This window comes from Pseudoxanthomonas sp. PXM01 (genome assembly GCF_014851815.1).
Lineage (GTDB): Bacteria > Pseudomonadota > Gammaproteobacteria > Xanthomonadales > Xanthomonadaceae > Pseudoxanthomonas_A.
Window position 1 is genome coordinate 850,567 of record NZ_JACVAJ010000001.1, and the last position, 57,671, is coordinate 908,237.

At 67.7% G+C, this 57,671-nt stretch carries 46 protein-coding genes and 1 pseudogene (1 of these 47 running past the window's edge); 25 read left to right on the forward strand and 22 right to left on the reverse strand.

Going from position 1 to position 57,671, the window contains the following annotated elements:
* Positions 1-15 precede the first annotated feature (15 nt).
* The 4 genes from IB230_RS03890 (at position 16) to IB230_RS03905 (ending at position 5,572) form a co-directional block, all read left to right on the forward strand.
* Complete coding sequence (locus IB230_RS03890) at positions 16-2,085, forward strand: TonB-dependent receptor (RefSeq protein ID WP_192268913.1); 2,070 nt, start codon at positions 16-18, stop codon at positions 2,083-2,085.
* An 8-nt stretch (positions 2,086-2,093) separates the two neighbouring features.
* Positions 2,094-3,209 (forward strand): PepSY-associated TM helix domain-containing protein, encoded by a 1,116-nt coding sequence (locus IB230_RS03895; protein WP_343227250.1) that lies wholly within the window; start codon positions 2,094-2,096, stop codon positions 3,207-3,209.
* Positions 3,210-3,341: 132 nt separating this feature from the next.
* On the forward strand, positions 3,342-4,229 hold the full coding sequence (locus IB230_RS03900; RefSeq protein WP_192268915.1) for a TonB-dependent receptor plug domain-containing protein: 888 nt from the start codon (positions 3,342-3,344) through the stop codon (positions 4,227-4,229).
* A 17-nt stretch (positions 4,230-4,246) separates the two neighbouring features.
* On the forward strand, positions 4,247-5,572 hold the full coding sequence (locus IB230_RS03905) for a TonB-dependent receptor (protein WP_343227284.1): 1,326 nt from the start codon (positions 4,247-4,249) through the stop codon (positions 5,570-5,572).
* A gap of 57 nt (positions 5,573-5,629) precedes the next feature.
* Here IB230_RS03905 and IB230_RS03910 read toward each other — a convergent pair whose 3' ends face one another.
* The 3 genes from IB230_RS03910 to IB230_RS03920 form a co-directional block, all read right to left on the reverse strand.
* Positions 5,630-6,823, reverse strand: a complete 1,194-nt coding sequence (locus IB230_RS03910; protein ID WP_192268917.1) for an OsmC family protein — start codon at positions 6,821-6,823, stop codon at positions 5,630-5,632.
* 280 nt (positions 6,824-7,103) lie between these two features.
* Positions 7,104-9,971: a TonB-dependent receptor gene (locus IB230_RS03915; RefSeq protein WP_192268919.1), complete on the reverse strand. Its 2,868-nt coding sequence runs from the start codon at positions 9,969-9,971 to the stop codon at positions 7,104-7,106.
* A 388-nt stretch (positions 9,972-10,359) separates the two neighbouring features.
* On the reverse strand, positions 10,360-10,590 hold the full coding sequence (locus IB230_RS03920) for a hypothetical protein (protein WP_192268921.1): 231 nt from the start codon (positions 10,588-10,590) through the stop codon (positions 10,360-10,362).
* A 173-nt stretch (positions 10,591-10,763) separates the two neighbouring features.
* Between IB230_RS03920 and IB230_RS03925 the strand changes: the two genes are divergently transcribed.
* The 8 genes from IB230_RS03925 to IB230_RS03960 all read left to right on the forward strand — a co-directional run bounded on the left by IB230_RS03925 (position 10,764) and on the right by IB230_RS03960 (position 17,960).
* Positions 10,764-11,798: a nitronate monooxygenase gene (locus IB230_RS03925; protein ID WP_192268923.1), complete on the forward strand. Its 1,035-nt coding sequence runs from the start codon at positions 10,764-10,766 to the stop codon at positions 11,796-11,798.
* Between the two features lie 245 nt (positions 11,799-12,043).
* Complete coding sequence (locus IB230_RS03930) at positions 12,044-12,724, forward strand: methylamine utilization protein (protein ID WP_192268925.1); 681 nt, start codon at positions 12,044-12,046, stop codon at positions 12,722-12,724.
* A gap of 35 nt (positions 12,725-12,759) precedes the next feature.
* Positions 12,760-15,075, forward strand: a complete 2,316-nt coding sequence (locus IB230_RS03935; RefSeq protein ID WP_192271263.1) for an EAL domain-containing protein — start codon at positions 12,760-12,762, stop codon at positions 15,073-15,075.
* A complete protein-coding gene (locus IB230_RS03940; protein WP_192268927.1) occupies positions 15,072-15,944 on the forward strand; it encodes a DUF3034 family protein in 873 nt (290 codons plus the stop codon). The genes IB230_RS03935 and IB230_RS03940 overlap by 4 nt, the downstream gene beginning before the upstream one ends.
* A gap of 10 nt (positions 15,945-15,954) precedes the next feature.
* Complete coding sequence (locus tag IB230_RS03945) at positions 15,955-16,422, forward strand: group 1 truncated hemoglobin (RefSeq protein ID WP_192268929.1); 468 nt, start codon at positions 15,955-15,957, stop codon at positions 16,420-16,422.
* Positions 16,423-16,554: 132 nt separating this feature from the next.
* Positions 16,555-16,779: a hypothetical protein gene (locus IB230_RS03950; protein ID WP_192268931.1), complete on the forward strand. Its 225-nt coding sequence runs from the start codon at positions 16,555-16,557 to the stop codon at positions 16,777-16,779.
* Positions 16,776-17,291: a nuclear transport factor 2 family protein gene (locus IB230_RS03955; protein ID WP_192268933.1), complete on the forward strand. Its 516-nt coding sequence runs from the start codon at positions 16,776-16,778 to the stop codon at positions 17,289-17,291. The genes IB230_RS03950 and IB230_RS03955 overlap by 4 nt, the downstream gene beginning before the upstream one ends.
* A 102-nt stretch (positions 17,292-17,393) precedes the next feature.
* On the forward strand, positions 17,394-17,960 hold the full coding sequence (locus IB230_RS03960) for a hypothetical protein (RefSeq protein WP_192268935.1): 567 nt from the start codon (positions 17,394-17,396) through the stop codon (positions 17,958-17,960).
* Here the strand turns inward: IB230_RS03960 and IB230_RS03965 are convergent, their stop codons facing one another.
* From IB230_RS03965 to IB230_RS03975, 3 genes are all read right to left on the reverse strand, one after another.
* A complete protein-coding gene (locus IB230_RS03965; protein WP_192268937.1) occupies positions 17,961-18,392 on the reverse strand; it encodes a nuclear transport factor 2 family protein in 432 nt (143 codons plus the stop codon). It lies immediately after the preceding gene.
* 128 nt (positions 18,393-18,520) lie between these two features.
* Positions 18,521-18,946 carry a GFA family protein gene (locus tag IB230_RS03970; RefSeq protein ID WP_192268938.1) on the reverse strand — a complete coding sequence of 142 codons (426 nt, stop codon included), beginning with the start codon at positions 18,944-18,946 and terminating at the stop codon, positions 18,521-18,523.
* Between the two features lie 71 nt (positions 18,947-19,017).
* Positions 19,018-20,259, reverse strand: a complete 1,242-nt coding sequence (locus tag IB230_RS03975) for an HD-GYP domain-containing protein (RefSeq protein WP_192268940.1) — start codon at positions 20,257-20,259, stop codon at positions 19,018-19,020.
* 104 nt (positions 20,260-20,363) lie between these two features.
* Between IB230_RS03975 and IB230_RS03980 the strand changes: the two genes are divergently transcribed.
* The 4 genes and pseudogenes from IB230_RS03980 to IB230_RS03995 all read left to right on the forward strand — a co-directional run.
* A complete protein-coding gene (locus IB230_RS03980) occupies positions 20,364-20,768 on the forward strand; it encodes a GFA family protein (RefSeq protein ID WP_192268942.1) in 405 nt (134 codons plus the stop codon).
* 99 nt (positions 20,769-20,867) lie between these two features.
* Positions 20,868-21,560 carry a TetR/AcrR family transcriptional regulator gene (locus IB230_RS03985; protein ID WP_343227251.1) on the forward strand — a complete coding sequence of 231 codons (693 nt, stop codon included), beginning with the start codon at positions 20,868-20,870 and terminating at the stop codon, positions 21,558-21,560.
* 69 nt (positions 21,561-21,629) lie between these two features.
* A complete protein-coding gene (locus IB230_RS03990) occupies positions 21,630-22,844 on the forward strand; it encodes an FAD-dependent oxidoreductase (protein WP_192268946.1) in 1,215 nt (404 codons plus the stop codon).
* A 70-nt stretch (positions 22,845-22,914) separates the two neighbouring features.
* A pseudogene (locus IB230_RS03995) lies at positions 22,915-23,232 on the forward strand (HupB); the annotation flags it as partial.
* A 172-nt stretch (positions 23,233-23,404) separates the two neighbouring features.
* Here IB230_RS03995 and IB230_RS04000 read toward each other — a convergent pair.
* The 7 genes from IB230_RS04000 to IB230_RS04030 all read right to left on the reverse strand — a co-directional run bounded on the left by IB230_RS04000 (position 23,405) and on the right by IB230_RS04030 (position 29,671).
* On the reverse strand, positions 23,405-23,845 hold the full coding sequence (locus IB230_RS04000) for a hypothetical protein (RefSeq protein WP_192268950.1): 441 nt from the start codon (positions 23,843-23,845) through the stop codon (positions 23,405-23,407).
* Positions 23,846-23,848: 3 nt separating this feature from the next.
* The gene (locus IB230_RS04005; protein WP_192268951.1) at positions 23,849-24,055 is read right to left on the reverse strand and encodes a PspC domain-containing protein; all 207 of its coding nucleotides are present in this window, start codon (positions 24,053-24,055) and stop codon (positions 23,849-23,851) included.
* 42 nt (positions 24,056-24,097) lie between these two features.
* Positions 24,098-24,475, reverse strand: a complete 378-nt coding sequence (locus IB230_RS04010; protein WP_192268953.1) for a DUF5329 domain-containing protein — start codon at positions 24,473-24,475, stop codon at positions 24,098-24,100.
* Positions 24,475-25,545 carry a class III poly(R)-hydroxyalkanoic acid synthase subunit PhaC gene (locus tag IB230_RS04015; RefSeq protein WP_192268955.1) on the reverse strand — a complete coding sequence of 357 codons (1,071 nt, stop codon included), beginning with the start codon at positions 25,543-25,545 and terminating at the stop codon, positions 24,475-24,477. Before IB230_RS04015 ends, IB230_RS04010 begins: the two co-directional genes overlap by 1 nt.
* A complete protein-coding gene (phaE, locus tag IB230_RS04020; RefSeq protein WP_192268957.1) occupies positions 25,542-26,933 on the reverse strand; it encodes a class III poly(R)-hydroxyalkanoic acid synthase subunit PhaE in 1,392 nt (463 codons plus the stop codon). Before phaE ends, IB230_RS04015 begins: the two co-directional genes overlap by 4 nt.
* Before the next feature lie 70 nt (positions 26,934-27,003).
* A complete protein-coding gene (gene pssA / locus IB230_RS04025) occupies positions 27,004-27,618 on the reverse strand; it encodes a CDP-diacylglycerol--serine O-phosphatidyltransferase (protein WP_192268959.1) in 615 nt (204 codons plus the stop codon).
* A gap of 217 nt (positions 27,619-27,835) precedes the next feature.
* A complete protein-coding gene (locus IB230_RS04030; protein WP_192268961.1) occupies positions 27,836-29,671 on the reverse strand; it encodes a 3-hydroxybutyrate oligomer hydrolase family protein in 1,836 nt (611 codons plus the stop codon).
* A gap of 133 nt (positions 29,672-29,804) precedes the next feature.
* On the opposite strand from IB230_RS04030, the gene IB230_RS04035 reads away from it, so the two are divergent.
* On the forward strand, positions 29,805-30,572 hold the full coding sequence (locus tag IB230_RS04035) for a 3-hydroxybutyrate dehydrogenase (RefSeq protein ID WP_192268963.1): 768 nt from the start codon (positions 29,805-29,807) through the stop codon (positions 30,570-30,572).
* A gap of 10 nt (positions 30,573-30,582) precedes the next feature.
* Positions 30,583-31,248 (forward strand): response regulator transcription factor, encoded by a 666-nt coding sequence (locus IB230_RS04040; protein ID WP_192268965.1) that lies wholly within the window; start codon positions 30,583-30,585, stop codon positions 31,246-31,248.
* Between the two features lie 500 nt (positions 31,249-31,748).
* Here IB230_RS04040 and IB230_RS04045 read toward each other — a convergent pair whose 3' ends face one another.
* Positions 31,749-32,237 (reverse strand): 8-oxo-dGTP diphosphatase, encoded by a 489-nt coding sequence (locus IB230_RS04045; protein WP_192268966.1) that lies wholly within the window; start codon positions 32,235-32,237, stop codon positions 31,749-31,751.
* A gap of 95 nt (positions 32,238-32,332) precedes the next feature.
* The gene (locus tag IB230_RS04050) at positions 32,333-35,674 is read right to left on the reverse strand and encodes a PAS-domain containing protein (RefSeq protein ID WP_192268968.1); all 3,342 of its coding nucleotides are present in this window, start codon (positions 35,672-35,674) and stop codon (positions 32,333-32,335) included.
* A 208-nt stretch (positions 35,675-35,882) separates the two neighbouring features.
* Here IB230_RS04050 and IB230_RS04055 point away from each other — a divergent pair, with 208 nt between their 5' ends.
* Entirely contained in the window at positions 35,883-36,224 is a 342-nt protein-coding gene (locus IB230_RS04055) for a hypothetical protein (protein ID WP_192268970.1), read from the forward strand.
* 63 nt (positions 36,225-36,287) lie between these two features.
* Here IB230_RS04055 and IB230_RS04060 read toward each other — a convergent pair whose 3' ends face one another.
* Positions 36,288-38,507, reverse strand: a complete 2,220-nt coding sequence (locus tag IB230_RS04060; RefSeq protein ID WP_192268973.1) for a TonB-dependent receptor — start codon at positions 38,505-38,507, stop codon at positions 36,288-36,290.
* 171 nt (positions 38,508-38,678) lie between these two features.
* On the opposite strand from IB230_RS04060, the gene IB230_RS04065 reads away from it, so the two are divergent.
* From IB230_RS04065 to IB230_RS04080, 4 genes are all read left to right on the forward strand, one after another.
* The gene (locus IB230_RS04065; protein ID WP_192268975.1) at positions 38,679-40,082 is read left to right on the forward strand and encodes a GntP family permease; all 1,404 of its coding nucleotides are present in this window, start codon (positions 38,679-38,681) and stop codon (positions 40,080-40,082) included.
* A 98-nt stretch (positions 40,083-40,180) separates the two neighbouring features.
* On the forward strand, positions 40,181-42,055 hold the full coding sequence (locus IB230_RS04070; protein WP_192268977.1) for a DUF1800 domain-containing protein: 1,875 nt from the start codon (positions 40,181-40,183) through the stop codon (positions 42,053-42,055).
* Positions 42,056-42,062: 7 nt separating this feature from the next.
* Positions 42,063-43,547, forward strand: coding sequence for a DUF1501 domain-containing protein (locus IB230_RS04075; RefSeq protein WP_192268979.1), 1,485 nt, complete (start codon positions 42,063-42,065; stop codon positions 43,545-43,547).
* A gap of 75 nt (positions 43,548-43,622) precedes the next feature.
* Positions 43,623-44,642, forward strand: a complete 1,020-nt coding sequence (locus IB230_RS04080) for a hypothetical protein (protein WP_192268981.1) — start codon at positions 43,623-43,625, stop codon at positions 44,640-44,642.
* Between the two features lie 13 nt (positions 44,643-44,655).
* Here the strand turns inward: IB230_RS04080 and IB230_RS04085 are convergent, their stop codons facing one another.
* Entirely contained in the window at positions 44,656-45,798 is a 1,143-nt protein-coding gene (locus tag IB230_RS04085; RefSeq protein WP_192268983.1) for an epimerase, read from the reverse strand.
* A 287-nt stretch (positions 45,799-46,085) separates the two neighbouring features.
* Between IB230_RS04085 and IB230_RS04090 the strand changes: the two genes are divergently transcribed.
* A complete protein-coding gene (locus tag IB230_RS04090) occupies positions 46,086-46,433 on the forward strand; it encodes a hypothetical protein (protein WP_192268985.1) in 348 nt (115 codons plus the stop codon).
* Positions 46,434-46,468: 35 nt separating this feature from the next.
* A complete protein-coding gene (locus IB230_RS04095) occupies positions 46,469-47,362 on the forward strand; it encodes an SGNH/GDSL hydrolase family protein (protein ID WP_192268987.1) in 894 nt (297 codons plus the stop codon).
* A gap of 58 nt (positions 47,363-47,420) precedes the next feature.
* On the opposite strand, the gene IB230_RS04100 is transcribed toward IB230_RS04095, so the two are convergent.
* From IB230_RS04100 to IB230_RS04120, 5 genes are all read right to left on the reverse strand, one after another.
* Positions 47,421-48,683: an MFS transporter gene (locus tag IB230_RS04100; protein WP_192268989.1), complete on the reverse strand. Its 1,263-nt coding sequence runs from the start codon at positions 48,681-48,683 to the stop codon at positions 47,421-47,423.
* Positions 48,684-48,832: 149 nt separating this feature from the next.
* Positions 48,833-49,384 (reverse strand): hypothetical protein, encoded by a 552-nt coding sequence (locus IB230_RS04105; protein WP_192268991.1) that lies wholly within the window; start codon positions 49,382-49,384, stop codon positions 48,833-48,835.
* Positions 49,381-50,391, reverse strand: coding sequence for a hypothetical protein (locus IB230_RS04110; protein ID WP_192268993.1), 1,011 nt, complete (start codon positions 50,389-50,391; stop codon positions 49,381-49,383). Before IB230_RS04110 ends, IB230_RS04105 begins: the two co-directional genes overlap by 4 nt.
* Positions 50,392-50,589: 198 nt before the next feature.
* On the reverse strand, positions 50,590-54,285 hold the full coding sequence (locus IB230_RS04115; RefSeq protein WP_225589171.1) for a hypothetical protein: 3,696 nt from the start codon (positions 54,283-54,285) through the stop codon (positions 50,590-50,592).
* A 23-nt stretch (positions 54,286-54,308) separates the two neighbouring features.
* Positions 54,309-57,671 carry the final stretch of an OmpA family protein gene (locus IB230_RS04120; RefSeq protein WP_192268995.1) on the reverse strand. 6,132 nt of this gene lie beyond the right edge of the window, so 3,363 of the gene's 9,495 nt are visible here — the last part of the coding sequence; its start codon lies off the right edge, out of view; its stop codon occupies positions 54,309-54,311.

A 57,671-nucleotide genomic window follows, 5' to 3' on the forward strand; every position in this document is an offset into this window, starting at 1 on the left:
CGAGGACTCACCCCCATGGCCCGTGCGCCACGCCTTGCCCCAGCCCGTCGTACCTCCCTGGCGATCCATGTGTCGCTGCTGCTCGCCGCACCGGCAGCATGGGCGCAGACCCAGGACGTCAACGCCGCGACCGAACTGGACAAGGTGGTCGTGGTCGGCGCGATGACGGACATGGAGCTGGATCGCCAGGCCATCGAACGCACCCAGGCTGCGACGCTGGCCGACCTGTTCCGCGCGGTGCCGTCGGTGCAGGTGGGCGGCGGCGTGGGCATCGCGCAGAAGATCTACGTGCGCGGCCTCGAAGACTCCATGCTCAACGTCACCGTCGACGGCGCCCCGCAGCGCGGCACGCTGTTCCACCACGTCGGCCGCGTGTCGATCGAACCCGAACTGCTGGAGAGTGTCGACGTGCAGGCCGGCGCCGGTGAAGCGACCTCCGGCTTCGGCGCCATCGGTGGCGCGATCCGTTTCCGCACGCGCGATGCGACCGATCTGCTGCAGGACGGCGAGAATGCCGGCGGCATCATCAAGGCCGGCTGGGCCAGCAACGATGGCTACCGTGTCAGCACCACCGGCTTCGGTCGCCTGCACGGCGATATCGGCGTACTCGCCTCGTTCGTGCACGTGGACAGCGACGACTACCAGGATGGGGACGGCCGCACGCTGCGCGGCACCGGCGCTCGCCAGCGCCTGGGCTTCGTGAAGGTCGGTGGCGACATCAACGAGACGCAACGCTTCACCGCGAGTTATGAAGTGCGCCGCGAGGACGGCGAGTTCGGCCAGCGTCCGAACTGGCCGGTGCGGGACGGCGACCGCCTCTTCCCGGTGGAAGGCGAGCGCCGCACCGGCGTACTGAACTACGGCCACGCCGTGTCCGACGCGCTGGACCTGGAGGCGACGGCGTACTCGACCAAGACCGAATTCACCCAGGACCGCTACGACCGCTGGGGCCTGTATGGCGCCGACATCGACACCTGGGGCTTCGACCTGCGCGGTACGTGGCGCAGCGAGGCGCATCGACTGGTGTTCGGTGTGGAACATCGCGACGACCAGGTCGCCAGCCGTTACCTCGCCCCTGCCGCACAGTGGCAGCCATGGGCATGGGACCCGGCGATCGGCCGCTTCGTGGAGTCCGGCCAGGTGTGGGGCGTCTACGTGCAGGACCAGTGGCAGGCCACCGATGCGCTGCTGCTCAGCGCCGGTGCGCGCTACGACGCCTACGACGTGGACCTGGACACCTACGGCGGCGGCACCGACAGCGACCACGTCAGCTTCAACGCCGGCGGCAGCTACCGCATCAGCGATGCGTGGACCTTCAACCTCTCCTACGCGGAAGCGTTCCGCGGCAAGGAGATCGGCGATGCGTTCACGCTGGAGCAGCGCCCCGGCCGCCTGACGCTGGCACCCGGCCTGCAGCCGGAGACGGTGGACAACGCCGAGATCGGCCTGCAGTACGACAACGGCGGCTTCAGTGCGTCGGCCGTCTACTACCGCATGACCATCGACGACGTGATCCTCGACCAGCTGGGCAGTGGCCCGGCGCCGCAGGGCGCGACCTACTACGAGAACGTCGGCCGCTTCCGCTCCGACGGCGTGGAGCTGCGCGCCGGCTACCGCAGCGGCGCGTTCGGCATCGACGGCTACTACAACCGCTACGACTCCAAGCTCAACGGCCACCGCATCGAAGGCTACGAGCACATCGCGCTGGGCAACTCGATGGGCGACAACTGGAACCTGACCCTGCGCTACGACCCCAGCACGCGCTTCGGCGTGCAGGCCAGCGTGACCCGCGTGGAAGACTTGGACAACATCGAGGTGCTGTTCCGCGAAGCCGAGCTGGGCTGGATCGACGGCACGCGCCGCGTCGACAAGCCGGGCTACACGGTAGTGGACGTGTTCGCGCACTGGCAGCCGTTCGCCTCACAGCGGTTCGACCTGTCGTTCGGCGTCTACAACCTGTTCGACCGCACCTACCGTTCGCACGCCAGCGTGGCCGACTACATCGGCATTCCGGACTACGAGATCGTGTCCGGCCTCAACGAGCCGGGCCGCAACGTGCGCCTCAGCGCGTCGTACCGCTTCTGAGCACCACCGTGCCGCGCTTGCCGGAGGCCCGCGCGCAGCGCTGGCGTCCGGCGCTGCGCGTGTGGCACCGCTGGTTCGGGCTGGGCGCGACGGTGTGGCTGATGTTGCTGTCGCTCAGCGGCTGCGTCATCGCGTACTACGACGAACTGGATACCTGGCTCAATCCGGACCTGCGGCGCATCGAGGCGACCCACGCGATACCGGCGCGCGACATCCCGCTGGCGCACGCACTGGAACAGGCCCGTCTCGCCCTGCCCGGCTTCGAACCGCGGCAGGTGCATCTGCCCGAGGCGGGCGGCACGCTCTGGATGCTCGGCCGTGCCGATGGGGTATCGATGCAGCTGTTCGCCGATCCGCGCGACGGCCGCGTGCTGGGCTGGCGCGAGAGCGGCAAGCTGGCGCTGGACCGTCGCCACGTGATGGACGTGTTCTATGGCCTGCACGTTGACCTGCTGCTGGGCGAGTGGATGACGACGCTGCTCGGCTTCGTGTCGCTGCTGTGGCTGATCGACCATGTGTTCTCGGTGGTGCTGGCCGTGCCGCGCCTGGCGCGCTGGCGCGAAGCCTTCCTGCTCGGTGGCGTGCCCTGCAGCGGGCGGCGCCGCTTCGACTGGCATCGCGCACCGGCGATGTGGGCACTCCCGCTCACGCTGGTGCTGGCGTTGACAGGCGTGACGCTGGCGTGGCCGGATGCCAGCCGCGATGCGGTGCGGTGGCTGGGTCCGGTAAGCGAACGGCTGGACGACGACCTGCCGGACCGCGAGCCAGCGAGCTCCACCATCAGCGTGGACCATGCCATCACGCTCGCCGCCGGCGGCTCCCCTGTGCACAGCGTGCGCCTGCTGCCGCACAAGCAGGCCTTCGCCGTGCGCACCTACGACGACCGCGATGTCGACGACCAGGGCCGCCTGTGGACGTACGTGTCGATGGAAGACGGCCGCCTGCTCGGCCAGCGCCACGATGTCGGCGACAGTGCCGGCGATACCTTCTTCGCGTGGCAGTACGCACTGCATTCCGGGAAGGCGTTCGGCATCGCGGGGCAGACGCTGGTCTTCATCGGCGGCGTGGTGACGATCGCCTCGTGCACCACCGGCTTCGTGCTGTGGCGACGCCGCCGCCGATAGCGCATCGCATCCATTGATGCTGACGCGCAATATGCGACTGCATCGCATCGAAGATGACAGCCGTGTAACATACGCGCCGCCAGCGAGCGTGAGCCAGCGAAGCCTCACCCTCAGCTCACTGGAGATCCCTTGATGAAATGCACTGCACTCGCTGCAGCGATTGCGCTCGCCCTGAGTTTTTCCGCCCCTGCCCGCGCGCAGGCCGATGACACCTTGTGTGCCGATGCACTGGCGAAGGCGCGCGAGGCGTGTCGCGCCGACGACGATGCCGCGTGCATCACGCAGCGCGTGCCCGCCGGCTGCCCATCCCCGTCCGCCTTCGCCACGAACGCGCCCAGCGAACTCGAGCGCATCACCGTGGTCGGCACGCGCTTCGGCATCGACGTGCAGAAGTATCCCGGCTCGGCCTCGGTGCTGGTGCCGGAAGACTTGGACGACCATGTCGACATCATCCAGGCGCTGGCCAAGGTGCCTGGCGTGGATACCGGCAACGACAACGGCCGCGCGATCGGCCAGGGCTTCTCGATCCGCGGCTTCGGCCATGGCTCGGAGAGCCGCGTGATCCTGATGCAGGACGGCGTGCGCCGCTCGGCGAACCTGTTCGCCAACCAGGTGGCGGGCTTCAGCATGGACAGCGACCTGCTCAAGCAGGTCGACGTGGTGCGCGGCTCGTCCGGCATCACCTATGGCGGCGGCGCGATCGGTGGCGTGGTCGGCAGCACCACCAAGGATGCGACCGACTTCATCCTGCCGGGCCGCGACTGGGGCGTGGCGGCGAACTACCGCTTCGACTCCAACAACCAGTACCAGGCACATGCCGCGTTCGCCGCCGCGCCGCAGAACGGACGCTTCGAGCTGCTCGCGTTCGCCAAGTACGCCGAGCGCGGCGACCTGGAGCAGGTCGGTCGCATCACCGATGCCACCGGCACGCGCGACAACGTGGCCGACAACCACGAGGAGATCGACACCGTCTTTGTGAAGCTGGGCTGGAACATCGGCGATGGTCACAGCTGGCGCTGAGCCACTTCGATTACCGTATCGACGCGCGCACCGGCTGGAACAGCCTGTACCACGCCACCACCAGCCCGACCAACGGCGACGTGCTGGGCGAGCGCATCCAGAAGGACACGGTGCTGGCCTACACGCTGAACCCGGCGGGCAATCCGTGGCTGGACCTGACCGCGCGCGCCTACCGCACCGAAGGCTTCTACGAGCGAGGCTACGAGCGCGGCGTGGACCTGTACTACAAGAACCTGGACGAGCGCTGGGGCCTGAGCCTGCAGAACCTGATGCGGTTCGACACCGGCGCGGTGGGCCATCGCCTGCTGGTCGGCGCGGACTTCGAGAACCGCGAGGAGGACGGCATCTACCTCCTCAACGGCGTGCAGACCAGCTTCAACTCGATGTCGAACCGCTACCGCGACCTGGGCATCTTCCTGCAGCACGAGTCGCGCTGGTTCGACGATCGCCTGGCAGTGCAGCTCGGTGGCCGCTATGACCGCTTCGATCGCGAAGTGCAGAACGTGTCCGAGGACTACGACAACAACCGCTTCTCGCCGCGTGTCGGCGTGAGCTATGCGGTGACGGACGGCTTCACCCTGCTGGCGAACTATTCGGAGGCGTTCCGCGCGCCGACGCCGCACGAAACCTCCTCCGAAGGCCCGTTGAACATCTACTACTGGTATCAGCCGAATCCGGACCTGAAGTCGGAGACGTCGTCGGAGTACGAAGCGGGCTTCTCGTGGAGCCGGCGCGGCCTGCTGGCCGACAACGATCGCTTCGATACCAAGCTGATGTACTTCAATGGCCGCATCGACGACATGATCCGGCTGGTGGTCGACTACGGTTCGGTGTCGCCAGCCGACAGCGAGTACGTGCGCTACGAGAACGTCGATGGCGTGGACCGCGAGGGCTTCGAGCTGGAGATGTCGTACGACCGCGACCGTTGGGGCGGCTACTTCAGCTATGAATCGCTGGACATGACCGACGTGGCCACCGGTCGCAAGAGTCCGTCCGCCTTCGCCGACCGCGCCCGACTGGGCCTGCGCTGGCGGCCGTTGAACGACGACTTGACTGTGTCGGCCGACGTGACGCACTGGTTCAAGCCCGACCAGGATCCGGAGACACTGGTCTCCGGCGGTACGACGTACTGGTACGTGCGCGAGTCGTTCACCCAGACCAACGTGCAGATGCGCTGGCGGCCGACGACCTCGCATGTGCCGTTCCTGGACGGCAGCACGCAGTTCCTGGTCGGTATCAACAATGTGTTCAACCAGGAGCGCCTGACGGCTTCCAGCGTGGAAACCAGCACGCGCACCGGGTTGGGGCGCAATATCTACCTCAGCATCAGCAAGCAGTTCTGACGGCGTCGCCGGTTGTCGAAGCGGGTCCGCGGGCGATGCCTGCGGACCCGCGTTACCTCAGGCATCCTTGCCCGGATACGGACCGCGTACGACCTTGCCCTGCACGGTCTGCTCATCCTTCACCAGGTTGTACAACGGGCAGGTCGCCTCCACCGCCTGGCGAAGTCCGTCGATCTCGGATTCCGATGCCGGCGACTCGACGTCCACGTCATAAGTGATCTTCTGGTAACGCGACGGTGTGGTCACGCCTTTTCCGAAGCGCGGCGTGAGTTCGGCCGTGACGCGTAGCTCGATCTTGTCCAGCAGCACATTGCGGGTAGCCGCCTGCACTTCGAAGATATGCGTCAGGCACGTTCCGGTGACACCGATCAGATGCTCCTCCACTGTCGGCGCGATGCCGTAGCCGAGTAGGCCGGTGGCGCTGTCATGCAGTTGCGTGTGGTAGCCATCCTTGCCCAGGCGGGTATAGCGCAGGCCGGTATGCGGTTCTACGCGTGTATGCGCGATCAGCGTCTGTGGTGCCGGCGCCGACGCACCTGCGGCACGCGGCTGGGAACGCGCTTTCACGGCGGGTATTTTTTCCTCGGTGATGAAGTCGCGCAGGCCGGGCGGCAGTGCCGGATCGCGGGTGGCCGCACTGTGCGTGTAGTGCACGGTGGCATGGGTAACGTCCTGCGCCTTGGTGACCAGATTGATCGCCGAGGAACTGGCATGCACCGCGGCCCGGAGCTCTTCCAGCTTGGCGTCCGACGCGGGCGACTGGATATAGGCGGTGTAGCCGAGATTGTTCGGATAAGCCAACGTTTCCGTCTTGCGCTGGGGAACGCTGGTGAACACGACATCGAGCGAATCCAGCGGAATATCCTTCAGCGCGGCCTGCACCAGGTACTCGTCCGCCACGGCGCTGGACAGGGTACCTACCAGGGAATCCCACGAGCCTGCGCCCAGGTTGTAACCGGCGTAGCCGCGATCGCTATCGCTGATCCATTGGAACTGTCCGGTTTCGCCGATGCGCAGGCGACGAACGCCGGACCGGCTCTCGGCAGTGACTTTTCCATACAACGTCGTCGGTGCCACCTCCTGGCTCGACAGCGCGACGATGGCTGCCTTCTTTGCTGCCAGGTGCGAACGCAAGGCAGAGGCATCTGCGGCATCGGCGTAGGCGATCGCAACGAACGGCGCGGCGGCGACGAGCGATGCCAGCAGGATGCCTCGCTTGAGTGAAAGATAGAGTTGATTCGTCGCGGACATGTGGTGCGATTCCAGGCAGGTGGGAGGAGTGTCCATTCTTGCCCGCTGCAGGCGTATCGCGTCATGGCGAACAGGAATGGACTCATGCGCCACCGTCGACAGCGATATGCGTACAACCAGTTACACCACACGACAAACGTGACGCTGCATTTTCGTCTAGCCACCCATACAAAGATCCCGGCGAGGGTTCACCTCGCCGGGATCCGGGATACGCACAGGGTGCCGTCATCCACTCGTCAGGCTGACCCCCAGCGATCACATACGGGACATCTTGTCGAGATCAATGCAGGGAACCGCTGAAGGTCACGCCGATCCAGCGGGGAATGCCCGGCTTGTAGGAATTCCAGGTGAGCGGGATGCCGGTGTCCTGGTCGAAGACGTTCTTGGCGACCAGGCTGACGTCGAAGCGGCCATCCTGGCGACCCAGGCCGATGGAGAAGTCGGCTACGCCGAATCCGTCGGCACGGGCGTAGCGCGACAGCCGCGTGTCGGCGTAGTAGCTGCTCTGGAAGTTGTAGTTGAGGTTGGTGTGGAAGACCCAGTCGTTGCGCAGCGGGTACGAGAAATCAGCGAACAGGTTGCCGCTCACCCGCGGCGCGCCCGGCAACTGCTTGCCGCTGGCGTCGAAGTACGGTCCTGCCGGATTGCTGCCGCCCAGTTCGGCCGGCACCGGCGCCCGCGGGAACTCGACGTACTCCGCATCGGTGTAGGCGCCCGAGAAACGCAGCGTGGTGTACGGGATGCCGAAGTAGCCGACATCCAGTTCCAGGCCTTGCGTGCGCACCTTCGGCACGTTGCCGAGCGCCGCCAGGTAGGCCGGCTGGCCGTTGTTGTTCAACTGGGTCTGCACTTCGTCGTAGACGAAGGTGTTCTGCAGGTAGTCGTCGATGTCCTGCCGGAACAGCGTGCCGGCGATGGACAAGGTGTTGTCCAGCAGCAGCGACTTGAAGCCCAGCTCGAACGCTTGCGTGGTCTCGGCCTCCGCCGGCACCGACTTGCCGCCCAGGGCGGTGGCGCCGACGATCTGCGCGATGCCCGGCTTCTCGCCGTACTTGTAGGAGGCATAGACGGTCAGCGCATCGTTGACGCGGTAGCTGGTGCCCAGCGTGCCGTTGTAGAGGGTTTCGCCATAGTCCTCCGCGTCGGCCTGCTGGTAGAGCCCGCCGATGCGGGCGGCACGGATCGCCTTGGCGTCCGCCACCTGCTGCCGCTGCGCGGCGGTCAGGCCGGTGTAGGTCGCAACGCCGAAGTACTTCTGCGCGACGAAGTCGGCCAACGCAAGCTGCTGTGCGCTGTTCGTCGCGAGCAGCGCGCCTTGCGCGTTGTTGGCGAAGCCGTTGAGGGTGACGTTGTTGACCGACGCCGGGTTGAGCTCGGCCGCGTAGCCATCGGACAGGATGCCGTTGCTCGCCGCGGTTTCGCGCGTCTCGCGCCCGACACGCAGGCCCGCATTGAGGCTCCAGGCTTCGGTGGCCGCCCAGGTGAGATTGGAGAACAGCGCGGATGACTCGTTGAAGTAGCGCTCCCGGCGCTGGGTGACCAGCCCGTGCACGGAATTCAACAGCAGCAGTCGGCCGGCAGGATCGACCAAGTCGGGCTGACCGGCGGTGACGGGATCCAGCCGCCGGTACTGCGCATCGGTGGCGTAGTACGCACCGCCATCGGAGCCGTAGCGCTCGGTCTGCGTGTAGTACGGGAACTTGCCACGGAAGTAGTACAGGCCGGCCTGCAGGTCCACTTCATCGCTCACCTCCGCATCCAGGCGCAGCTCCTGACTGAGCTGTTCGTACTTGGTCTGGGTGCCGCGCGGTTCGCGCAGCCACTCGAAGCCTGTATGCGAGCCGGCGCCCTGCGAGAACTGGTAGTCGCGGTACCCGGTGATCGAGGTCAGTGACGTCCGATCGTCGAAGCGGTAGACCACATTGGCGGTGGCGCCGCGGGTTTCGTAGGTGTTGGGGTACTCGCCGATGGTGTTGACGCGCGGTGCGTAGTAATCGTCCAGGGTGTAGTCCGGCTTCTGCGCGAACCAGCGGCGTTGCAGCTTGCCGAACACGTCTTCAGCGTAGTTGACCGCACCCGGCAGGCCGGTAACGGGGTTGATCCAGTCGTAGGTGGCCGGAGTCTTCGAATTGAACCAGAAGCAGTTCTCGCAGATCTCGCGGCCTTCTGGCGTCAGGTCCAGCGACACGTTCGCTTCCAGCCTGTCGCTGGGCGTGAACAGGAACTGCGCGCGGACGCTGGTGCGATCGGTATTGCGCCATGTGAAGGTGCTGTCGTTGGCATTCTTGTAGGGGCCGTCGGCAGTCTCGCGGTTGACGGTAAGGCGATAGGCCAGGGTGTCGTCGATGATGCCCCCGCCGATGGCCGCCGTGGCGATGACGGTGTTGAGCTGGCCCAGCGTCAGCGTGGCACGGGCTTCGGGCGAGAAGCCCGGTTTGCGGGTGTTGATGGTGACGCGCCCGACATTCGACGCCTTGCCGCCGTCGACGCCGGCGGGACCGCGCGTCACTTCCACGTCTTCGATATCGAGGTAGTTGCTGAGCGCGGAAATGGAACTGATGCCGTGGCTGACGCCATCGACGGTGACGCCGACGCTGGGATCGAGCACGCCGGCGCCGGCGGCCCAGCCGACGCCGCGGATGAAGATCGAGGCGGTGTTCGGGTTCTGCCACGACGTGCGCACGTTGCCGACGCGGTTGACGATGTCGCGGAAGTTGTTGACGTGGAACTTCTCCAGTTCCTCGCCGGTGACCGCGGAGATCGAGTCCGGCACGTCCTTGATCTGGTCGCTCTTGACGATCACCGCATCGAGCAGTTGCGCATCGCCGACCTGCGCACCGACGGACTGCGACGGCGCCGTGGTCGGCGATGCGGCCGGCGCGGGCGCTGCTGTCGTGGTGGCCGATGCCGGTGCATCGGCAACGCCGAGCGCCTGCTTCAGGCGGGCGACTTCTTCCTTCAGCCGGAGGTTCTCGGCCTGCAACGCTTCCTGCGATTGCGCCCCGGCATGCGGTGCAGCGAGCAGTGCAGGCCCTGCGAGCGCGGCGGTGACGACGCGTGCGAGCAAGGTCTTGCGGAAGTGCGTGGGAGTGCGATGCACCGGACCGGCCTGGGCACGGGCGGCGCGCGGTATGCGGACGATCGACATCAAGTGCGCTCACTGTGTGACGTGGGACGCACATCGTAGGAAGCGTAAACCCGGCGTGAACAATCATCTCCGCGCATGTGGAGATAACCTGTTACCCGCATATCGAGATAACCGCTGCATATTCCATTAGGCAAGGAACCATGTTCCGGGCAGCTGCGACACGGACTCATGCTGGCGGCGCATGTGGTCATGACGCTTCGCCACTTCATGCGATCAGGCCACGGCGCTACATCTGGCATGCCCGCTCCAGCCGGCGCAATGCATCCTTGACCGGGAACGGGACCCGGTCGATGCGTCGTCCACGACGAAGCCTCTTACCCTTTCGATGCTTCGAGGACGACGCCAGGACGCCGCCGCTGGAGCGGGCGGTTCTCTTACGAAGCGCGCGTCAGGGAGGCGCGGGCGCCGGCTGGTGCGCCCTGAACACCGCATGCAGGCGCTCATAGACGTACTCGTGGTCTTCGGGCGCCGCCAGCTTGAGCGCCGCGCCCGCAAGATTGGACCAGACTTCCGCGCGCGAGGCCGCTGCCGAGGCCTGGTACAGCACGTCCAGTTGCCGGTCGATCTGGTCGACCATCGCATCGAGTTCCTGGCGCGATCTGAAGGCGGCGTTCGGCATGGCGGCGGGCTCCGTTCGAGGCCATCGCAACGTGCCAAACGCATCGTTACCCACGGGTTAAAACATCCGCGTCCACTGCATGCCTCTGGTTATCGCGACATGCCGCGTGGTCATCACGCGTGCGCGCATCGGATCGTGACCCGTGCACGTGCGGGCAGGCGTAAGCTGGCGGCATGGAATCCCTCGCGTCTCTGCTCGGCACGTCCCTTCCCCTCATCCAGGCGCCGATGGCCGGCGTGCAGGACGAAACGCTCGCCATCGCGGTCGCCCATGCCGGCGGCGTCGGCTCCCTCCCCTGCGCGATGCTGGACCCGGCGCAACTCGAGTCCGCACTGCGCGCCTTCGCGACTTTGCCGCGGCCGATCAACCTCAACTTCTTCTGCCACGCGATGGCCGAGCCGGATGCTGCCGATGGGCGACGCTGGCGCGATGCATTGATGCCGTACTACGCCGAGTACGGGGTCGAACCGCCCGCACCCTCGACAGCCGGCGCACGTCGTCCGCTCGATGCGGCGACCGTCGATTTGCTGGAGGCATTCCGGCCGCGGATCGTGAGCTTCCACTTCGGATTACCGGACGCGCCCCTGTTGGCGCGCATCAAGGGCTGGGGTGCCACCGTGCTGTCGTCGGCGACCACCGTGGAAGAAGGACGATGGCTGCAACGCCAAGGTGCGGACGCGGTGATCGCGCAGGGCATCGAGGCCGGCGGCCACCGCGGACATTTCCTCTCCGACGACCTGACCATCCAGCCCGGCACGCACGAACTGGTGGCCGCACTGTCGAAAGCGCTGGCCGTGCCGGTGATCGCGGCCGGCGGCGTCGGCGACCGCGCCGACGTGCGCGCCTTGCTGGCGGCTGGCGCCAGTGCGGTACAGGCCGGCACCGCCTATCTGCTGTGCCCGGAAGCCACGACCTCGGCCGTGCATCGGGCAGCCTTGCAGGAACCGGGGCGCGACGCCGCGGTGACCAACCTCTTCAGCGGTCGCCCGGCACGCGGCCTGGTGAACCGGCTGATGCGTGAGCTTGGTGCGCTGTCGGAGCTGCCGCCCACGTTTCCGTGGGCTTCGCAAGCCCTGGCACCGCTGCGGGCGGCGGCGGAAGCGCGCGGACGCGATGATTTCTCGCCGCTGTGGTCCGGCGCGCGTCCCGGTACGCAGGCGGGACGGGATGCCGCGCGGGTCACTCGGCAGCTGATGGGCGCCGGCTGACTCGCGGAGCCGCGGGCCCCTGCACCGTTTCCGCTTCCGTCGGGCGGCACGGCATCAGCGCCGACAACCACGTCTGCTGGGCCGGGACCGCCCCTGCATCCGATCGCCGCGATGACGCGTAACGTCAGTTTCAGGCGCTGGATGGGCACGACGTCGCGGCCATTCGGCGCGCACGCGCCCGACGGCGGGTCCGGCAGGTGGCATGGGACTTGCTTGAAAGGCCGGGATCAGACAAGGGGACATCGATGGGATCGCAACACCGCGGATGGCCGGCATGGACCGGACTGCTGGCGCTGGCGTTCACCCTGCTTCCCCGCGCGCAGGCCGCCGAGGTGCGCTTCGACGTGACCGGCGCCGGTGTGCCCGTTGCCGACGCTGTCATCAGCCTGCAGGACGGCACGTCCTCCTCGAGCCGCAACGCCACCGCGCGCATGGATCAGCAGCATTCCGCCTTCGTCCCTGCGGTGTTGCCGGTGCAGGCGGGCACGGTGGTGTCCTTTCCCAACCGCGACAACATCCAGCACCACGTCTATTCATTCTCGCAGCCGCGCCAGTTCCAGATTCCGCTGTACTCCGGCAACAAGGCCGCCCCGATCCGTTTCGAGAAGCCCGGCGTGGTGGTGGTTGGCTGCAACATCCATGACTGGATGATCGGCCACATCGTCGTGCTCGACACTCCCTACTTCGGCAAGACCGGCGCCGACGGCCGCCTGCGACTGGACGTGCCGCCCGGCCGCTACACCGTGCGCGTCTGGCATGTACGCGGTGCGGGCGCGCCGCTGCAGCGCACGCTGGTGGTACCAGCCGCGGGCACCTCGTCGTCGCTGCAGGTGTCGCTGGTGGCGGCCAAGGAGGAGGCGCGCGGCAGCGACAGGCTGCGCTCGCTGCAGGAGAAGTTCCGCCAGCTGAAGAGCACGACGCCTTGAAGCCACGCCGCTTCCAGACACGCGTCATCGCGGTGATGATCGCGGTGGTCGCAGCGGCGCAGCTGGCCACGTTCGCGGTGGTGACGTTGTCCACGCAGCGCGCGGTGTCGTCACGGCTGCAGCAGGAACTGGAGGTGGGCCAGCGCGTCTGGGAGCAGTTCCAGGAGAGCCGCTCCGAGCAGTTGCTCGCGTCGGCCTCGGTGCTGGCGGACGACTATGGCTTCCGCGCGGCGGTCGCCAGCGGCGACATCCCCACGCTTCGCTCCGCGCTGGACAATCATGGCACCCGCATCGGCGCGGACCTGGCCTGGCAGTTCTCGCCGGAGGGACGCTGGCAGGCCAGTGCCAACGACATGGCGCAGCCTTCGTCGGAGGTGGTGACCCGGCTCATGGCGCAGGCACGCGAGGACGGTATCGCCCTGCAGACCGTGGTCGCACGCGATGCGCTCTACCTGGTCGTGATGCTGCCGGTGATGGCGCCGGAACCGGTCGGCTGGCTCGCGGTGGGCCGCCGCTACGATGACGCCTTGGCGCGGCAGTTCCACCGCCTGACCGGCCTGGAGGCGGCCTTCGTCACCAACGGTGCGGCTACGACGCAAGTCCATGCGTCGACACTGCCGGTTGACGAGCGTGCCGCACTCAGCGCCGCCGCGACCGTCGGCGATGCCGCGCTGCGCGAGATCAACGTGGGCCAGTCCCACTATCTGTCGACCTCGCACCCGCTGGCGGGTGACGGCGATGCGCGCGTGGTGCTGCTCGATTCCTACGATCGCGCGTTCGCGCCCTACCGCACCTTGCGCTCACGCATCCTGATGCTCTCGGGCCTGGCCACCTTGCTGGCGGTCGTGATGGCGGTGGCACTGGGCCGCGGCATCAGCCGGCCGGTGTCGCGACTGGCGCAGGCCGCGCGCCGCATCCAGGCCGGCGACTACACCCAGGCCGCGGTCCCGGGTGGCAGTCGCGAGATGGAAGAACTCGCGGGCGCCTTCGACCGCATGCAGTCGGACATCGCCGCACGCGAGGAACGCATCCTCCATCAGGCCCACCACGACGGACTGACGGGTCTGCCCAATCGCAGCCATGCCTACAACCGGCTGCAGGCGGCGATCCAAGAGGGCGGCGACGTCGCGGTGCTGGTGATGGACATCAACCGCTTCAAGGAGATCAACGACACGCTGGGCCACGACTTCGGCGATCAGGTGCTGCGCGAAGTCGCGCGCCGCCTGCGCTCCATGCTGGATCCGGCGCACCTGGTCGCACGGCTGGGCGGCGATGAGTTCATGGTGTTGCTGGACGGTCTGTCCGGCGACGCCGCCTTGCGCCAGGCACAGGCGCTGTGGGAAGGGCTCAAGCAGCCACTGGATCTGCCGAGCACGCGGGTCAGTGTGGAGGGCAGCGTGGGCCTGGCCTGCCATCCCCGCCACGGCCACGATCCGGACACGTTGCTGCGGCGTGCCGATATAGCGCTGTACGACGCCAAGGCTGCGCACGGTGGCGTGGCGGTCTATGAGCCCGGTCGCGACGAACTGCACCTGCGGCAACTGCAATTGATGACCGACCTGCGCCAGGCCATCCGCGGCGGACAGTTGGAACTGAAGTTCCAGCCCAAGCTAGACGCAGCGAGTGCACGCGTGCAACACGTCGAGGCTCTGGTGCGTTGGCGGCATCCGACGCTGGGAATGGTGGCACCCGACGAATTCATCCCGCTGGCCGAGCGCTCAGGTTTCATCCATGAACTCACCCGCTTCGTGCTGGACCAGGCGCTGTCTTGCAACGCCGCCTGGCGATCCGACGGAATGGACTTGGGGCTGGCGGTGAACCTGTCGGCGATGGATCTGCTGGACGCCGATCTGCCCGACTACATCGAACAACGGCTGGCCCTGCATGGGGTGCCGGCCGCGCGTGTGATCCTGGAAGTCACCGAAAGCGCGCTGATGCAGGACATCGAATACGCGCTGCGCATGCTGCACCGGCTGAAGGGCTGCGGCGTGCGCCTGGCGATCGACGACTTCGGTACCGGCTATTCCTCGCTGGCGCAGCTCAAGCGCATGCCGGTTGACGAACTGAAGATCGACAAGAGCTTCGTCATGCAGTTGGAAGAAGGCAGCGACGATGCGGTGATCGTGCGCTCCACCATCGAACTGGGACACAACATGGGCTTGTCGGTGATCGCCGAGGGCGTGGAGAACGACCACGCGCTCGCGCTGCTGCGTCGTTACCGCTGCGACATGGTGCAGGGCTATCTGTTCAGTGCGCCGCTGGGCAGCGCCGACCTGATCGACTGGTGCCGCCGCCGCGCCCCGGCCACCGCCACCGCCACCGACGCGCTTTCGCTGGAATCCGACGCATGAACCTGCTTCGCCCTTGCCTCCTCCTCCTCACCGGTGCTGCGTCGTGGCTGTCCGCCGCGCCGGCCTCCGCCGGACAAGGCCGCTTGCTGGCGACCGGCGGCGCCACCCAGATCGAAGGTGCGGCCGGCGGCGGCATCGTGCCGTGGGCCGTGCTGTCCGGGTACGGCACCGACGAGCAGCATGGCGGCGCCGCCTTCTACACACGCGTCGACACCGGCGACTACGCCCTCGACGCCTACGGTGCGTCGTACACCTTCGGCAACCGGCTGGAAGTGTCGTTCGCCCGCCAGTCCTTCGACCTGGGTGAACTGCAGCGGCGCCTGTCGCTGCCATGGGACTCGCTGGACCAGGACGTGTACGGCGCCAAGCTGCGCATGACCGGCGACCTGGTCTACGGCCGGTCCCCGCAGATCAGCGTGGGCATGCAGCACAAGCGCCTGCGCGACGGCACGCTGCCGTTGGCAATCGGCGCGCGCGACGACAGCGGTACCGATGCCTACGTCAGCGCCAGCAAATTGTTCCTCGACGCCGCTGGCGGTTACCAGTTGCTGCTCAACGCGACCTTGCGTTCGAGCAACGCCAACCAAGCGGGACTGCTTGGCTTCGGCGGCGACCGGCGCGCGGACCGCACATGGCTATGGGAGGGATCGGCGGCCGTGCTGCTCGATCCTCGCTTCGCCGTGGGCGTGGAATACCGGCAGAAGCCCGACAACCTCGGCTTCGCCCGCGAAGACGATTGGCGCGACCTCTTCATCGCCTGGTTCCCGACCAAGCACGTCGCCGTCGTCGGTGCGTGGGCGGACCTGGGCAGCATCGCCACGCTGGACGACCAGCGCGGCGCCTATGTTTCCGTGCAATTGAGCTTCTGAGGTGACGGGCATGCGCATCGCGACCACCCTGCTGCTGGCCTGCCTGCTGTCGATCGCCGGCTGCGCGTCCACTCCTCCGGCGAAGGACGCGCTGTACGAGGGATTGGGCGGGCGCAGCGGCATCGAGGCACTGGTCGAGACCTTGCTGTTCCGCGTGTCGGACGATCCCCGCATTGCGCACCACTTCAAGGACGTCAACATCATCAACCTCAATGACAGGTTGGTGGAGTTCCTGTGCGTGCAAGCGGGCGGCCCATGCTCGTATGTCGGCAAGGAGATGGCCGAGGCACACAAGCACGTCAAGGTCGCCGAGGCCGACTTCAACGCGCTGGTCGAAGACCTGATGTGGGCCATGGACGAACAGGGTCTGCCGCGCACTACCCAGAACCAGCTGCTGCGGCGCCTGGCGGCACTCCAGCGCGAGGTGGTGCGTCGTGGACCCCCACCCGTGGAAGCCCCGCTGCAACCTCCGCACTGAAGACACACCCGCGTTTCATCCCCGTCAGGCCCGCTTTGGTCATGGCGACCGGCCTTTCGTCGCACCCCGCTGGTGGATGGTGCACGGGGTCGTCACCCTGTCCCTGACCACTGCCGTCCATGGGACCTGCTGATGAAAACCCTGTTCGCCCTGCTCGCCTGGTGCGTGCTGCTCGTCCTGTGCTGGCCACTTGCCCTGCTGGCGCTGGTCGCCTGGCCGTTCGTCTGGCTGCTGTCGCTGCCGTTCCGCCTGGTCGGCATCACCTTCTCGGCGCTGTTCGCCTTCCTGCACGCCGTGCTGATGCTGCCGGCGCGTCTGCTGGGCGGCCGCCCGCGGGCACCGCTGGTGTCGGCATGACCACCGCGCGTTGGCGCAGGGCGAGAACCGCCTTCTGCGGTCTGCTGGGTACCGCGCTGCTGTGCGGCGCGGTCGAGGCGACGGCGGCCGCCGAGCGCACGCCCGAGCAGCTGACCGAGGCCATCGCTGCGCTGGACACGGCCGTGTTCGACACGTTCAACACCTGCGCAGATCCGGCGCAGCTGACAAAGCACGCCGCCTACTTCGACGAGGCGGTGGAGTTCTACCACGACAACGGCGGCGTCACCTGGACGCGCGACGACATGATCGCCCGCACGCGCGAGTACGTCTGCGGCCGCTATCGACGCGAGCTGGTCCCCGGCACGCTGGAGGTCTTCCCAATCAAGGGTTTCGGCGCGATCTCGCAAGGAACGCACCGCTTCTGTGCGCTGCCGGAAAAGGACTGCGCGGGCGAAGCCGATTTCGTGATGGTCTGGCGCGAACGCGACAGCCAGTGGCAGGTGACCCGCGTGCTGAGCTACGCCCACCGGCCGGCGGCCCACGCGCCCTGAGCCCGACAGGACTTCGCACCCGCTTCACACACGCCCCGCCCTCGCTGCACGACGGTCGCCGATCCTCTGCCCTGCACCTCCCGCAGACACGGAACCATGGCGATGACCAGCGATACCTACTCCAACGCCATCGCGTGGATCCGCGTACTGCGCCCCTTCGCATGGGGCGGCGCCATGCTGTTGCTGCCCGCGCCCTGGGTGGCGATGCAGTTCACCCACGAGGTGGCCTGGACCGGCAGCGATTTCATCGTCTTCGGCGCGATGCTGCTGACCGCCTGCGTGGCCTTCGAGATGGCGACGCGTGTGGCGCGCGTGCCCAGCTACCTGCTGGCCAGCCTGATCGCGATCGGCGCGGCCTTCCTGCTGCTGTGGGCGAACCTGGCCGTCGGCATCGTCGACGAGCCCGAACATGCCGCCAACCTGCTCTTCCTCGGCGTACTGGCCGTCGGCGCCATCGGCAGCGGACTGGTCCGTCTGCAGGCACGCGGCATGGCCTGCGTGCTGGCGGCGATGGCGGTCGTCCAGATGGTGGCAGGCGGCATCGCCATGCGGATGGACACGCAGGAATCGCCTGCCTTCGTGCTGGCCTTCACCGGCCTGTACGTCGTGGCGTGGCTCTCGTCCGCCCTGCTGTTCCACAAGGCGGCGAAATCATGCCTCGCGGAGTGATCACCGCGGCTTCATGTGCCACAACGCATTGACGATGATCCAGCGGTCGCCGTAACGGCCCATGTGGAAATGGTCGACGAACCACGGCGTCTCGAGGCGCACGACGGCGGTCTCGGCGGTGACGTCGAGGATGCGGCAGCTGCGGTTCCACTGGTCCTTCGGCGTCTTCAGCGCGCCCTGCCGGGTCAGCGAAACCAGTTCGTCCTTCGACATGCGGCGCAGGCCGAGGCGTTCGTCCGGCGTATCGCCGATGACCGAGCGCTTGGCCAGGTCCGGGTGCAGCGCGCGCGCCACGCGGGCGGGGTCGCCTTCCAGCTGGCCGTCGACGTAGTCGAAGCAGGTCGCCTCGATCGCGGCCAGGGTGGTGGCGTCGGCCATGGGCACGGGTGCCGTGGCGGCGGTGGCCGCCATGACCAGGGACAGCAGGGACATCGGGATCTCCTTCGCGTGGAATGGCCTGGGGCACATCGCCCGTTCCCTGACACGGGAACGGGTGCACCGACGGGCCATGCTCTCCGCAGGCCGACGCACAGACACGTGCCGGAAGTCCGGCTGTCGCCTCACAGATGCCGCAGATAGGCCGGCGCGTGGTCCCAAACGTCGTGGCGGCCGTCTTCGTACTGCACGGGAACCGCAGCCAACTGCGCATCGTCCAGGCCGTCCAGGGTGGCGACGTTGACCGCATGGAACCAGCCGTTGAATGGTGCCATCGCCAGGTATCCCTTGCTGAAACCGCGCACGCCGCAGTGGCGGCAGAAGTAGTGGTGCACGTGGCCTTCGGGCCATCCGGAATCACGGGCGCGGTAATCCGACAGTGCCTCGGCGCCCTGCAGCAGGCGGAAACTGCCCTCCCCCAGCACGAAGGCCTTCCACATGCGGGTCTTCAGGCAGAAGCTGCAGTTGCAGCGTCGCGTGCCGGCGGTCAGGTCCAGGTCGCACTCGTAGCGCACGGCGCCGCAATGGCAGCTGCCGGTATGGGTCTGCATGGCACGCTCCTTTCATCCAGTCAGGGTCTGTCAGGACGACGAACCGGAGCGACGTGAATCGACACGCCCCGTCAGGGCAGCCAGACCTTCTCCAGGTCGCGGAAGCCCCACTTCTCCGGCGACTCCACGCCGACGATGCGTTCATGCTCGCCCGCGGTCGCTAGGTCGAGGTCGGTCATCAACACATGCTTGCGCAACCTGACCGAGTAGAACACGCGCACCCGCGGTGCCAGCAGCGTGGCGGGATTCTGTTCCACCACCACCGCAAGCCGCTCGCTGGAGAGTCGCACGAGCGCACCGATCGGGTAGATGCCGACGCTGCGCACGAACGATTTCATCAGCGTCTCGTCGAAATGGCCCTGCCAGCTGGCCATGCGTCGCAGCGATTCGGCCGGGTCCCAGCCCGTCTTGTAGGGCCGGTTGGAGGTGATGGCGTCGTAGACGTCGCAGATGGCGCTCATGCGGGTCAGCAGCGGCAGTTCGGCACCGGACAGACGCTGCGGATAGCCGGCGCCGTTGACCTTCTCGTGGTGGTGGCGGGCGATGTGCAGGATCGCCTCCTGGGTGATGCCGCCGTCGCGCAGCAGGCGTTCGCCATGCACGGGATGCTGACGGACGATGGCGAACTCGTTATCGGTCAGCTTGCCGGGCTTGTTGAGCACTTCCAGCGGCAGCATCGCCTTGCCCATGTCGTGCAGCAGGCCGCCCAGAGCGGCCTCCCGCACCTGGTCGTCCGGCAACTGCAGCTGCCGGGCGAGCATGGCCATCAGCGCGCCCACGGCGACCGAGTGCAGGTAGGTATAGCTGTCGGCGTCCTTCAGTCGCGCCACGCTGACCAGGGCGGTCGGGTGACGGTCGACCGAGCCGGTGATCTCATCGAGCAACGGCAGTACGTGGCCGGCGTCCACGCCCCGACCCAGCCGGACTTCCCGGAACATCGCCTCCACGGCGTCGCGGCCTTCATCGCAAATGCGGCGGGCGCGCGAGATCTCGGACGCCAGGCTGACGGTGCCGTCGGCCACGATCACCCGGCGACGGTCCGCATCCGCGCCCGTGTCCGACGAGGGCGTCGCGGCCGGCTCCGCGTGCACCGGTCCTGTCGCGTCCTGGGTCGGGACATCGACGTCGCCAGCCAGCTCGCTCCGGGACAGGTCCACCAGCACCTGCTCCACTCCGCTGTCCTGCAGTTCCGCGACGCGCTCGGCATCCAGCAGGAACGACGTGCGCCAGAACGGGTGCTGCATCCACGGGCCGAGCAGCTTGTGCACGTACATGCCGGGCCGGAGGTCGGCGACATCGACGGTCTGCAGCATGCACGGCTCCGGCAGGTGGAGGGTCCGATATGCTCACGCCCCAGTACCGGGTGCGGCGGGGCGACCCCGTCAGCCCCCGGATCGATATCGGCACCGGAGGCTCCATGCTGAAGACCTACCAGGGCAGCTGCCACTGCGGCGCCGTCCGTTTCGAGGCGGAGATCGACCTCACCCAGCCCACCTACCGCTGCAACTGCTCGATCTGCCGGCGCAACCGGTTCTGGCCGGCCATCGCCACGGCCGACCGGTTCCGCCTGCTGTCCGGGGACAGCGAGCTGACCGAGTACCGCTTCAACACCCTGCGCAACTCGCACCACTTCTGCCGCACCTGCGGGGTGCGCCCCTTCGGCATCGGCAACAACATGCCGGGTGAAGAGCGCATCTACGGCGTGAACCTGGGCTGCCTGGAGGACGTCCCGCCCGAAGAACTCGACGCCGCCCCGGTCGTCCATGTGGATGGCGCGCACGATCGCTGGCAGGAGGCACCCAGGTTCACGCGTTACCTGTAGCGGATGTCGAACAGACCGCTTACGCCGTTGCCACGGCACGACGGCCTTTTTGCTAGGCTGGCGACAACATCACTACCCAGCCGCGCGCAGGGACTTTCCGTGAGCATCCCGTCCGACTATCTGGAAACCGTTTTCAGCGATGCTTCCCCGAGTAGCCTGCCCCTGCGACCCCGTCCACAGGTGGAACTGTGCCGTCGTGGCGAGATCCGGGCAGAGAAGTTCCTGGACGCCGCCACCGAGGTGTTCGCGGAAAAGGGCTACCAGCACGCACGGCTGAGCGAGATCGTGGCGCGGGCAGGCGGATCGCTGGCGACCCTGTACCGCATCTTCGGCGACAAGGAAGGTCTGGCCTGCGCCATTCTCGAACGCCGCATGGACCTGCACATCCATGTGCTCAGCGACCTCAACCTCACCGAACTGTCGCCCGAGCAGGCGCTGCGCCGCGTGGCGATCCGCATGGCGCAACTGATGGCGGGCACCGACTCGCAGGTGGTCTATCGCATCGTGATCGGCGAAGGGCAGTCTTTCCCCGCCCTGCGCGACTGGTTCTTCGACCATGTGGTGGCCTCCATCCGTCGCACCCTCGAGGACTACCTCGAACAGCAGGTGGCGGCCGGTCGTCTGCAGCTGCCGTCGCCCAAGGCCGCGGCCGCGCAGTTCTACATGAGCCTGTTCGGCGACCAGGTGCTCCGCCTGGCTGCGGGCGGACCGCATCTGCCCGATGTCGACACGCTGGAGGCGCAGGCCCTCGCGGCCGTCGACGTGTTCCTCAAGGGTGCCCTGCCGCGCTGACGCCGGCCTTCACCCCTCCCTGTCGGGCGGCTTGCGAGCATGTCCGCCTCGTGACGGGACCGGGTGCGCATGGACCTGAAAAGTGGTTACCCCTTCTGGGCAGTCAGTAATGGCCTGATGCAGGCGTTCCCGCGCCTGGCCTCCGATCACCGGTGCGACGTCGCCGTGCTTGGCGGTGGCATCACCGGCGCGCTGATCGCCGATGAATTGGCCCGCCATGGCCTCGACGTGGCGGTGCTGGAACAGCGCGACATCGGCTGGGGCAGCACCGCCGCCAGCACGGCGCTGCTGCAGTACGAAATCGACACGCACCTGGTCGACCTGGCCAAGCGCCATGGCGAAGCCGATGCCGCCCTCGCCTACCGCGCCTGCGCCGAGGCCATCGACCAGTTGCAGGCGGTCGCGTCGGCATGGCGCGACGTCGGCTTCGCGCGCAACCGCAGCCTGTACTACGCCAGCCGACGCCGCGACGTGCGCACGCTGGAGGACGAGCATGCGGCGCGACGCCGGCACGGGCTGCAGGTCGAACTGCTTTCGTCGACGCGCGTGCGCGACGACTACGGCTTCGACGCGCCCGCCGCCCTGCTCAGCACGCAGGCGGCACGCGTGGACCCGTACCGCCTGACCCACCGCCTGTTGCAACGACTGCGGAAGCAGGGAGCATCGATCTTCGATCGCACCTGCGTCGTCGACATCGCGACCACGTCGCGCGGCGTGACCCTGCGCACCGATACCGGCCTCGCCGTGCGCGCCTCGCACCTGGTGCTTGCCGCCGGCTACGCAAGCCAGCACTGGCTGAAGCAGCGCGTCGCACGCAACCGCAGCAGTTACGCCGTCATCAGCGACCCGCTGCCCGAGGCGGACCTCGGCTTCCTCGCCGATACGCTGCTGTGGGAGACCGCCCGGCCCTACCTGTACGCACGCAGCACCTCCGACGGACGCCTGCTGCTTGGTGGCGAGGACGACGCCGTGGATATCCCCGCCAAACGCGATGCGCGTGTGCAGAAGAAGGCGCGTACCTTGCTGAAGCGGCTGGAGGAGCTGTTTCCCGGCATGGCGATCACACCGGCGTTCTCTTGGGCCGGCACGTTCGCCGAAACCGAAGACGGGCTGCCCTTCTTCGGCCCGCATCCGCAATGGGGGCCGCGCGTGCATTTCGCGATGGCCTACGGCGGCAACGGAATAACCTACAGCATGCTCGGCGCCGGGTTGCTGCGAGCGCTGATCGAACGGAAACGGCATCCGCTGTGGCCGCTGTTCTCGTTCGAGCGCCTGGAGCGCTGACGCTGCATTGACGGCATCGTCATGCAGTGCGCGCGACGCTGCGCTTCCCTATCCTCAGGAAGACAGCGTCATGCCACGCGGAGACAAGTCGGCCTATACCGACAAGCAGAAGCGGCAGGCCGAGCACATCGAAGAAAGCGAGCTGGATCAGGGTCGTTCACGCGAGGCCGCCGAACGCATCGCCTGGGCTACCGTCAACAAGCAGGATGGTGGCGGCAAGAAGTCCGGCGCCGGCCGCAAGACGGCGAAGAAGGCCACAAAGAAAGCAACCAGGAAAGCCACCGCCAAGAAGGCGGTAAAGGCAGCCACGAAGAAGGCCCCTGCCAAGAAGGCAGCAAAGACGCCGGCCACCCGCAAGACCACGAAGAAAGCGGCGAAGAAGACCTCACGCGACTGATGTCCCGCCCATTGAGAAGGCCCAGTCACGGCGGGATGTCTCCCGGGTGGCTGGGCCCTCCTTGCCGGGTCGCATCGAAGCGTATTCGGTGCGTTTTCCGGACGCGATCAGGTTACGCGCGACGGCGTCGGCAACAGGTGAAAAGACCGCGACCGTCCGTCGGTCAGCCGCCCGGCCACCACCCCTTGCCCGTCAGTGCGTAGCGATCCGCTGCGCGCTCGAACGGATTGCGTACGCTGACGCCACCGCACAGCAGGTAGACCGGCAGGAACAGTGGACCCAGCACCATGTACTGGTAGACGTGCGCGCGCTCGTGATCGCCCAGGCGGATGCGCGGATGTTGCGTCCGGCCTGCGCGATGCTCGTAGGTGATGCATTCGGACTCCAGCGTATCGCCGGTATGCAGGATGCTGTTGCCGAACGTGATGGCGCCGCCGGGTCCCCATGGCCAGCGATGGAAGACGATGGCGAAATCGCGACGGTTCCACTCAGCGCGCGCGCCGAACGCCATGCCGGCGGCACCGGCCAGCAGGCCGATCAGCGTGTTGGGCACCGCCCAGACGACACCGAGCACGCGCGCGATCCACAGTCCTGCCGACGCCATGGATCAATCCTGTTCGTTGGGCATCAGCAGCCAGAGGATCAGGTAGACCAGGATGCCGGGGAACGCGGCCGAGGCGATCGAGACGATGACGAAGATCACCCGCAGCAGCGTGGCGCTCCAGCCGTAGCGATGGGCGATGCCACCCATCACGCCGGCGATCATGCGGTCGTTCAGCGAGCGGGCGAACGGTTTGGACGTCGTGTTGTTCATCGCCGGCTGCTCCCCACGGTGGTCTGGGCCGAGTCTAGCGCGTCAGCGGACGGGCGCGCCTGAACCGCGCAGCGCGTCGAGCTTTGCCGCGAACCACGTAGCCGCCGGCTGCGCAGGCTGGCCCGGACAGCGCACCTGGTAGGCACGTCCGCTCATGCTGCTCTTGCTCGCCGCGCGCTCGATGAACTGTTCCGCGGTATCCACGAGATTCTTCTTCAGCAGGTAGTCGTACTTGCGCTGCAGGTGCTTGCGCGCCTCGTCACGGCCATGCCATGTCCCATTGCGCTGAAATTCGCACGACGACGCGGACAGCGCATCCATCAGGCCCTGGATCTCGCGTTTGGCCTGTGCGGACGGCGCGGCGTACGCCGCCCAAGGCAGCGTGACCAGCAACAGTACGGCAAGGCGACGCATCACCATCACCGCGCGCGCTGGCCCAACCAGTGATGGATCGCCGTCGGCACCTCGCGCTGCGCACGGCTGGACACATAGATACCGATATGGCCGCCCTTGAAACTCAACTCGGTGTAGTCGGACGTTCCCACGACATCCTTCAGTGCACGCGAGGCGTCCGGCGGCACCAGGTGATCCTGTTCGGCGTAGATGTTCAACACGGGCATGTCCACGAAACCGAGATCCACCGCTTCGCCGCCGATCTCGATGCCGCCCTTGATGAAACCGTTGCGCTGGTAGAACTGGGTGATGAACTGCTTGAACGCCTCGCCCGCCAGGTCCGGCGAGTCGAAGATCCACTTCTCCATGCGCAGGAAGTCCTCGATCGCCCGCTTGTCGTCGAGGATGTCCACCAGCCCCACGTACTTCTGCAGGTTCAAGCGGAACGGCTTCAGCATCAGGTAGCAGGCGTTCATCATGTCGGCGGGCACGTTGCCCAGCGCATCGACGAACAGGTCCACGTCCAGCTCGCGCGTCCAGTGCGAAAGCATGTTGTCCGGCGTGTGGAAATCCACCGGCGTGACCATCGTGATCAGGTTCTTGACCTTCTCCGGGTGCAGCGACGAATAGCACAGCGAGAATGCGCCGCCCTGGCAGATGCCCAGCACGTTGATCGCGTCGCGATTGCTGCTGTCGCGCAGGTGGTCCACCGCACCGTCGATGAAGCGGTTGATGTAGTCGTCGAGTTCGAGGAAGCGGTCGGAGCGGTCCGGATAGCCCCAGTCGATGACGTAGACGTCCTCGCCCTGCGCCAGCAGGCCCTTCACCAGCGAGCGGTCGTGCTGCAGGTCCACCATGTACGGCCGGTTGACCAGCGCATAGACGATCAGCAGCGGAACTTTCGCCGTGGGCGCCTTCTCGCCGATGAAGCGGTACAGCACGACCTTGCCGTCACGCCAGACTTCCTGCTTCTGGGTGGCGCCGTAGTGGACGTCCTCGACCTCCGGCAGCGTGTGCAGGCCGGCGGAGAGTTTCTGCGTCAGCGTGGCGGCTTCCTGCACCAGCGTCTCGGCGCTGAAATTGAGCGGCCCGTTCATTTGCCCTTACCCCGCTTGGTCTTCTTGCCCGCGCCCGGCGCTTCGGCGGCGGCGCCACGCGTGGCGTTGCGCGCCACCCAGTCCTTCATCGAGACGACCGAGGTCGGTTTGGCGATGGGCGCGGCAGCTTTCTTCGGCGCTTTCGGGGCCGCCGCTTTGGCCACCGTCTTGGCGGTGGGCTTCTTGCCCTTGGCCGGCTTGCGCGCGACCCGTTTGGTCGCTGCAGGCACGCGTTCCTGCTTGGTGGCGGCCGGCGCTGCGGCGGCTACTGCGCGTCGCACACGCTTCTTGGCTGCCGTCTTCTTGACCGCTACGCGCTTCTTCGGCGCAGCTTTCGGCGCCGGTGCGGGCTTGCGACGGGCAGGCGGACGCTTCTTCGCCGCCTTCGGCTTCGCCGATACAGGTGCGGGCGGCGGCGCTTCAGCGACGACCGGTGCTTCCACCGGCGCGGCGGCGCGAGCCGCCGGCGCGCGACGGGCGGGCATCGCCTGCGCGCGCGTCAGCTTGCGCAGCGCACGCTCCAGTTCGACGATCTTGCGATGGGCGGAATCGACTTCGGTCCGCGTCGGCATGCCGAACTGCGTGCAGACCTGTTCGACTTCGCGCTGCACACCCAGGCGCAGGCGCGCCTGCGCATTGGCCAGGCCACCGTAGGCGTGGCGGAAGTCGTTCGACATGGCGACCTGCGCGTACGCCTCTTCCGCGGCGTCGATCCACAGGTCGAACAGCGCGCGCGCGTTCTGCAACTGGCGACCAGGTTCGGTGTGCTCTTCCAGCTTGCGCTCGAAGCGTACGAACGCGTCCTGCGCCACCTGCAGCATCAACTGATCGTATTCGCCGACCTGCCGCTGGTAGTCCTGATAGGCCTGCAGCAGATGCTGCCAGCGTTCCTGGTGCTCCCGCGACAGACCGAAGGTCGGCAGGTGCGTCCAGCGATCGCCATCGCGCTGCAGGTTCTCCAGCCAGGGGCGCATCTGCTGGATCCAGCCGTCGAGTCCGTGCGCGCCGCCCTGCATGCTGCGGAAGATGTCGGCGAACGGGTTGTGGGCGGCCGTAGGTTCGGCCATGCCGAGCGCCGAGCGCCAGGCACGGCCGATATCGGTGGCATCGTGATCGCGGCCAGTGAACTGCCCGGCGACCTGCTGCATCTGCCCGAACCACTGGCTGGCCTGTCGCTGGAAGCGGCCAACGGCCTCGTCGACCTGCGGCTGACCGCCGGGCACCAGCTTCGACCACCAGTCGACCGTCTGCTGCCAGCCCGGCGCGGCGCCAGGCATGGACATCGTCGGCGTCGCGCCGGCCTGCCGCAGGGCATCGCCCCACAGGCTCCAGTACTGCTGGGCCACCGACTCGAAATCGCCCGGCCACGGTGGAACGGAATTTGCCATGTACCCTCCCTTTCCCGACCGATTCTAGCCGCGGCCGGCGGCGCGTGCATGACGCGCCTTCACCTCACGGTCAAGGCTTGGGAATGCGCAACGTCTTGCTGATCATCAACGTGCCGGACACCGCGAACAGCAGCACCAGCGGATGCAGCAGCCAGGGTCCCAGCTTCAGCGATCCAAGCCACAGGTCCGGCCCCACGTGGCCCAGGTAGGCCGCAATCGCCAGCAGCACCACCAGCAGCAGGCTGGTCGGGATCGGCGTGCCCTCGAAATACTTCACCTTGTCGCCGCCGTCGGCCAGCGACTCGGCGGTGACGTTGTAGCGCGCCAGGCGACTGACGCCGCAGGCGACGAAATACGACAGCACCAGCCAGTCCCAGCCGCCCTGCATGCCGCAGGCGTAGGCCAGCGCGGCGGGCGCGACGCCGAAGGAGATGACATCGGCCAGCGAATCGAGCTCGCGCCCGAGGACGGAGGCCTGGTTGCGCCAGCGCGCGACGCGACCGTCGAGCGCATCGAAGATGAAGGCCAGCGGGATCAGCGCCATGCCGATCATCAGGTCGCGCAGGATGCCTTCCTGCAGGAAGCGCATCGACGCGAAGATGGCGCCTGTGCCGCAGAAGGCGTTGCCCAGCGTGAACCAGTCGGCTAGCTGGAAGTCGCGGATCATCGAAAAGTGTCGGGACATGGTGGCATGAATGTCGGGCCAGTCCCAAGAGTAAGGCCAAGTGGGTGAAGGCGTCGCGGCGTATTGCTGTCCCCTCTCCCCGCTGGCGGGGAGAGGGTGCCGAAGGCGGGTGAGGGGCGAACGGAGACCGGATAGACCGACGCACGCGGTCAACCCGCACCCTGCCCCTCATCCGCCCTCCGGGCACCTTCTCCCCGCGCGCGGGGAGAAGGCTCACTCAACGAGGAATCGCCAACTGGCTCGCTTCCACGCTACCCGCACCCCGCGGCTGCGCGCTGATCAACGCATTGGCCGGCAGCTCGCGGCTGCCATCCAGCGTGGCATCGACCTGGTCGAGCGCGGCGTAGACGTAGGGCAGCAGCGGCACGTAACGCGCACCATAGACCGGCAAGGCAAGGAACCCATCGAAATGCTGCGCATGGCGCACCTGCCAGTAGCGCACGTCGGGATTGGCCGCACGCGCGGCTTCCACGTAGGGCGCGCTGGAGAAGGCCGGCGGCACCAGCCCGTCATCCAGGCCATGGATCACCACGACCGGACGGCGGGTTTTCGGGAAGCGGGCGGCGGTCTGTGCGATGCCGGCCTGCACGCGACGCGCATCGTCGCTGCTGCCGCCCTGCAAGGCACGCAGGCACTGCAGTCCGGGCAGGGTGAAGTCCGGCGCTGCCAGCTTCGTGTCGACGATGCCGACACCTGCACCCGGCGGGATGCCACTGCCCTCGGACCACCAAGCGGCCCGCTCGGTGGCGGTAGCCGCACGTGCGGAGAAGTCGGCGTTCTGCGCGGAGAACGCGAAGCCGCAGGGATGCTCACCCACGCCGTAACGCCCGTAGGCGGACGCATACGTCACCGCGACCGCGCGCCACAGGTCGAAGCCCGCGCTCAGCGCACCAGCCACCAGCGCTTCATCGGTCCAGCCGTTCGCCTTCAGCTGCGCGCGCGCCGACGCGGCCTGTGCCTTCGCATCCGCGCCCGTGACGAGCCCGGCCGCCTTCAGCGTCGCGCAGCGCGCCGTCCACAGCGGTTCGACCTGTGCGCGCAGCGGCGGTTGCGGCAGCGTCTCCGCCGGCAGGTCCAGCAATGCGCACGGCATCAGCAATGCGGCTTCGGTCGTGTAGTCGTACAGCGAACGCGCGCCCGGCGCGTCGGCCGCGTAGATGTTCGGTTCACCGGCGACCACCGCATCCAGCCAGCCGCCCTCCTCCTCGCTGGCGCGCAGCACGGCGCCACCGCCGTTGGAGATGCCGACCGCGATGACGCGCGTATTGTCGAACCGGAACGGCGCCGCTTGCGGGAAGGCCTGATCCAGCGAGGCCAGCGCGAATTCCGCCGCCTGCTTCACGTGGCGGCCCCAATCGGCCTCCGGGTTGTCCTTGGAATGCGCGTGCTTGAACGCTACGCCGCTGGCGCCAACCGGTGCGTCGGGCGCGAAGGCCAGCGCATCGGTCCCGAGTGCGCCGATCGTGCCGTCCTCGCGCACGCCGCGCTGTTCGGTCAGGTCGAAGTAGTCCGTGCCTGCGCCCTTGTCGGTGTAGGCGACGGCGCAGCCCTTCGGCAACGCCCACGGCGCGGCGACCGCGATGGCGCCATAGACGCCGCGCGAGCCCGACGAGGCGGTGACGACGACGCAGCGCTTGGCCGCATCGAAGTTGTCCGGTACCTGCACCAGCACGCGGTGCGGCTGTTTCGCGCCGGCGACCGTCGCCAGGGCCGAATACTCACGGCCGGGCACGCTTCCCACGTTGCCGTACGCCTGCCCGTAGCCGCCGGTCAGCGAGAGGTCGGCGATGCCGCGCCAGTTCGCCCAGATTGCGCGGCGACGCAGTTCGGCCGGCGTCGGATGGGCGGGATCGGCGAACGCGGGCGCCGCCATCGCGCGCAATCCGTCCAGGCCGAGGCCGGCGGTGAGCAGGTCATCGCCGCCACGGTGTTCGGTAACGCGCTGGGGCTGGATCATGTGGGCCACCGCTTCGGGCTTGGGCGGCGTGCTGCTGCAGGCGGCAAGTGCCGCGCCGAGCAGGAGGCCGCAGGAAATGCGCGTCGTCGCGTTCATGCGTGGAAAGCGTCCAGGGTTCCGGTCAGTGCCACGAAACTACCCTCCGGGGAAAGCGCCGTCATCGTACTTTGGTACCACGAACCGCGCGCGCCTGCCTGCTACGCTAGCCGCGACACGCAGGAGTGCCCCCATGCAGCCCACCCATACCCTTCTCATCACCGGCGCAGCCAGCGGCATCGGCGCCGGCATCGCCGCGCAGCTGGCCGAAGCCGGCCGCCACGTGATCGTCAGCGACCTCAACCTCGACGCCGCCGAAGCCGTGGCGACGCAGATCCGCAGCGAAGGCGGTTCCGCCGAGGCGGTCGCGCTGGACGTCACCTCGCAGGAAAGCATCGACGCCGCCCTGGCGACGATCTCCCGCCCCATCGACGTGCTGGTCAACAACGCCGGCCTGCAGCATGTGTCGCCGCTCGAGGACTTCCCGATCGAGAAATGGGATTTCCTGGTGCAGGTGATGCTGGTCGGCGTGGCCCGCCTGACCCGCGCGGTGCTGCCCGGCATGCGCGAACGCGGCTTCGGCCGCATCGTCAATATCGGCAGCATCCACGCGCTGGTGGCCAGCCCGTACAAGAGCGCCTACGTGGCCGCCAAGCATGGCCTGGTCGGCTTCTCCAAGGTGCTGGCGCTGGAAACGGCGGACACCGACATCACCATCAACACGGTCTGCCCCAGCTACGTGAAGACACCGCTGGTCGACAAGCAGATCGCCGACCAGGCCCGTACACGCGGCATCTCCGAAGCCGACGTGGTCAGCCAGGTGATGCTGAAGCCGATGCCGAAGGGCGTCTTCATCGGCCTGGATGAACTGGCCGGCATCACCGCGTTCCTCACCTCGCCCGCCGCACGCAACATCACCGGCCAGACGATCGTGGTGGACGGCGGCTGGACGGTGCAGTAAGCGATACCGCATGCCCAACCTGCTGATCGCCGACGACCACCCGCTGTTCCGTGCCGCCCTGCGCGGTGCGGCGGCCGATGCCGTCGCGCAACTGTCGGTGCGCGAAGCGGAGTCGCTGGACGGCGTCATCGCCACGCTGGAAGCGCACGACGACATCGACCTGGTACTGCTCGACCTGCACATGCCCGGCAACCATGGGCTCGCGGGCCTGGCGGCGATCCGTGCGCAGTTCCCGGCGGTCGCGGTGGTGGTGGTGTCCGCCAACGACGATCCGCGCGTGGTCCGCCGCGCGCTGGACCATGGCGCGGCCGGCTATCTGCCGAAGAGTTCCGGGCTGGATGAACTGCGCGACGCCATCCGCAGCGTGCTCGCCTGCGAGCAATGGCTGCCGGCATCGCTGCGTGGCGCGGTAGCGCGCTCGCAGTCCTCCGAACACGACACCGAGCTGGCGGGCCGCCTGGCCAGCCTGTCGCCGCAGCAGTTCCGCGTACTGACCCTGGTGGCGCAGGGCCTGTTGAACAAGCAGATCGCCGATCGCCTGGACGTACAGGAACGCACGGTCAAGGCCCACCTCTCCGCGATCTTCGACCGCCTGGGTGTGCGCAACCGCACCCAGGCCGGCGTGGTGCTGCGCGAACTGGAACTGGCAGATCCGGCGCGGCAGATCGAGGGCTGAGGTTCCACGTATCCACGCAGGATGCCGGGACGTCGTGGAACGCATGCGTGGATCAGTGATGTCACGCCGCGGTCATTTTTTCGCCACCCGTCTTGACAGCATTGCGCCACAACGCGTGCCGACGCTTATCCACATGTTCGTCGACAGATCATCCACACCCGGTGTGGACAACCTCGACACCGGCCCGTCATGCACTGGTCAAATTTTCGCCACACATCTTGACAGGCCTGCGGCGCAAGGCGCCGACGCGGTTATCCACACGGTTTCCCCAGCGTCATTCCACAGGGGATGTGGAAAAGTCGTGTCGTGGAACACGCACCTGCCTCTGTAGGAGCGACGTGAGTCGCGACCGCAGACCGGAACTGCCTTGATCTGTCGATAGCGGAGAGCCACAAGACTATCGTCGTCTCGCCCCTGACTCATCCACGGTGCATTGCCCGTCGCCCATTCCGGTCGCGACTCACGTCGCTCCTACAGAGGAAGCATGCAAACGGACAACTTCAGATCCGCGAGTAGTCCCAGGAGACCATGCGGCCGTCGCGGTACGGCATGACGCCGTGGAAGCCGCGCGGGTCGTCGTCGAATACCAGCGGCAGGAAGTGGCGGTCGCCGTCCCACAACGGCAGCTCCATGATCTTCTCCACCGGCACCCATTCCAGCGTGCCCTCGGGGTTGGTCTCGAACGGCGTGCCGCTGTACGCGGTGATGACGAAGACAAAGCCCAGCCAGTCCTCGCCGTTCTTGCCGAAGCCCGGCCAGCTGATCGTGCCGCGCAGCGTCAGCGCATCGCAGTCGATGCCGGCCTCCTCCAGGATCTCCCGACGCATGCCGGCCACGACGTCCTCGTCGCGCTCGATCTTGCCGCCCAGGCCGTTGTACTTGCCCAGATGCTGATCATCCGGACGCGCATTGCGATGGATCAGCAGGACCTGCGAACGGTCGGGCGACAGCACGTAACCGAGCGTGGCGACGATGGGGGTGTAAGGCATGCGAGGGTTCCGGAATGCAGGCGCGCATTCTAGCCTTGGCGGTCGTGGGAGCGGCGTAAGTCGCGATCGCCCGCCGGCACACCCGGGATCGCGACTTACGTCGCTCCCCCACCGGAGACCCGCGCCGCCAGCAACCGGTCGAGCACCGACTTCAGCGCCAGCGGTCGCACCGGTTTGGCCAGCAGCGGCAGATCGGCGTCGCGGACCGCACGACGCACCGCATCGGTCTGGTCGGCGGTGAGGATCAGGCAGGGACGCGAACCGTGCGAAGCGCGCAGCCGTTCGGCCAGCACGACACCCGTGTCGCCGTCGTCCAGGTGGTAATCGAACAACCACAGGTCCGCCGCCTGGCCACGCAACGCAGCATCCGCCGCTACACCATCGCCGGCCGTCGCGACACGACAGCCCCACCCTTCCAGCACCTGCCGCAACGCGGACAACGCGACCGGATCATTGTCGACAGCCAGCACATGCCGACCCGCGAGTCCGGGCTTGCCGACCATCGCCGGTACCGGTGCGGGCGTCGCGACCCGCGTCAGGTCGACCGCGAAGACGGCACCGCGCCCCACTCGGCTGCGCAGCGACAACGGTGCCGCCAGCAAGGCGGCGATGCGGTCGGCGATCGACAGCCCCAATCCCAGGCCCTGCCCCGGCACATCGTCACCACGCCGGAACTCTTCGAAGATCCGCCGCTGGTCCGCTTCGGCGATGCCCGGACCGGTGTCCCACACCTCCACGCGCACCCTCGCACCGACCCGGCGCACGCCCAGCAGCACGCCGCCGCGCCCCGTGTAGCGCACGGCGTTGGCGAGAAAGTTCTGCAGGATGCGGCGCAGCAGCTGCGGATCGGTGTGCACCCAAGCGCGTGTCGGCACGATGTCGAACGACAGGCCGCGCTCATGCGCCAGTACGCGGAACTCCGATGCCAGCGGCTCAAGCACCTCCATCAGGGGAAGGTCGCGCGGCTCCGGCACCAGCCCGCCCGCCTCCAGTCGCGACATGTCGAGCAGGCCGGTCAGCAGGTCGGTGGTGGAATCCAGCGCACCGCGCACCTGCAGCGCGGTCTCGCGCTGGTGCGTTTCCGGCAGCTGTTGCGATAGCGCATCGGTGAACAACTGCGCCGCATGCAATGGTTGCAGCAGGTCATGGCCGATCGCGGTCAGGAAACGGCTCTTCGCATCGTTCGCGTGTTCGGCCTCGCGCTTTGCGGTTTCCAGCAACGTGGTGCGCTCGGCGACGCGCTGTTCCAGCGTTTCGTTGGCCTGCTTCAGCGCCCGCTCGGCCTGGCGCGACGCGGTCACGTCGGTGTACGTGGCCACGAAACCGCCACCCGGCATCGGATTGCCGCGGATCTCGACGATGCTGCCGTCCGGGAACACACGCTCGGTCAGGTGCGGCGTGCCGGCACGCATGAACGCCAGCCGCCGCTCCAGTGCGCGTTCGTCGTCGCCCCGCTGCGGCATGCGCTGCAGCGCCCAGCGGGTCAGGTCGGCGATCGGCCGGCCCACCTGCAGCACGTCGGGCGGGAACCCGAACATCTGCGCATAGCGCCGGTTCCAGGCCACCAGCCGTTGTTCACGGTCGATCACGCTGATGCCCTGGCTCATGTTCTGCAGCGCGGCCTCCAGCACCTGCTGGTTGAAGCGCAGGTCCTGCGACGCCTCGCCGACGATCGCGGCCACCGTTTCCAGGTCGCCGCTCTCCCGGCGCGCAGCGTCGAGCAGCAGCCGTGCGGACGCCGAGCCCAGCACGGCGGCCAGTTCGCGCTCGAGCCGTGCCTCGATCAATGCCGGTACCGGACCGCTGCGGGGCGCATCGACCAGCAGCTCCTCCACCCGCTCACGCGGCAGGAAGCGTCGCCCGGCATCCCGCAGCGTCCTGGCGTCGAAGCCGCGGCTGTCGGCGCGTCGCGGCGCCGAACCGCGCCAGCCCATGACCACGAACGTCACCGCGGTGCCGAGGAACAGGCTGACGCCGACAGCACGGCCGAGCCGGCTCCAGCCGGTCAATCCGAAGAAGCCATCGGGTGCCAGTCCGGCAATGCCGAACGGACCGTGCGCCAGCCACGCCGGCGCAACGCCGCGCGCATCCATCGTCACCGGCAGCAACAGCAGCCAGACCCACACCGCGAAGCCGGCGACGATGCCGGCGATCACCGCCCGAGGCGGCGTCTGCGGGCGCCAGATGGCGAAACCCAGTGCGGGTGCCAGCGTGGCCAGTGCCGAGAACGACACCGCCCCCACGTCGGCCAGCGCGTCGTTGCCTGCGACCAGCCGGCTGTACGCCCACGCCAGCAACATCACCGCGACGATGCCGACGCGGCGTTGCATCAGCACGGCGCCACGCAGGTCGCCACCGCGGCCTCGCAGCCAGCCGCCGCGCAGCAGGCCAGGCGCCAGCCAGTGGTTGCCGATCATCAGGCTCAGTGTCAGCGTGCTGACCACCACCATGCCGGTGGCCGCGCTCAGGCCGCCGAGGAAGGCCAGCAACGCCAGCCCCTGGTGGCCTTGCGACAGCGGCAGCGCCAGCACGTAGAGATCGGACGGCACGGCATCGCCGAACATCGCACCGCCGGCACGCGCCAGCGGCAGCAGCGGCGCAGCCATCAGCACCATGTACAACGGGAACAGCCAGCGCGCGGTGCGTACATGGCGTTCGTCGCGGCATTCGACGACGCCCACGTGCACCTGATGCGGCAGCGTGAACATCGCCAGCACACCCAGCGCGACCAGCGGCAGGAAACCGTAGGTCGTGGACGCCGGCGCCGACACCGCAGGCACCGACGGCAGGTCCGGCAGTCCGAACCAGACGAACAGGCCCAATGCCAGCATCGCCGCCAGCTTGAACAGCGACTCGAACGCCATCGCCAGGATCAGCCCGCGGTTGTGTTCCACCGCACTGGCGCGCCGCGTGCCGAACAGCATGGCGAACACCGCCATCGCCAGCGCCACGTACAGCGCGCTGTCCTGCCAGGCCGGCAGCGCTTCGTTGCCAGGCGATCGCGTCAGCAGCGCGAAGCTCATCGCCACCGCCTTCAGCTGCAGCGCGATGTAGGGAATCAGACCGAGTGCGGCGACCAGCGTCACCGCTGCGGCCAGCCAGCCGTCCTTGCCCAGCCGCGTGGCGATCAGATCGGCCAACGAGGTGGCGTTCGACTCGCGCGCCATCCGCACCAGCCGGACCAGCAGGAACGCGCCGAACACGTACAGCAGGATGGTGCCGACGAAGGTCGGCGGCAGCGGCCAGCCGTAGCGTGCGGCCTGGGTCACCGTGCCGAAGAAGGTCCACGAGGTGCAGTACACCGCCAGCGACAGCGCGTAGATGTACGGCCATTGCACCGCCAGCACGCGCGGGCGGCGCTCGGCGTAGAGCGCGGATCCGAACAGCACGCCCAGCCAGAGCAGGGCCGCCAGTACTACTACACCGATGCTCAGCATGCCGCCTCGAACGCTCCCTTACGCCCCCTCCCGATACTACCGCGACGCCGGCCGATCCCCACGCCGCGCGCATGGCCTGGCCGTTGCGCTGCGGGCGGGCCGTTGACCCTCATGACGGACGCCGCGCCACCCCGTCCCGGGGGTGGCGGCGCTCCGTCATCGCCGGGCCACAGGGGGTGCCCACACAAGGTCGAACAAGGAGATTGCCATGCGTACCCGAACGTTCCTGCGCGCCACCGCGCTTGCCTTCGCAATGCTTACCGCGTCCTCGCCCGCCTGGGCCACGCGCACCAGTACCGCCCTTGCGATCTGCGTCTCCCGCGGCGCGGACTGCAGCATCGCCAACAAGGGCAACGACTACGAGATCTGCGTCAACAACACCGACGGCAAACAGTGCGTCAGCTGCCCCAATCTGACCCAGGACAAGCAGGAGTGCTCCGTCGCCCGGACCGGCAAGGACACGCCGCCGCCGACCACCGGCGTGGCCGGCCTGCTCACCGAGGAGTACGTGAAGGCGCCGCGCAAACCCGAGCGTCCGCGCAAACCCTGACGCCCGGAAACGCCGACGCGGCGGTGCGCATGCACCACCGCGTCGTCGGTTGCGACGCTCGACTCAGAAGTCGTAGCGCGCGGTCAGGCTGTACTGGCGCGGCGGACCGTAGAAGCCGGTCAGCACGCCGTAGGCGGCGATGTTGTAGCCGGTGGTGCGGTATTCCTCGTCGGCCAGGTTGGTGCCCTGCAGCGACAGGCTCCACGCGTCGTTGACCTTCCAGATCACGCCGGCGTTGATCAGGCCATACCCTTCCTGCTTGATCACCGGGCTCAGGTCGGTGGTCGGCCACACTTCGGACTGGTAGGCGTAGCCCACACGCGCCGACAGGTTGCCGCCGTTGGCCAGGTCGGTGCGGTATTCCACGTTCAGCGCCCCGGAGAACTCTGGCGCATTGGTGAAGTACTGCGTGTCGGCGATGTTGACGCCGCTGCTGATGAACTCGTCGTACTTCGCATCCAGCCACGCCAGGTTGCCGCTGATCAGCCAGTTGGCGGTCGGCAGGAACTGGTACTCCACCTCCACGCCGTTGACCGTGCCCTTGCCGGCGTTGGTGAAGTCGCCGAAGAAGCTCTGCGAACCGTTCGGTAGCGTGTACGAGGTGAACACCGACAGCTGGATGTCCTCGTACTTGTTGTGGAACGCGGACAGGTTCAGGAACATCCGCTGGTCGAGGAACGACATCTTGCTGCCGATCTCGAAGCTGTCGACCTGCTCGTCGTCGAAGGGCTCGCCCGAGCGCGGCACCGCCGTCGTGTTGGCGCGGATGTTGTAGCCACCGGACTTGAAGCCACGCGACGCCAGACCGTACACCATGATGTCGGGGGTGATCTGGTAGTCCAGCGAGACCTTCGGCGAGACGTTCTTGAAGTTGACGGTCTTGTCGAAGTTCGCCGCCGCACCCCAGGACGTTTCGTACTGGTTGCTGGTGTAGAAGCGGTTCAGCGCCACCGCGTGCTTGTCTTCGTCCGTATAGCGCGCGCCGACATCGAGCTTCAGGCGGTCGGTCAGGTCGAAGGTCCAGTCCGCATACAGCGCGATGCTCTTGGTGTTGACCACGCCCTGCGTGTCGCCGAACAGCGGATTGGTCAGGCTGGTGGCCAGCGCCGGGTTCCAGAAGTAGTTCAGCACCTGGCCGCCGGCGTCGCCGTTGAACCAGTACAGGCCCATCACGCCGCGGGCGCGACCGCCGCCGTCGTAATTGACCTGGAATTCCTGGCTGACCTGGCTGTCGCTGTAGAACGCGCGCACGTCGACCAGCGGCGAAGGAATCGTGTCGAAGTCGATGTTGGTCTCGGTGTCGGACTCGCGCTTGGCGGCCACGTACTTGAGCGCCCAGTTCTCGCTCGGCCGCCAGTTGGCGGTGATCGAGGCACCCTTCATCTCGGTGTCGTTGATGTTCTTCATGCCGCTGCGGATGTCGTAGCGGTCGTCGGTGGGCGGATACGCCGGCGCCAGCGGGTTCGGGGCGAGCATCTTCGCGCCGCGCACGCCGGACTGGTCGTCCATGTAGTCGAACGCGACCTGCACATCGAAATCGTCCTGCGAGTACGCACCCAGCTGCATGCGCACCGCGTTGATTTCCTTGTCGCTGACTTCCTGGCCGGTATAGGTGTTGGTGCCGAAGCCGTCGCGGTTCATGCTGGCCACCGACACGCGGCCGCGCAGGCCGCTGTCCTTGCCGCCGATCTCGCCGCCCAGCGCGGCCTTCACGTCCAGCTGGTTGTAGTTGCCCACGGTGACCGAGGCGAAACCCGTGGTTTCCTGCGGCAGGCCACGCGAGATGTACTTGATCGCGCCGCCGATGGTGTTCTTGCCGTACAGCGTGCCCTGCGGGCCGCGCAGCACTTCGATGCGCTCCACGTCGAACACGTCCAGGAGCGCGCCCTGCGGACGGGCGATGTAGACGTCGTCCAGGTAGATGCCCACGCCCGGATCCACGCCCCACAGCGGATCGGCCTGGCCGACGCCGCGGATGTAGGCGGTCACGGTGCTGGTGGAGCCGCGCGCGGCGTAGATGGTCAGGTTGGGCACCTGCGCATCGAGGTCGCCGATATCCTCGATGGCCAGCTTGTCCAGCGTTTCCGCGGTGAAGGCGGTGACCGCCACGGGCACGTCCTGCAGGGTTTCCTCGCGCTTGCGTGCGGTCACCTTGACCGAATCGAGCGTGGTGGCGTTGGTGGCTGGCGACGCGGTGGCCGGCGCGGCGTCCTGCGCCCACGCCAGCGGCATGGACGACAACAGGACACAGCCGATGGCCAGGCTCAGGTGCTTGCGCTTCATGGGTCTCCCCTCCTCCCGGGTATGACATGGCGGCGGACGGATGCCGCCGATTGAAGCGAACACTAGGGGGCGGGCGGCGCGGGCGGCATCGTACCTTCGTACAGTGGGCCGGCCGGCGTGGCGCTGCGGATACTCGCCGCACTTGCAATCGGCGGTGGCCGAGGAGTGGTGATGTCGTTCCTGATCGTGCTGGCCGCGCTGTGCTTCCTGATGTTCGTGGCCTACCGCGGCTACAGCGTCATCCTGTTCGCGCCCATCGCGGCGCTGGGCGCGGTGCTACTGACCGATCCCTCGCTGGTGGCGCCGATGTTCACCGGCCTGTTCATGGACAAGATGGTCGGCTTCCTGAAGCTGTATTTCCCGGTGTTCCTGCTGGGCGCGGTGTTCGGCAAGCTGATCGAGATCTCCGGCTTCTCGAAGGCCATCGTCGCCGGCACCATCAAAGTGGTCGGTGCGCAGCGCGCGATGCTGTCCATCGTGCTGGTGTGCGCACTGCTGACCTATGGCGGCGTGTCGCTGTTCGTGGTCGTGTTCGCGGTGTACCCGTTCGCGGCCGAGCTGTTCCGCCAGAGCAACATCCCCAAGCGGCTGGTGCCCGGCACGATCGCGCTGGGCGCCTTCACCTTCACCATGGACGCGCTGCCGGGCACGCCGCAGATCCAGAACATCATTCCGAGTTCGTTCTTCGGCACCAACGGCTGGGCCGCGCCGGTGCTGGGCACGCTCGGCGGCGTGTTCATCCTGATCGTGGGCATGAGCTACCTGGAGTGGCGCCGCCGCGTCGCCGCGCGCAACGGCGAGGGCTATGCCGGCAGCGACGAACTGCGCAACGAACCCGAACCCTTCAAGGGCGACAGGCTCGCGCACCCGCTGGTGGCGATCCTGCCGCTGCTGCTGGTCGGCGTGGCCAATTTCCTGTTCACCCGCTGGATTCCCGGCTTCTACGGCGAGAGCCAGTCGTTCGTGCCGGCGGTCATCGGCAATCCCGCGCCCGTCGTGCAGGACGTCTCCAAGGTCGCCGCCATCTGGGCCGTGCAGGGCGCGCTGCTGGTCGGCATCGCCTCGGTCATCGTGTTCGCGTGGAAGCCGGTGTTCGCCAGCTTCGCCGAGGGCACGAAGAGCGCCATTGGCGGCGCGCTGCTGGCGTCGATGAACACCGCCTCGGAGTACGGCTTCGGCGCGGTGATCGCCGCCCTGCCCGGCTTCCTCATCGTCGCGAATGCGTTGCAGGCCATTCCGAATCCGCTGGTCAACGAAGCGATCTCGGTCACCGCCCTGGCCGGCATCACCGGCTCGGCCTCCGGCGGCATGAGCATCGCGCTGGCGGCGATGGCCGACAGCTTCATCGCCAGTGCGAACGCCGCCGGCATCCCGATGGACGTGCTGCACAGGGTGGCCTCGATGGCGTCCGGCGGCATGGATACCCTGCCCCATAACGGGGCGGTCATCACGCTGCTGGCGGTGACCGGCCTCAGCCACCGGCAGTCCTACAAGGACATTTTCGCCATCACGCTGATCAAGACGGCCGCCGTCTTCGTCGTGATTGGCGTGTTCTACGCCACAGGTTGGGTCTGACGCGCCGCATGGCGTGACCGGCCTGTGCGCGCGGTCCCAAACGGGGCACCGCGCTTGCACAATACTTCCCGCATTCCGGGGAAGTCAGGGAAATCCGCATGGCGTACTACACCGTCCCGTGGCGTCGGCTCTTCGCGCGCGGCCCATGGCGGCGCAAGACCGTCGGCACGCGTGCCCGCCTGGACGCCCGTGTCCAGGCAAAACCGCAGCCGGCCCCGCCCAGCCTCGATACCCAGGTCCGCCAGCGACTGAACCGCCTCTACGGCTGGAAGGGCGGCGAACGCGCCACCCCCAAGGACACCACCCCCGCACCGGAAGCCGTGGCCGCCGCACCAAGCGGTGGCCGCGTGATGATGGGGCAGTCGAATCCCAGCCTGCTGACGATGGCGCGTCCGCCGTTCGCGGTGCAGGCGCTGAACAACCTCAGCTACGGCGCCACCGCCGCCACCGTCGCCGAGTTCAATGCACTGGGCAGCAGCGACCGCCAGCGACTGGCGAACTACGTGGACTGGCAGCTCAACTGGGACGCGATCGACGACAGCGCGGTGACCAACCGTTTGACCGCGGGCGGCTACACCACGCTGAACAAGTCGCTGACGCAGCTCTGGGCGGACCACGTGGTGACGAATCCGGAGTACAGCATCCGCATCCGGCCCGCCAACGAAATCCAGCGCGCTGCGTTCGTGCGCGCGGTGTACTCGCGCCGCCAACTGCGCGAAGTGCTGGTCAACTTCTGGCACGACCACTTCAACGTGCTGGGCAACGACTTCAACGCCGGCCCGGTGTTCGGCCACTACGACCGCGACGTGATCCGCGCCAATGCCAAGGGCAACTTCCGCGTGATGCTGGAAGCCGTGGCCCAGAGCACGGCGATGCTGTACTACCTGGACAACCTCAACAATTCCCGCTCGGGCCCGAACGAGAACTTCGCCCGCGAGCTGCTGGAGCTGCACACTTTCGGCGCCGAGAACTACCTGGGCTTCATGGACCCGTTCCAGGTCCCGCCCTGCCCCGAGGACCCGGCCTACCCGATCGGCTACACCGACATCGACGTGTACGAGACCTCGGCCGCGTTCACCGGCTGGTCGGCGAAGAACGGACATTGGCAGTTCCCCGCCGAGAACGACGGCACCTTCGTCTACCGGCAGTCGTGGCACGACGCCGGTCCCAAGTTCCTGCTCGGCATGCTGATCTATCCGGAACAGCCCGCGCTGAAGGACGGCCGCGACGTGCTGGACCGCCTGGCCAGCCATCCGCGCGTGGCCAAGTTCATCTGCAAGAAACTGATCCGCCGCTTCATCAGCGATACGCCCAGGCAGGCGCTGATCGACAGCGCGGCGGCGATCTTCCGCGCCAACTGGCGCGCGCCGAACCAGATCGAACTGGTGCTGCGGCACATCCTGAATTCCGACGACTTCATCAACAGCTTCGGCCAGAAGAACCGCCGTCCGTTCGATACCGCCGTCGCCGCGATGCGCACGCTCGGCGGCGACTGGACGATCCGCCTGGATCACGGCCGCAGCGGCGACTTCATGTGGCTGTACGGCTTCACCGGCCACACGCCATACAACTGGCCGGCGCCGAACGGCTATCCCGACAGCGGGCTGGCGTGGTCCGGTTCCAACTCGTTCGCGATGAGCTGGCGCCTGCTGGGCTGGCTGACCGAGAGCAAGGACGGCGACGTCCCCCTGCACCCGATCGTCGACACCACGCGCGCCAACGTCCCCGTCGCCACCTGGACCGCGAACACGCTGGTGACGTGGTGGTGCACACGCCTGCTGGGCTACCAGCCCGAGGCCGCACGCAAGCAGGCGCTGGTCGCGTTCCTGGCGCAGAACGGCGACCCGAACACCTACGTCATCACCGACACCAATACGTGGCAGGGCAGCGACCTGAAGCGGCACTACAACCACGAGCGCCTGCGCAGCGTGGTGGCGCTGATCCTGATGACCCCCGAATTCATGAGCCGCTGAGGCCCCGATGACCGACTTCCGACTCACCCGACGCGAATTCGTCAAAGGCTGCGGCGCAGCCGCCATCGTCGGCACCGCCGGCAGCAGCCTGATGTTCGCCGATCCCGTCGACGCCGCCGTCAACAGCTACGACACCGTGGTGCACCTGTTCCTGCGCGGCGGCATCGATGGCCTGAACCTGGTGGTGCCGATCGACGGCGTGGACCGCGGCTTCTACGAGGAAGCGCGCCCCAGCCTGAAGATCGACACCAGCGGTGCGTACGGCGCGTTGCCGCTGACGCTGTCCGCCGGCACCGGTACCGGCTTCGGCCTGCACCCTTCGGCCAATGGCCTGCGCGACCTGTGGAACGACGGCAGGATGGCCATCGTGCACGCCTGCGGCATGGCGACGACGGTGACGCGCAGCCACTTCGACGCGCAGCTCTACATCGACCTGGGGACGCCGGGCAAATACGGCTCGCCGACCGGCTGGATGACGCGCGCGTGGGAAACGCGTCCCAACGGTACCGGCACCCTGCCCGCGCTGGGCGTGGGCGGCACGCAGCCGGCGGGCCTGATGGGCGCGATCGACGCGATGACGATGAGCAGTCCGTCCGACTTCTCGCTCAACACCACGGCCTGGAGCTGGCAGCGCACGCGCACCGATTCGCCTGCCGGCCTGCGTGGCGTCAACGAAACCGTGGCCTCGCTGTGGAATGGCCAGACCGGCCTGGAAACCAGCGGTCGCCGTGCCGACGGCGCGCTGCGCCTGATCGGCCAGCAGGGTTACGCCAGCCTGCCGGCGACCTGGCCCAACAACGGCTTCGCGCAGCAGCTGTGGACCATCGCGCAGACCATCCGCTTCAACCTGGGCCTGCGTTACGCCACGCTGGATCTCGGTGGCTGGGATACCCACGAGGGCCAGGGCACGGCCGGCAGCGGTTACCACTACTACCAGAACAAGATCGCCGAACTCTCGCAGGCACTGTCCGCGTTCTATGCCGAGCTCAACGGCACCGGCGAGATGGCGCGGGTGACGGTGGTGGTGCAGTCGGAGTTCGGCCGCCGCGTGCGCGCCAACGCCAACGGCGGCACCGACCACGGCTACGGCAACCCTATGCTGGTGCTGGGCGGGCCGGTGAACGGTCGCCGCTTCTACGGCAGCTGGCCGGGCCTGAATCCGGAAATCCTGTCGCCGACCTTCGGCGACGTGCCGGTGACCACCGACTATCGCCGCGTCATGTCGGAGATCCTGATCCGCCGCATGGGCAACGCCAACCTCAGTCAGGTCTTCCCCGGCTACACCGGCTATGCCCCGCTGGGCATCATGCAGGGCACCGACCTGGCACCGAAGGCAGACGACACGGCGGTCACCGCCACCTCGATCCCATCGTTGGTCGTACCGGACGCATCGTCACCGACGGCGCCCACGGAACCGCCCACCGAGCGCGCGGTGCCCGACTGGCAGCGCCGTGGCCCGGTGGACCGCATGCTGGTGCGGCGCGAGCGCTGATTCGAAGGCGACTTGCCCTGGCTGCATCGTCGTGGTGAGCTAGGCGCTCGCCATGGATGCGGGGAGATCGCAAGGATGCCTGTATCGCGTTCGTACCACCTGTGCTTCGTCTTGTTGCTGGTAGCCGCCGTAGGTGGCCTCGGATGGTGGATCGGGCGCACCCATTCCCCGGCGACCCGCGCCTCGGATACCGCCGGTGCCGCGCCGACGGCCCAAGCGAACCCCGCGACGCCCGACCGCGCCGCGGGCAAGCCGCGACCACCCAACCGTCCGTTACCGGACCTGCAACTGCCGTTGCGCGACGTGCTGCCCGACCTGCGTGCGCGCGCGAATGCGGGTGAGCCGGATGCCGCCTGCAGGCTCGCGGCCGAAATGGAGTACTGCGACCGCATTGCGACACAGCTGTCCAGCCTCTCGGAGGCCATGAAATCGACGAACGTCCGCCTCCCGCAAGGCACCAGGATGACGCCCGAACTGCAGGCGACGGTTCGCCAGACGCAACAGGCGATGGCGGCCGGCGCAGAACGCATGCTGCAGGAAAGCGCGCACTGCGAGGGCGTCCCTGCGGTCAGTGCCAACCAACGCCTGCAGTACTGGCGCACCGCGGCCAGCGGCGGCAACGTGGTGGCGATGCGCCACTATGCGGTCGGCAACGCATTCCGGATGAACGAAATGCTGCAGAACCTGGACAATCTGCGCATCTACCAGCGCGAAGCGGAGACCTTCGCCAAGCGCGCGGTCGCCGAAGGCGACCTGTCTACGGTCCTCGCACTTGCCGCAGCCCACAATCCCGCCCAACCCGGCCAACGCCACCTGCTGGCGCAGGCGGTGACGCCCGACCGGTCGCAGGCTCTCGCGCTCTATCTGTATGCGCAGTCGCTGATGCGCGATGACGAGCGTTTCGCCACGCCACGGACATTCATCGAGCAGACCGTGCGCAATCTGGAGCAGGATCTGGACGCCCCCGCTCTGGCCCGCGCGCGGGCGCAGGCGGCGGACCACATGCGCGCGCAGCCGACACTCTTCGCGAACGTGCAGGGTGCGATGTTCGGATACACCCGCGACGTGGAGCGCCAGGAGTGCGCATCCCCATAGCCGGTGCGCGGCCTCACCCCGTTCGCGCGTGCCACGCCTTCAGCAACTCCGCTTCCTTCTCGCGGGTGATACCTGCATTGAGCTTGGCCTGGCGCTCGGCCGGCAGGCTGCGGAACCACGCCAGCAGGTCCTGCACGGTGGTGGCCAGCGGACGGAACGTCAGGCCGGCGGCGATCGCGCGCTGGTTGCTGACCGAGCCGTAGCCGGCGTATTCGCTGTCCTTGGACGGCACCCAGATCGGCAGGCCGACCTGCTGTTCTTCCAGGAACTTCGGCGTCACGTGCGTCAGCGTCATGCCGCCGCCGGTCACGGCCTGGCAGCCGTGCAGCATGGCGTCCATCGACAGCGTGTAGTCCGGGCCGCAGGCGTTGAAGACACCGAGGGTCTTCGCTTCGGCCAGGCGGATCATCCATTCGCCCAGGTCGCGGCCATCGATGATCTGGATGGGGTCGCTGCCCTCGCCCGGCACCAGGATCTCGCCACCCTGCGCCACCCGGTGCGGCCAATAGGTGAAGCGGTCGGTCTCGTCGCGCGGGCCGACGATGTAGCCCGGGCGCACGATGGTGACGTTCTTGCCGAACTGCTTGTGCGCTTCGGCTTCGCTCAGCGCCTTCAGCGGGCCGTACAGACCGCCGATGTCGGCGCGCAGCGATTCCTGCGTCTCCGCCATCGCATCCTTGCCCTTGTACTGCGCCAGCGCCGAGGTCTCGTTGATGCCGGGCTTGCTGCCATCGGCATAGACCGAGATGGTCGAGATGAAAAGGTAGTGGCCCACATTGCCCTTCAGCACCTTGCCGGCGTCGCGCACCCAGAACGGCAGGCTGGTGGGGTTGTCGATGCAGACATCCCACTTCCGCCCCTTCAGCGCGGACAGATCGCCGGTGTTGCGGTCGCCGTGCAGTTGTTCGACCTCGGACGGCCACTCGGGCGAAGGCCGCTTGCCGCGGTTGAACAGCGTGACCTTGTGGCCGCGCTTCAGCGCGTAGTCCACCTGGAACGGCCCGGTGAAGCCGGTACCGCCGAGGATCAGGATGTTCAGCGGCTTGGCCGCCTTGCCGACGGGCTTGGCCTCGTTGGCAGCGGACGCGAACGACGGCAACGCGGCCGCGGCAGCGGCCAATGCGCCCAGCTTGAACAGGTCACGACGGGTGGTCATGCGGGTGCTCCCCAGCGGTGTCAGGAAAGCGACTAGATAGCACTGCCATCGGCGTACTACCCCTGCCGGAAGTCGTTGTGACTTCCTGTGCGCCCACATGGACGGCCGGGGCACAGGTTCCGGAGGGCGGTGCACGAGGCGTCCGACGCGAGGATGCAAGGACGCAGCGGGCGGGGCCAGGGCGCCAAGCCCTGGCGCGACCATGACGGCCTCGGGGACCCCACGCCCACAGCTGGAGCACGGAAGAGGGCCGAAAACATCCAGCGTTGGATCTCCCGGACGGAATGATGGATCCGAAACATCCAACGCCCGATCTTTTCGATGGAAAGGCCGATCAAAAACATCGAACGCTGGATCTTTCTGGTGCAACGACCGATCAAAAACATCCATCGCTGGATCTTTTCGATGGAACGACCGATGAAAAACATCCACCGCCGGATCTTTCTGATGGAACGACCGATCAGAAACATCCAACACCGGATCTTTTTGATGGAACGGCCCATCAGAAGGATGCAACGCCGAACCATTTTGTGAGAGGAAGGGCTCAGGATCGGACCGGGCTCGGCGCACGACGGCGCCGCCTCATCGGACCCGCGGCGGTGGCCACGGCCGCCCTCCCCCGTCCCGTGCGTTGAACCCTTCGGGGACCCCTGACCCATGGAGTGACGCGATGCCCGCTTCCCAGTCGTTGATGACCACCCGCCGCGGCGAGTTCCGCACGCTGTACCGCGCCCTCGCCCGCAAGCCTGCTGCCTTCGCCTCCACGCCGATCGTGTTCTGCGAAGGCGACTCGTGGTTCTCCACGCCGCTGTCGATGAACCTGCTCGACTGGCTGGTGTACCCGGCACCGGAAGACGAGAAGAAAGGCGTGCCGCTGTTCGGCGCCGGCGGCCTGTTCTTCCGCACCGAAGACAGCGGCGACCTGGCCGTCGACATGTTCACCGCACGCGGCATCCGCGACCTGTCCACGTGGTACCGCGGCTTCGAGTTCGACCTGGTGCTGATCAGCGCCGGCGGCAATGATTTCGTCGACCGCTTCCTGCAGACGACCTTCCGCGGCGCGGCACCGATGACCCCGGCCGCCGCCTTCCGGCGCGTCGTGGCCACCGGGCGCTACGACGAAGTGCGGGAGCGCTACCGCGCCTTCATCACCGCCTTCCAGGCGATCCGCCCGCACACGCCGATCCTGGCCCATACCTACGACTACCCGCGCGAACTCGGCCGCGCCGCGCAGCTGACGCTGGGCAACCTGGGTGCTGCCGCGTTGCTGAAAAAGGGCGTAGGCCCGTGGATCGGCAACAACATTGCGCACGTGCTGCCGCGCATCGAACAGCAGCGCGAGTTCGCCCGCTTGATGATCGACGGCTTCGTCGACCACGTGCTGATCCCGCTGCGCGACGACCGCAGCACCGGCAAGGTGTTCGACTTCGTCGACCTGCGTGGCGTGCTGACCAGCAGCAATCAGTGGTTCGATGAGATGCATCCGACAGGCGCGGGTTTCGCCGCGCTGGCGACGAAGTTCCGCCAGCAAATGCGAGCGAAGCTGGAGATCAAGCTGGGGTGATGCGCCACATGGTTTCGCAGGATGGGTATCGCCTTCGGCTCCATCCATCCCGCATCCGCTAGTGCCAGGTATCTTCCAGATACCGCGGCCGACACGCCAGGTAACCACCGATCACCAGCACCACGATGCACGCGCCGAGGAACGCCATCGGCAGTCCCCAGCCATGCGTGTAGTCGTGCAGCAGGCCGAAGGTCAGCGGGCCGGCGCAGGACAGCGAGTAACCCACGCCCTGCATGAAGCCGGACAGCGAGGCCGAACCCTCGGGCGTGCGCGTGCGCAGGTTGATCATGGTGAGCGACAGCGGAAACGTGCTGGGGCCCAGGCCCAACAGAGCCACCCACAACCACGGTGCCGCCATCGGCGCCAACAGCAGGCCGGCGAATGCCGCCGCATAGAAGCCTGCGCAAACCACCACCACGATGAAGGGATTGCGCATGCGCACGGCGATCTGTGGCATGGTCAGCGACGCCACCAGTCCCAGTGCCGAGAACAGCGCGACCATCGTGCCGCCCAGCGCAGGCGTACCACCGGCTTCGACCAGCAGTTTCGGCAGCCAGGTGAACATCGAATACGTCACCAGCGAGGTCATGCCGAACATCAGCGCCATGCCCCAGGCCACCGGCGAGCGCCAGGCGCGGCCGGTCGGACGCGGTGCCGCCAGTTCGGGCGCTTCGTCATCGACGGTCACCGCCGCGTCATGTACGCGTGCCAGCGGGCTTCTGTGTGCCCGCTCCTGCCAGAGCAGCAGGCACCACGGCACGGCTGCAGCGGCGGCGAACACCGCCCACAGGCCCAGCGAAACTCGCCAGCCGGCCGCGTCCATCACCGGCACCGCGACCAGCGCCGGCAAAATGGTGCCGGCCTGCAGCACGGTGATGTACAGCGTGCTGACCGTGCCGACGCGGTCGGCGAAGTAGCGCTTCACCAACGGCGGCAGCACGATGTTGCCGATGCCCATGCCGGCCAGCGCGGTCAGCGAGGCCGCCATCAATGCCGGCGTGTCGCCGGCCGCACTGCGCAGCAGCAGGCCGAGCAGCGCCAGCAGCATCGCCAGCAGCGCCGTCCGCTCCAGGCCGATGCGGTGCGCCAGCGCCGGCGTGGCCGCGCCGAACAGCGCGAACGCGGCGGTCGGCAGCATGCCGAACACCCCGGTCATGGTGGCACCGAAACCGAACGTATCGCCCAGCGTGCCAAGCAGCGGTGTCAGTGAGGTCACTGCGGTGCGCAGGTTGAAGGCCGACAGCACGATGCCCAGCAGCACCAGGCCACGACCGGACCAGAGCGCGGCCGGCGCGGTGGGGAGTGTCTTCGTTGGATCCATGGCCGTCATTATCGGCGATGGCGTGCGACAGGACGTCGCACCGCCGGGGACGGTGTGTCCTGGACGCTCCGGCCGTTCACTTCCGGGCTGGACGCGCAGGAACCGTGGGGCGCCGCGCGCGCCCTGTCATCCCGGCGATGCCGCGCGTTTCAGTGGGCCGTCGCGGCCCGCGGTTGCGTGGAATGACACAGGCGGTTCAACGCCTGCACGAGGTCGCGGTTCGCGAACGCCAGGCCGCGCTGCAGTTCCGCATGCAGTTCCTTCTCGCTGCCCGCCCAATTGAGGGTGGTGGCCTTGGGGCGGATGACGAACGCGGGATGGTCATCGACCGATACATCGAGCACCACGACCGGTGTGTTCACCTGATTGGTCTGGCTCATGTAGAGCCGCTTCAGCCGCACGGTGACAGCGAGTCCCTCCGCCGTCGGTGCCGCCGCCAGGCCGGACTGCACCAGCTGCTCGCGCAGCAGCCGTGCGGCGTCCTCGAAGCGGAGGTCGAACTTTCCGTACATGCCGGCCGATTCGCCCTGTGGCCTGTCGTCGACAACCTCCACCAGGCGTGCAGGACACGCCAGTGCGGCGGTGGTTTCCGTCAGCGCGAGGCGGTCTGCCCGGATCGCCGTCGCCTCCATCGGCGTGATCGAGGCGCAGCCCGCCAGCAACGCCACGGCTGCCGCCATGGCGCTACGGACCAGGATCAAGGCGTGCCACCTGCGGTATCCGCGGCGGGAGCGGACGCAGGTTCCGGCGTCTGTTCGCCACCGCTCTCAGCGGGGGCCGCCGTGGCGGCATCCGCCTGCGCGGGCGTGGGCGCAGGGATCGGTCGCACGGTCGCGGAAACGGGGTAATACCCGTGCAGCGCGTGCCCATAGCTCTTCCCCATGCGCGTCCACACCCAGTGGTCGCCGACGCGCACTTGCTGGCCGTCGAAGCTCTTGCCACCGAATGCGGTGGACCCGCGCTTCGGGATCATGCGCTCCGCGCGTCCCTCGCTGGAGAAATCGTAGACCACCATGTCCGTCACCTGGACGATGCCGAAATCCAGCATGGCCGGCAGCGCGCCATCGCCCAGCTGCGTCCACAGCTGCGCGTTCTGCTCCGGTTCGTTGTCCGGGGCGTGTTCGATCGGGAAGCGGTACTTGTAGAGGAAGGCATCCACCAGCTTGACCTTGGGCTTGCCATTGGAGCGCAGCGTGCGGTTGATGCGCTGCGCGTCCAGCCTCACCGTCAGATTCTCGAACTTGCTGTCCATGCTGAGGGTCGGCGTGATCACCAGCACGCCGTCGGCGGGCTCGGCGCTGCAGCCGACCGGCAGCAGCGGGATGACGCCGCCCGGCGTCGTGCACACGGTGATCCGGGGAGCGGGCGACAGCCCGGCCACGGGAAGCTTGGCCCGCAGTTCCGCTTCCAGACGTGCGTTGGCGGGATAGTCGACCAGCAGGTCGCGGATGGCGCCGATGCGGCTCTCGCCCTTCTCCACGTTCGACTTGTCGATCGAGTTGCCGATCCACATGCCCAGCAGCCCTCCCACGCCCGCCGAGACGGCCTGGCCGGTGGCGGGAATCTCATAGTCCAGTTCCTGCTGCGCCAGCACGATCTCGATCTGCAGCGCCGGCGCCAGCGGACCCGGCGGAAGGCCCGCATCTGCGGCATGCACGGGAAAACCGACGGCGGCCATGCATGCCACCATCCACATCGATGTCTTCATTGCTCCCCCTGGAGTCCTTGTCGGATGCCGTTCGAGCCCCGCCTGTCCTCCCCAGGACCATGGCGTGGCGGCCGTGGCGGAGTGTGCCGCCGTCGGCACGGGCTTGGCAATGGGCCTGCGGCGCCCGCCGGAAAAAGAAAAAGCGGGCCGAAGCCCGCTTTCCCATGTACCGCCCGATGACGTCCGCGGTTCGACCCGTCAGTAGGTACCGGTCATGTTGACGAACCAGCCCTTGTGGTCGAAGTCGAAATCCGTCAGGTCGTCGCTGAAGCGCGTGAAGTTGTAGCCCGCACCGAGGCGGAAGTGCTTGTTGAGGTCGCGGTCGACGCCGGCCAGGAACCCGTGCCGCGCACCGCCATCCTTGACGTCGAGCCAGCGGTACTCGCCCAGCGCGTGCCACTTGGTGCGCAGTTCGTAACGCGCCTGCACCGCGGCGAAGGTGGTGGCCGAATCCAACCACACGCCCGTGCCCCGCCCCATGCGCACCTCGCCTTCGCGACGCGACAGCTTGCCCGCGAACTCCCAGTGCTGGTCGTGCTTGTACACGCCTTCCAGCGAGACGATCTGCGAACGCTGGTCGTACTCGGCGCCTCCCAGCTGACCCATGCTCGCCAGGTCGTACAGGTAGGTATAGCGGCCGAATACGCCCCAGCGCTGGCTGTTCCACGGGCGGTAGGCGAAGCCCAGGTTGCCTTCGATGAAACGGGCGCCTTCCTGCGGGTTGAGCCGGTCGTCGGTGTCGGCGTAGTTCAACCGCGCCGCGATGCGCCAGCTGTCGTTGATGCGATGGGTCAGGCGCGTGGTGCTGACCCACTGCTCGCGCTGCTCGGCACCGGTGTCCTCGCGCCACTCCAGCTTGCTCTGCCAGTCGGTCTCCGGCGAGGTGCGACCGCCGGACACGCTGACCGCGCGACGATCCACCACACCACCGGTCTGTGCGTTCTCCAGTTCGCCCTCGGACAGGGTGAAGCCGGTGTTCCAGCCGCGCGCCGGATAGAAATCCATGCCGAAGGTATGCGCCAGGCCGGACTCGTTGCGCTCCTTGAGGAACTGGCTTTCGTTGAACACGTTGACCTGGCTGGACAGGCGCCAGCGCTGGCCCAGCGTCCAGCCGTTCTGCCCTTGCGGGTTGAACAGCGAGTCGTACCCGGTGGTGTCGGTCGAGTGGGTGTAGCCGCCGTAGAACGTATGCTCCGGCGTGATGCGGTACTCGGCATTGACGGTCGCCGCATTGCCGCGGTCGCCATCGGTCACTTCCGCGCCCACCGACGAGTTGTCGCCGAACAGATGCTTGGCACCCAGGGTGAAAGCGTCGTTGTCGGCGTAGCGGCCACCGTCGTCGTCCACGGTCAACTGGGCGACGCCATACACTTCCCAGGCGCTGCCGATGCGGTGCTGGTACTTCAGCGCCGCCAGCGTACCGGCCGCGTCCAGCGTGCCGCTTTCCTCATCCACGCGGCGTACTTCGAGGCCCAGCGTACCGTCGTCGTTGAGGCGCCATTCCAGCGTGGCCTGCGCCTGTGTCAGCACGTCCGCACCGCGTTCGGCACGGGTGTAACGGCTGTACAGACGGATGCTCTCGTTGAACTGCCCCAGCACCTCGGCGCCGTACTCGGTCACCGGCAGGCCGTTGTCGTAGCGCGAGACCGAGTAACCGGCATCGGTGCGACGCCACCAGGTACCGGCGCTCCAGCCCTGCTCGGTCCAGCCCAGCTCCTTGAAGTTGGCGCGCGCTTCCAGCGACTTGGCCTCGCCTTCCCGGTTCAGTGCGGTGCCGTTCTGCTGGATGAAGCTCAGGCCGCCGTTGTCGGAGAAGAACGCCGGCAGGCCGAACGATTCGCTCTTCGCGTATTCGGCCTTCACGAACGTGCCCTTGCCCGCCTGCAGGGTGAGGTCGCCGCCCTTCAGCGTGTAATCCTCGCCCGCGCGGCTCTCATCGATGTAGGTCGCCCCCACGCCGACATGGTCACCGAACCAGTGCTTGCCGCGCAGGCCCACGGTGAGTTCGTCCGCGTCGAAGCCGGATGGCACCCATTCGTAATCCACCAGCAGGCGCTGCTCGAAGCCGTCCAGCGGCGTGTCGCGGGTCAGCGTGGGATTGTTGTCGCGGCTGATCTGCGCCAGCGGACGCGTCAACAGGATGCGGCCCTGCAGTTCGTCGATCTCGTAGTCGGCGCCCCGCTGCAGCACCACGCGGTGCTCGGTGCGGCCGGTGGTGCGGTCGCGCGTTTCCAGCGTCACCACGTCCGAGCCGGGCAGCAGGTCGGTGTGGCGCAGGTAGTACAGGCTGCCGCCGGTACCGATGAACTCGTTGTGCCCCGGCGCGCTTTCCGGCTGCGAGCCGAACACGCGCAGTTCGCTGCCGGCATCGCCCCAGCGGTTGCTGGCGTTGGAGCGCCAGTTGAGCGCCGCACCGTACAGCGAACGCTGGTACTGGGCGAACTCGGTGCCGGTGATACCGGTGCTGTAGTTGCCCCACAGCGCCTGGTTCTTGTCCCAGTCCACGCGCAGATAGAAGCGGCCCATCGTGTCGACGTCGCGATAGGTATTCGAATCGTCGCCGTAGACCGGGTAGTACAGGTCCGGATCGAGGCGACGGAAGATGTCCTGCGGATCGGCCTTGATGAAGCCGTCGAACAGGCGCTCAAGGTCGCGCTCGGTGGTGTCGGCCTGTGCGGTGACCAGATACTTGCCGGCGTACTTGGCCTTGCCGTAGAACGCGAGACGACCGTCGCTGATCACATCGTCCTGGTAGCGCGCATCGTTCTGGAACGATGCCGACGAGCCGCTGATCCTGTTCTGCGCGATGGTCACGTCCGCCAGGCCGACACCGAAGAAGTAGCGGCCGGTGACGTCGACATCCAGCGTATGCCCGGGCGACGGCGCCTGTGCATCATTGCCGCGTCCGCCCAGTGCGATGTCGAAACGATGCCGGCCCACCGGGACCAGGTATTCGGCGACGAACTTGCGCTCCAGGTCGACCGGATAGTCCTGGCCGTTGATGCTCAACGACGCTTCGCCCGGCAGGTTGCGGCCCTGGATGCGGATGCGCGACCCGTACAGCGGGATGTTCTGCTGGCGCAGCCCGTTCTCCGCGAACACGCTGTCGATCAGGTTCTGGGCCTGCGCCTGCTCGACGCTCAGCGCACTGCCCAGCTGGCGCTCGGTCGCATTGCGCACGGCGGTCGCACCGCGTTCGGCTTCTTCCGGCGACACCAGTTGCAGCGTGCGCGGCAGCGTTTCGTCGACCTGGCCGTTGGCGCCCGTGGCGCGCAGCACGTAGACCAGTTCATCGCCCTTGCGGAAACGATACTTGCCCGGCAGTTCGCCGCTCCATTCGACGCGGCTCACTGCCGCCACGTCCAGCGGCACGGTGGCGAGCGGTTCGATCAGGTCCGCATCGGTGGCCCGATACAGACTGATCTCCAGGCGCTCGATGAAGGCCGGGTAGTTGCCACGCACATAGAACTGCACCGGCTTGATGACGTTCGTGCCGTCGAAGGCGGCGAACGACGGTGCGGACACCGACAGTTCCGGCTGGCCGAGGGTGGGATCCTCGGTCGCCCAGATCACGCCGCCACCGGGCAGGTCGATCGAGAAGTTTCCGGTCGCGACCGCCTTGCCCGGCGATGCCGTCTGCACGGTCACGCGCCGGTCCGGCTGCAGGGTGGCCGAGGAGGACCGTGCATCGGTCCCCGTGGTGGCCGGATTGTCGTAGCTGCGCGTGCGCACCGTGAAGAACAGCCCATCTTCACTGGTGCAGCGCTCCCCCTCGCAGCTCACGGTCGCGGTCGCCGCGTCCGCGGGCGCGCTCGTTGCCTCCTGCGCCATCGCGATCGGCGCGGCGCCGGCCAGCAGGGAGATCAACGTGTAGTCCAACAGCTTCATCTTCATGCGCTTGTCCATGACCCGCCCCCTCATTTCCGTGCGCCGTTCGGCGCGACCGGGTCGTTTTCGATTTCCACCCGCAACGTGGCGCGGGCCGATGCACCGAGTCGTGCGGCGAGGGCGTCGAACACGGCCTTCGCGCGCTGCATCCCGAGTGCGGTGTTGTAGGCATGCGAGCCGCGCCGGTCGGCGTGACCCACGATGACGACGTTGCCTCCCCCCTTCTGTTCCAGTGCGGCCGCCATCGCATCCAGCAGCGGCGCGAACTCCGCCCGGATCGTCGCCTTGTCGGTGTCGAACAGCACCGTGCCGAGCACGGTCGCGTCATCGCGCACGCCGGCCACCAGCGATGCCGGCTCCTCCGACCGGGCGCGGATGCTGACCACCAGGGACTGCGTGGCGGCGGCGTCGAGCTGCGACAGCAGGGCATCCCTGACCGCATTGGCGCGGTCCAGCGCCAGGCCTTCGCCCTCGCCATCGGCCTGGATCACCACCTCCCCGCCCTGGTGCTCGCGCACCTTGGCGGCCATGGCGGTGATCAGCGGCTGGTACCGCGGGGGCAGCGCGGCGCTGCCCGGTGCGAAGTGCACCTCACCCAACTCGAGTTCCAGCTGCTCGCTGCCACCTTCGATCACCTGCTCGGGCAGCACCACACCCCAGTCGAAGCGCACCGGCACGCCCGGCGTGACACGGCGCAGCAGCGGGTTGTCGGTGGTCATGCGGGTACCAGCCGGCAGCGTGGACGGATCCACCTTCAGCACGACGTTGCGTCCCCGTTCCCACGCGCCACCGGACACACCGGCCAGGTGGTAGCGGCCGAACTGGTCGGTCTCGATCAGCAGGCCTTCCACCGTGGCGATGCGCACGCCCGGAACACCACGCTCCTCGATACCGGCGTTGCCGATGACGTAGTCGACGACGTAACCGCCCTCGCCCTGCGCGACCCGGCGCTCCACGGTCGGCATCGCCGCCGTGAGGCCCTTGGCCGCTTCGCCGCTGGTCTCCAGCGAGGTCACGCCGTTGCGGTCCATCCGCAGCGTCACGCCCTGGTCGCTGGTCAGCACGAAGTCGTCGGTGAACGACAGCTCGCGCAGCGCCTGGCGGATCACCACCTGACGGCCCTGCACCGGATCGGCCTCGGACTGGCGTCCGGCCATCGCGCCGACCTCGATGCCGTGCAGCAGCGGCGCGCTGGCATCGGCCTGCGGTTGCGGACCCGTACCGCGGTCCAGCGTCGTCGAGCCGGCGACATAGACCTGCGGCGCGAAGCCACCCTGCACGCGGACGCCGCTCAGCGCCGCGCCATCCTGCCAACCGTCACCGTCGCGGTCGTTGAAGACCGTGCCGAACACCAGGCTGTCCTCGACCATCGCGTCGGCCACCAGCGCCACTTCGGCGGTCGCCACGTTGGACAGCGGCTCACCGGACGACGACACCGCCTGCGCCTGGTTGACCAGCGTGCCTGCGCGCGCACCGGCACCCACACGCATCATGTACACCAGCCTTGCCGTGCCGCCGACCGGGATGTCCAGGCCTTCGAAACGTACGGGATGCTGGCCGGACACCGTGGCGGCGTTGTCGCCATCGCTGACCGTCAACGAACCTTCCACGTAGCTGAGACCGGCCGCCGGCGTATCGACGATGCTGCCGCCGACCAGCGGACCATCACCCAGGTTCTCCACCGTCACGGTGTAGCGCACCAGATCGCCGGTCTGCACATCGCGCACGCCTGCCGTCTTGGTCACGCGCAGCAGGGCCTCGCCACTGACCACCACGATGGCATCGGCCGTATCGCAGTTGGTCGGGTTCAACACTTCGCAGAGGGTGTACGGATAGCGATACGTCCCGGGCGGCGTGCCCGCGGCGATCGTCACCGTGCCGTCCGGATTCATCACCAGTCCCGCGTGCGGCGAACCGCCCGGCACCAGCGTGACCTGGCCGATCTGCGCCGGACCGCCACCCAGGGTGTCGTTGCCCAACACGCTGGGCGAGGTACCACCACCGCCGCTGCGGATCGGCACGAATGCGTCGTCCTCCGCGTTGATCGTGGTGGCCACCACGGTCAGCGAGACCACGGCATCGTCGCAGTTGTCCGGATTCAGCGTTTCGCAGATGCGGTAGCCGATGGTGTACGTGCCCGCGGGCGTTCCCGCCGGCACGCTCACCACGCCCGATGCCGGATCCAGCGTCGGCACCGGACCCCCAGCGGGGGATGTGGCCGGCGTCGTCACCGTACCGGTGATCGCCGCGGGATCCACCCGCACGCCGTTGATCACGTCATTGTCGTAAGCGTTGCCCGCCGACGGCATGCCGGTGGCGCCGTTCACGGGAGCCAGGATGTCGTCCACCGCATCGATCACCGGCAGGATGGAGGTATCCACCGTGCTGGGCGGGCTGCTGACATCCGGCGGCGACGTGCCACCCGGCGGTGTCGGCGGACGGCCCGTCACCGTTGCACTGTTGCGGACGTTGCCGGCCAGCACATCGGCAGGCGTCACGCTGTAGTTCGCGTTCGCCACCACCCGTTCACCGGGCAGCAGCTGCCCGGCCGCGGCCGGCCATGCGTACGTCAGCGGGCCCAGGCCGGCCAGCGCGTCGACCACCGACACATCCGTCAGGGTCACGTTGCCGGTGTTCTCCACCTCGAACTGGTAAGCGATCGTGCTGCCTGCGCGGTACGGACCGGTCGAGGTCACCGACTTCACCAGCGTGATGGCCGGCAGCTGTTCGGTTGCCGTATCCACCGTGCTCGGCGGACTGGTCACCGTCGGCGGCGTCGGGCCGCCTGGCGGGGTCGGCGGCTGGCCGGTCACCGTCGCACTGTTGTGCACGTTGCCTGCTGCCACTTCGGCCGCGGTCACCGTGTGCACGCCGGTGCAGGTCGTGCTCGCGCCCGGTGCCAGCGTCGTCGCGGCACAGGTCGCTGCCGTATCCAGCAGGGCGTCGTTCACCACGATATTGCTCAGCGTCACGTTGCCGCTGTTGGTCACCGCGAACTGGTAGGCAATCACGCTGCCCACACCGTACGGACCGGTCGAAGTCACCGACTTCACCAGCGTGATGGCCGGCAGCTGTTCGGTCGCCGTATCCACCGTGCTCGGCGGACTGGTCACCGTCGGCGGCGTCGGGCCACCTGGCGGAGTCGGCGGCTGGCCGGTCACCGTCGCACTGTTGTGCACGTTGCCTGCTGCCACTTCGGCCGCAGTCACCGTGTGCACACCGGTGCAGGTCGTGCTGGCACCCGGTGCCAGCGTCGTCGCGGCACAGGTCGCTGCCGTATCCAGCAGGGCGTCGTTCACCACGATATTGCTCAGCGTCACGTTGCCGCTGTTGGTCACCGCGAACTGGTAGGCAATCACGCTGCCCACACCGTACGGACCGGTCGAAGTCAC

Excerpts from the sequence above, each read along its gene's own strand:
- IB230_RS03890 (WP_192268913.1), top strand. The coding sequence starts at position 16 with ATGGCCCGTGCGCCACGCCTTGCCCCAGCCCGTCGTACCTCCCTGGCG.
- IB230_RS03900 (WP_192268915.1), top strand. The coding sequence starts at position 3,342 with ATGAAATGCACTGCACTCGCTGCAGCGATTGCGCTCGCCCTGAGTTTT.
- IB230_RS03910 (WP_192268917.1), bottom strand. The coding sequence starts at position 6,823 with ATGTCCGCGACGAATCAACTCTATCTTTCACTCAAGCGAGGCATCCTG.
- IB230_RS03915 (WP_192268919.1), bottom strand. The coding sequence starts at position 9,971 with ATGTCGATCGTCCGCATACCGCGCGCCGCCCGTGCCCAGGCCGGTCCG.
- IB230_RS03920 (WP_192268921.1), bottom strand. The coding sequence starts at position 10,590 with ATGCCGAACGCCGCCTTCAGATCGCGCCAGGAACTCGATGCGATGGTC.
- IB230_RS03925 (WP_192268923.1), top strand. The coding sequence starts at position 10,764 with ATGGAATCCCTCGCGTCTCTGCTCGGCACGTCCCTTCCCCTCATCCAG.
- IB230_RS03930 (WP_192268925.1), top strand. The coding sequence starts at position 12,044 with ATGGGATCGCAACACCGCGGATGGCCGGCATGGACCGGACTGCTGGCG.
- IB230_RS03935 (WP_192271263.1), top strand. The coding sequence starts at position 12,760 with ATGATCGCGGTGGTCGCAGCGGCGCAGCTGGCCACGTTCGCGGTGGTG.
- IB230_RS03940 (WP_192268927.1), top strand. The coding sequence starts at position 15,072 with ATGAACCTGCTTCGCCCTTGCCTCCTCCTCCTCACCGGTGCTGCGTCG.
- IB230_RS03945 (WP_192268929.1), top strand. The coding sequence starts at position 15,955 with ATGCGCATCGCGACCACCCTGCTGCTGGCCTGCCTGCTGTCGATCGCC.
- IB230_RS03950 (WP_192268931.1), top strand. The coding sequence starts at position 16,555 with ATGAAAACCCTGTTCGCCCTGCTCGCCTGGTGCGTGCTGCTCGTCCTG.
- IB230_RS03955 (WP_192268933.1), top strand. The coding sequence starts at position 16,776 with ATGACCACCGCGCGTTGGCGCAGGGCGAGAACCGCCTTCTGCGGTCTG.
- IB230_RS03960 (WP_192268935.1), top strand. The coding sequence starts at position 17,394 with ATGACCAGCGATACCTACTCCAACGCCATCGCGTGGATCCGCGTACTG.
- IB230_RS03965 (WP_192268937.1), bottom strand. The coding sequence starts at position 18,392 with ATGTCCCTGCTGTCCCTGGTCATGGCGGCCACCGCCGCCACGGCACCC.
- IB230_RS03970 (WP_192268938.1), bottom strand. The coding sequence starts at position 18,946 with ATGCAGACCCATACCGGCAGCTGCCATTGCGGCGCCGTGCGCTACGAG.
- IB230_RS03975 (WP_192268940.1), bottom strand. The coding sequence starts at position 20,259 with ATGCTGCAGACCGTCGATGTCGCCGACCTCCGGCCCGGCATGTACGTG.
- IB230_RS03980 (WP_192268942.1), top strand. The coding sequence starts at position 20,364 with ATGCTGAAGACCTACCAGGGCAGCTGCCACTGCGGCGCCGTCCGTTTC.
- IB230_RS03990 (WP_192268946.1), top strand. The coding sequence starts at position 21,630 with ATGGACCTGAAAAGTGGTTACCCCTTCTGGGCAGTCAGTAATGGCCTG.
- IB230_RS04000 (WP_192268950.1), bottom strand. The coding sequence starts at position 23,845 with ATGGCGTCGGCAGGACTGTGGATCGCGCGCGTGCTCGGTGTCGTCTGG.
- IB230_RS04005 (WP_192268951.1), bottom strand. The coding sequence starts at position 24,055 with ATGAACAACACGACGTCCAAACCGTTCGCCCGCTCGCTGAACGACCGC.
- IB230_RS04010 (WP_192268953.1), bottom strand. The coding sequence starts at position 24,475 with ATGGTGATGCGTCGCCTTGCCGTACTGTTGCTGGTCACGCTGCCTTGG.
- IB230_RS04015 (WP_192268955.1), bottom strand. The coding sequence starts at position 25,545 with ATGAACGGGCCGCTCAATTTCAGCGCCGAGACGCTGGTGCAGGAAGCC.
- phaE (WP_192268957.1), bottom strand. The coding sequence starts at position 26,933 with ATGGCAAATTCCGTTCCACCGTGGCCGGGCGATTTCGAGTCGGTGGCC.
- pssA (WP_192268959.1), bottom strand. The coding sequence starts at position 27,618 with ATGTCCCGACACTTTTCGATGATCCGCGACTTCCAGCTAGCCGACTGG.
- IB230_RS04030 (WP_192268961.1), bottom strand. The coding sequence starts at position 29,671 with ATGAACGCGACGACGCGCATTTCCTGCGGCCTCCTGCTCGGCGCGGCA.
- IB230_RS04035 (WP_192268963.1), top strand. The coding sequence starts at position 29,805 with ATGCAGCCCACCCATACCCTTCTCATCACCGGCGCAGCCAGCGGCATC.
- IB230_RS04040 (WP_192268965.1), top strand. The coding sequence starts at position 30,583 with ATGCCCAACCTGCTGATCGCCGACGACCACCCGCTGTTCCGTGCCGCC.
- IB230_RS04045 (WP_192268966.1), bottom strand. The coding sequence starts at position 32,237 with ATGCCTTACACCCCCATCGTCGCCACGCTCGGTTACGTGCTGTCGCCC.
- IB230_RS04050 (WP_192268968.1), bottom strand. The coding sequence starts at position 35,674 with ATGCTGAGCATCGGTGTAGTAGTACTGGCGGCCCTGCTCTGGCTGGGC.
- IB230_RS04055 (WP_192268970.1), top strand. The coding sequence starts at position 35,883 with ATGCGTACCCGAACGTTCCTGCGCGCCACCGCGCTTGCCTTCGCAATG.
- IB230_RS04060 (WP_192268973.1), bottom strand. The coding sequence starts at position 38,507 with ATGAAGCGCAAGCACCTGAGCCTGGCCATCGGCTGTGTCCTGTTGTCG.
- IB230_RS04065 (WP_192268975.1), top strand. The coding sequence starts at position 38,679 with ATGTCGTTCCTGATCGTGCTGGCCGCGCTGTGCTTCCTGATGTTCGTG.
- IB230_RS04070 (WP_192268977.1), top strand. The coding sequence starts at position 40,181 with ATGGCGTACTACACCGTCCCGTGGCGTCGGCTCTTCGCGCGCGGCCCA.
- IB230_RS04075 (WP_192268979.1), top strand. The coding sequence starts at position 42,063 with ATGACCGACTTCCGACTCACCCGACGCGAATTCGTCAAAGGCTGCGGC.
- IB230_RS04080 (WP_192268981.1), top strand. The coding sequence starts at position 43,623 with ATGCCTGTATCGCGTTCGTACCACCTGTGCTTCGTCTTGTTGCTGGTA.
- IB230_RS04085 (WP_192268983.1), bottom strand. The coding sequence starts at position 45,798 with ATGACCACCCGTCGTGACCTGTTCAAGCTGGGCGCATTGGCCGCTGCC.
- IB230_RS04090 (WP_192268985.1), top strand. The coding sequence starts at position 46,086 with ATGGATCCGAAACATCCAACGCCCGATCTTTTCGATGGAAAGGCCGAT.
- IB230_RS04095 (WP_192268987.1), top strand. The coding sequence starts at position 46,469 with ATGCCCGCTTCCCAGTCGTTGATGACCACCCGCCGCGGCGAGTTCCGC.
- IB230_RS04100 (WP_192268989.1), bottom strand. The coding sequence starts at position 48,683 with ATGGATCCAACGAAGACACTCCCCACCGCGCCGGCCGCGCTCTGGTCC.
- IB230_RS04110 (WP_192268993.1), bottom strand. The coding sequence starts at position 50,391 with ATGAAGACATCGATGTGGATGGTGGCATGCATGGCCGCCGTCGGTTTT.
- IB230_RS04115 (WP_225589171.1), bottom strand. The coding sequence starts at position 54,285 with ATGAAGATGAAGCTGTTGGACTACACGTTGATCTCCCTGCTGGCCGGC.